Source organism: Mycobacterium persicum, from assembly GCF_002086915.1.
Classification (GTDB): Bacteria; Actinomycetota; Actinomycetes; order Mycobacteriales; family Mycobacteriaceae; genus Mycobacterium; species Mycobacterium persicum.
This window is the reverse complement of sequence record NZ_MWQA01000001.1, coordinates 1959355-2017025: the sequence shown is the minus strand read 5'-3', so window position 1 is coordinate 2017025 and position 57671 is coordinate 1959355. Positions and strand designations below refer to the sequence as shown.

Here is a 57671-nt window from a genome sequence, read left to right as displayed (position 1 = left end):
TGAACGCTAGAGGATTTGGTGTTCTTTGGTAAGTGCTGCAGCGGCGTGTTTGTTTAGCAATGACGGCGCGTAGTTCGTCCATGGAGACATCGGAGAGGTAGCGGCGGGTGACTTGCCATTCATCGTGGCCTTCGATGACCACCGCGGTGGACAGGCGCAAGAACGCTGCGGGGTTCGGGAAGATCTCCACGACATCGGCACGGCGCTTGATCTCCTTGTTGAGTCGTTCGATATGCGGTTGTTCGACCAGATCTGCCGATGCGCTTTCGGGAACGCGGTGCACGCCAACACATCGGTCTTGGCCTGGCTCATCATGTCGGCCGCCTTCGGGAAGCTGCCCGCCAGGGTGTCGGTGACCCGGTCCATTGGGCGGCGACTTCCTCAGGATCGGTGTGGGCGAAGATCGTCTTGACCGGGGCGGTCACCGCCGGGGCGTGTTTGGCCGATACTGCGGTGCGCAGCTTACGCAGGAAATGCACCGGCCGGCGTTGCCACGACGACCCGGTGAAAGGTTGTGCACAGCGGCTTTCAACCCCGCATGGGCATCGGAGATGACCAGATGCACCCCCGAGAGTCCACGGGCGCGCAGTGAAGCCAAAAACTCGCGCCAGAACTCGTAGGTCTCGCTGTCTCCGACGGCGGTGCCCAGCACCTCGCGGGTGCCATCGATGGACACCCCGGTGGCCACTACTAGGGGCATGGGAGACCACATGCGCCCCGACACGTACTTTGCAGAAGGTAGCGTCGCAGAACACGTACGAAACTGCGTGTGGGCCAGGCTGCGGGTGCGTAAGGCGTCGATCTCCTTATCCAGGCCGGCTCAAATGCGCGAGATCTCTGATTTGGAGACCCCACTGTCGACGCCCATCGCGGCCACCAGATCATCAACACTGCGGGTCGTCACCCCGTGCACGTCGGCCTCCATGATCACCCCGTGCAACGCGCGGTCGATGCGGCGGCGGCGCTCCAGCAGCGAGGGGAAGGACGATCCGGCCCGCAGCTTGGGGATCTGCACCTCGATGCCGCCGGCGGTGATGGACACCGTTTTGGGTCGGTGCCCATCACGGTGCGTGCCGCGATCGGCTGATCGCTGGTAGCGGCCAGCAACGATTGTTTCGGTGGCCTCCGCCTCGATCAATGCCTGCAGCCCGGCCCGGATCAGCTCGGCGAACACCGCACCGGCATCAGCAGACTTCAGCGCATCAAGCTGAGCAAGCAAGTCACAATGGTCCTGGGTCATCGTGTCGCGCGGTCCTCTCGTGAGTCTCTTTGGTCGGTAACTCACTGACCACTACGCGATGGCCCACCCCAACACCGTCAACGACACACCAGGACCTCTACAGCCCAGGCGCCGCCTCAGCCCCCCGAAAGCCCACCACCCCAGGGGGCTTACCCCGTCCCTGACCCGGCGCCAAACCCTTGGTGCCCCCGGCAGGATTCGAACCTGCGACACCGGCTTTAGGAGAGCCGTGCTCTATCCCCTGAGCTACGAGGGCGAAGCGCCGAGGGCCGCGAGGGCGCTGCTGGCCGTCGGTGTTGGGGCGGTGTCAGTGTATCGGGGGCGCGGCAGCACCCACGCATGCCAGCGACGTTCGGTCCTTGACCGGCGCGAGTCTCGCCGTGGTCGACCGGTCAGGCGGGGGCGTTGGTGTCAGACCGCGACGACGCGGATCAGTGTCTGGAGCCCAGAAAAGTCCTCGGTGTTTCGACTGTAGAGATCGAGGCGATTGGCGTGCGCGGTCGCGGCGATCAACAGATTCGCGAACCTACTTCGCGGGTTTCGCCCTTCCCGCACCACGGCGGCCACGATGAGCCCGTAACTGCGCACGGCGGCCCCGTCGAACGGGATCGGCTCCAGCCTCGATTCCACCTCCTGCAATCGGGCCTGGCGCTTGGCCGCCTCGATCGGCGTCGTGGCCAGCAGCGGACCGGCGGCCAGCTCGGCAGCCGTGATTGCTGAAATCGCCATTTCGTCGGGCAGTGCGGCGACGACCGCCGGGTCATGCCAGTCGATGACGACCGACGTATCCAAGAGGCCGGACGTCACCTCAGAGGCCTTGGTCGATCAACCGGTCGAGGTCGGCGCGGAACTGACGATGATCGATACGCACCGCTGCGCCGGCCAGTGCCGCGACTTCACCGCGAGTGATGAAGGTGCGGCGAATAGTCCGAATCGGGCGAAGCTCGGCCACCGGTTCGCCATTGCGAGTCACGACGAACGTCTCACCTGCCGCTACCGCATCGATGACCTTCGCATTGTCATTACGGAGATCGCGCTGCGCGATTGTCCTGGCCATGGGCCGATCGTAGCTGCACGTAGCAAAGAATGCTACGGCTCGCTACGCGTGGAGCGGGCGCCGGCGCAGCCGTCACCGGAAAGCGACTCAGCGCAGTTCCGCGATCACCTTCGCGAAGTTGTCCATGTGGTTGTCCTGGACGGTGAACGACGTCACCCCGTAGCTGTCGCGGTAACCGGACAATGTGTCGGCGATTTCCCGGGGCGACCCGCTGAGCACCGAGTGCAGCGCCAGTATCTCCTCGTCGGACAACTCCGGCGCGTACCGGCGGGTCATCGCCAAGTTCGGGATGCGCTCACCTTCGGCCGGCACCGCCGTGATCGCCAGGTTCAGCTCGAGCGCGTCGAACCGCTCGCCGGCGGCCCTGCGGACGAACTCGACCCGTTCGGCAAGCGGGTCCTCGGCGTCGTGGACCCGCGCGCCGGTCAGTCCGATGATGTCGGCGTGCCGGGCGGCCAGCGTCATCACCCGGTCGCCGTTTCCGGCGATCAGGATCGGCACTCCAGGGTGATGTTCTTCCAGATAGGTCGCCGTGTGTGCGAGGTGGTCCACCCGGGCCCTGGCGCTGGGGTACGGCAATTCGGCGGCGTCGAACTCCTCGCGGACGTAACCGGTGCCCAGGCCTACCTCGAGGCGGTGGTCACTGAGCAGGTCCAGCGCCTCGACCTCGCGACTGAGCAGGGCCGGCTTGTAGAACGCGGCGTTGAGCACGTACATGCTCAGCCGGATTCTCGTGGTGACCATGGCCGCCGCGGTCAGCGTCGGAAACGGTGCCGCGGCACCGAGATGATCGGGCACACAAAGGATGTCGAACCCCAGATCTTCGGCCCGCCGCACCTTCTCCTGCAGCGCCATCCGCGATTTGATGAAGCGAACGCTGAGTCCGAAGCGAAAGTCCTTGGCCACCAACAACCTCCGTTCACTTGCTGCGACGCCACTTACCAGGATCGCGCCCGGGGCCAGCGCGCGGGGTCCCAGCGGTGCAGAAAGTCGATCCAGCGTGGTGGTAGTCCATGGTGGATCGCGCCGTCGATGATGCGGGGTAGATAGCCGGGCCGCGGCGGGCCCGGGGTTACCCGGTGGTCGATGTACACCCAGGCCGTCGTTGGTCCGGTGCCGGTGTGCACGCTGCACCGATAGCGCCGGTAGCGGACCGGCACTCCCTCGGCGCTGTCCAGGGCGGCCAGGTCGTGGTCGGAGACCTGCCAGAGCACCCCGTGCACCTGACTTCCGGTGAACGGCTCGACGGTGGCTACCCCCCGCTGGTTGATCAACCAGTCGTGGTCCGACAGCACCGCGGGCCGCGGATCACTCGCGTCGGGGCAGCGCGTCGCCATCTGCCGGACGCACAGGTTGGAGCCGTAGGCGAAGTAGCGCTGCCGACCGGTGGCCATTCAGCAGGCCACCGTCGGATCGGTCAGCATGAGATCGCGACGCGGATGCCGTGTAGCAAAATTGACCTCCGGCGAGCCCCAGGGGATGACGACACCACCCATCCTGCCGTACCGGGCAACCGACGCGTCTGATTACCCCGCCACCGTCAGGCAGATCAACACCGCATTCAGCAGGCTGATCATGACCGCCACCACCCAGCCGACGAAGGTGGTGGCGCGGTGGTTGGTATCGCTGCCCATCACCCGCGGGTCGCTGGTCAGCCGGACCAGCGGGAGCACTGCGAACGGTATGCCGAACGACAGCACCACCTGCGAGAGCACCAACGTGCGAGTGGGGTCGAAGCCGATCGCCAGGATCGCCACCGCTGGGCACAACGTGACCAACCGGCGCACCACCATCGGAACAGACCAGTGCAGCAATCCCTGCATGATCGTCGCCCCGGCATAGGCGCCCACCGACGCCGACGCCAGACCCGACGCCAGCAATCCGATCGCAAAGAGCGCCGCGATCGTCGCACCCAATGTGTCGTGCACGGCCGCGTAGGCGCCTTCGATCGACGCGGTATCTCCGCGACCGCGCATGTTGAGCGCGGCGACCAGCAGCATGGCGGCGTTCACCCCGCCGGCCATCACCATGGCCAGGCCGACGTCCCACCGGGTGACCCGCAGCAGCCGCCGCCGGAACGGCCCCGGTTCGGGATGCCCGTGCCGGTCGCGGGCCAGCCCCGAATGCAGATACACCGCGTGCGGCATGACGGTGGCACCCAGGATGGCAGCGGCCAGAAGCACGCTCTCGGTGCCACGGAACCGCGGGATCAGGCCGGCCAGGACGGCATCCGATGGTGGCGTCGCAACGAAGAAGCTGGCGGTGAAGCCGACGGCGATAATCAGCAGCAAACCGGTGATGACCCGTTCGAACAACCGCTGGCCGCGGCGGTCCTGCACCGTCAACAGCAACATCGAGATGACCCCGGTGATGATCCCGCCGGCGGGCAGCGGCACGTCGAACAGGATGCGCAACGCGACAGCCCCGCCGATGACCTCGGCCACATCGGTTGCCATTGCCACGATCTCGGCCTGCGCCCAATAGGCCAGCCGGGCCGGACGCCCCATCCGCTTGCCGATCGCTTCGGGCAGGGAGTCGCCCGTCACCAGCCCCAGCTTCGCCGACAGGTACTGGACCAGGCCGGCCATCACGTTGGCGGCGACGATCACCCACAGGAGTAGGTAGCCGAACTGGGTGCCGGAGCTGACGTTGGCGGCGACGTTTCCGGGGTCGACGTAGGCGATCGCGGCAACGAAGGCGGGTCCGAGCAGATACCAGCTGGTCTTGAGCGATGTCTGGGTGTCCTGCGCCAACTCACCGACCTTTGATCCAGGCATCGAATAAAAAAGTGAGGTTAGCCGAAACCTGTCCGGCGGGGCCACCGCGCGGTCCGACTAATCGCCAGCGGCGTAGAGACCCTTACCGGTGATCAAGGGCAGGTCGAGCGTCGTGCGGATACCCGGTTCGGCGGCCACCACCGCCGGGATCGCGTTGACCAGGCGCATCGCCGTGGCGACCAGTCCCGCATGGTTGTGATCGCCGTGGCGGCTGCTCAGACAGATGTCCATGGCATACGAGGGCTCGCCGGTGATCTCGATGCGATACGAGCCGCCCGGTTGTGCGGGCTGCGGCCAATCCGGGCACAGGTCTGCGCGCAACCGGGTGACATGTTCGAGCACCACGGCCGGCGCGCCGTCGACCAGGCCCAGCACCTCGAACCGCAGCGCCGCGGCACTGCCTTCGGGAATGTGGCCCGAGGCGATGTCGAAGGCCTCCGGAGCCGGTTCGCGGACGTACATCTCCTCGACGACGTCGACGGTAAGGCCAAGCCCGGCGGCAAGTTGGCGCACCACCGAACCCCACGCCAAACTCAGCACACCGGGCTGCAGCAGCATCGGAATCTCGTCGATCGGCTTGCCGAATCCCATCACGTCGAACATGACGACGGCACTGTCATAGGTGGCGTAGTCGACGATCTCCATGCAACGGATTTGCTCGATGCTCTGACAGGTGCCGGCCAGTGCCAGCGGCAGCAGGTCGTTAGCGAAGCCCGGGTCGATACCGCTGACGTAGAGGCTCGAATTACCTTCGCGCGCAGCATCTTCGAGTGGCTTGACGAGCTCGTCGGGGATTACCTGCCACGGATACTGCAGGAAAACCGGTCCGCTGCCGACGACGTTCACCCCGGCCGCCAGGACCCGTCGATAGTCGTCCAGCGCCTCGGAGAGCCGGTTGTCGGCCATCGCGTTGTAGACGGCGCACTGCGGTCCGGTGGCCAGTACCGCGTCCAGATCGGTGCTGGCCTTGACTCCGGTGGCGTGCGGGATTCCGGCAAGCTCGGCCGCGTCCTTTCCCGCCTTGGCGTCCGACGACACCCACACCCCGGTGAGTTGATAGGCCGGGTTGGTGATGAGCGCCCGCAGCGAATGGGTGCCGACGTTGCCGGTGCCGAGCTGGACGACGGGTATGGGCATGCTGGCTCCTCACAGATCCGGGACGGGAAGATCGAGGTTCGGGTGGGTGAGGCCGCCGTCGACCTCCAACGTCTTGCCGGTCAGGAAGCTGCTCGCGGGCGAGGCCAAATACAGTGCGGCAGCGGCGATGTCGACGGGATCGCCGAGCCGGCGCAGCGGTGTGGCCCGTTCCATCGGGGCGCGCAGCTCGTCGTTGGCGGCCACCACGTCCAGCGCGGAGGTGAGGATCGACCCCGGCGCGATCGCATTGACCCGGATGCGCGGACACAGGTCCAACGCTGCCAGCCGGGTGTAGTGGGCCAGGGCCGCCTTTGCGGTGCCGTAGGCGGCGAAACCACGTCCGGCCAGCCGGCCCATGGTCGACGTGATGTTGATGATGCTGCCGCCCCCGGAGTGCTCCAGCATCAACGGCGCGGCGGCGATGGTCAACGCATGGGCGGTGGCGACATTGAAGGTGAAAGCGTCCTTGAGGTCCTTGGTCGAGGTGGTCAGCAACGTGTTCGGCATGGTGCCGCCGACGTTGTTGACGACGATGTCCAGCTTGCCGAACGCCTCGACCGTCTGACCGGCCAGCTCCGCGGTGGCCTCGGGATGGGCCAGGTCGGCGGCGACGACGTGGGCGCGCCGCCCGACGGCGCGCACCGCGTTGGCGACCTCGTCCAGTTGGGATCGCGTTCGGGAGGCGATGACCACGTCGGCGCCGGCCTCGGCGAAAGCCAACGCGATAGCCGCGCCCAGGCCGCGACCACCTCCGGTGATAACGGCGACTTTGCCGTCGAGACGGAACCTGTCGAGGATCACTGCGGCCTCGTTTCAGTTGTCGGCCGAGACGGCGGCGACCCTCGCCCGTCTCGGCTGGAGGTGTTTCTGGAACGGGTTCTACTTTCTCACAGCGACGCAAAGATGTAACGGGTCCACGCGTCGGGTTCGACGAACGCCATGTGTCTGCGTGGCGGCCGACTGATGAACTGGTTCAAGACGGCCGATTGTTACGGTAGCCTCGTGGCTGCGAAGAAAGCGGCTGGTTTGCGGGCCGTGGCCAAGTGCGGTCCGGCGAAGGTCTACCGTTAGGAATTGAATTGAAACTCAACGGGTTTGGCGCCACACTGAGCATCCTGGCTTCGGGCGCTCTGCTCTTGTCGGGCTGCGGCAGCGACAACAACGCGAGTGGGGGCGGCTCCACGTCAGGCCAATCGTCGGGCAACGTGAACTGCGGCGGGAAGAAGACACTCAAGGCGAGCGGGTCCACGGCCCAGGCCAACGCGATGACGCGCTTCGTCAAGGCATTCGAGCAGGCCTGCCCCGGTCAGACGCTCAACTACACCGGCAACGGCTCGGGCGCCGGGATCAGCGAATTCAATGGTAACCAAACCGATTTCGGTGGTTCGGATTCACCGCTGAGCAAGGACGAGGCCGCGGCGGCGCAACAGCGCTGCGGCGGCTCGCCGGCATGGAATCTGCCGGTGGTGTTCGGTCCGATCGCGGTCACCTACAACATCGGCGGCGTCAGTTCGTTGAACCTGGACGGTCCCACCCTGGCAAAGATCTTCAACGGCACCATCACCAGCTGGAACGATCCGGCGATCCAGGCCCTCAACTCGGGCACCAACCTGCCCGCGACCCCCATTCACGTGGTGTTCCGTAGCGACGAGTCCGGCACCACGGACAACTTCCAGCGCTACCTTGACGCCGCCTCCAACGGCGCCTGGGGCAAGGGCGCCGGAAAGGCATTCGCGGGCGGTGTCGGCGAGGGCGCCAAGGGCAACGACGGCACGTCGGCCGCGGTGAAGGGCACCGAAGGGTCCATCACCTACAACGAGTGGTCGTTCGCTCAGGCGCAGCACCTGAACATGGCCAAGATCGTCACCACGGCCGGTCCGGAAGCGGTGGCCATCAGCGCCGAGTCGGTCGGAAAGACGATCGCGGGAGCCACGATCAAGGGACAGGGCAACGACCTGGTGCTGGACACGGTGTCGTTCTACCGGCCGACGCAGCCCGGTTCCTACCCGATCGTGCTGGCGACCTACGAAATTGTCTGTTCCAAGTACCCCGACTCCCAAGTCGGTACCGCGGTGAAAGCGTTCCTGCAGTCGACCATCGGCGCCGGTCAGAATGGGCTGGCCGACAACGGCTATATCCCCATTCCGGACGGGTTCAAGTCGAGGTTGTCGACCGCGGTGAACGCCATCGCCTGATCTGAGGTCGACGTGGTCCGAGGCCCGCTGGCCATGCCTGCGCTGGTAGAGGTGGACGCGCGCGCGTCGCGGCGGGCGGACCGGCTGTTCAAGTCGGCGGCCTCGGCCGCCGGTTTGACGATCGTGGTCGCAATCGCGCTGATTGCGGTGTTCCTGTTGCTTCGTGCCGTCCCGTCGTTGCGCGCCAACCACGTGAATTTCTTCACCAGCGCCGAATTCAACACGGCCGACGACGAGAAGTTGGCGTTCGGCATCCGCGACCTGTTCATGGTCACCGTTCTTAGTTCGATGACCGCGCTGGTGCTGGCAGTACCGGTTGCGGTCGGGATCGCGGTGTTCCTCACCCAATATGCGCCCAGAAGGTTGTCGCGTCCGTTCGGCGCGATCGTGGATCTGCTGGCCGCGGTGCCGTCGATCGTTTTCGGGTTGTGGGGAATCTTCGTGCTGGCGCCCAAGCTGGAGCCGGTCGCAGATTTTCTCAACCGCAACCTTGGCTGGCTGTTCTTGTTCACGAAGGGAAACGTGTCGCTGGCCGGTGGGGGCACCATCTTCACCGCCGGGATCGTGTTGGCGGTGATGATCCTGCCGATCGTCACCTCGGTATCCCGAGAAGTGTTCCGGCAGACGCCGCTTATCCAGATCGAAGCGGCCCAGGCTTTGGGCGCGACGAAATGGGAGGTGGTGCGGATGACCGTGCTGCCGTTCGGGCGCAGCGGTGTCATCGCCGCGTCGATGCTGGGGTTGGGGCGTGCGCTGGGCGAAACCGTGGCGGTGCTGATCATCTTGCGGTCGGCGGCCCGCCCCGGAAACTGGTCGCTGTTCGACGGCGGTTACACGTTTGCGTCCAAGATCGCCTCCGCGGCGTCGGAGTTCAGTGAGCCGCTGCCGACCGGCGCCTACATCTCGGCCGGGTTTGCGCTGTTCGTCCTGACCTTCGTGGTCAACGCCGCCGCGCGTGCCGTGGCCGGCGGGAAGGTCAACGGATGAGCGTCGACGCCCTCGACCGACCGGTCAAAGCGGTGGTGTTCCGTCCGCTGAGCCTGGCGCGGCGGATCAAGAACAGCCTGGCGACCGTGGTGTTCTTCAGCTCGTTCGCCATCGCGTTGGTGCCACTGGTCTGGTTGTTGTGGGTGGTGATCGAGCGCGGCTGGTATGCCATCATCCGGGTGGACTGGTGGACTCATTCGCTGCGCGGCGTGCTGCCGGAGGAGTTCGCCGGGGGTGTGTACCACGCGCTCTACGGGACATTGGTGCAGGCCGGGGTGGCGGCCTTGCTGGCCGTGCCGCTGGGCCTGATGACCGCGATCTACCTGGTCGAATACGGCACCGGCCGGATGGCGCGGGTGACCACGTTCATGGTCGACGTCCTTGCCGGGGTGCCCTCGATCGTGGCGGCGCTGTTCATCTTCAGTCTGTGGATCGCCACCCTGGGATTTCAGCAGAGCGCCTTCGCGGTGTCGTTGGCACTGGTCCTGTTGATGCTGCCGGTGGTGGTGCGCTCTACCGAGGAGATGCTGCGGTTGGTGCCCGACGAGCTGCGCGAAGCCAGTTATGCGTTGGGCGTTCCGAAATGGAAGACGATCGTGCGCATCGTCGTTCCGATCGCGATGCCGGGCATTGTGTCCGGTGTGCTGCTGGCGCTGGCGCGCATCATCGGCGAGACCGCCCCGGTACTGGTGCTGGTGGGCTACAGCCGTTCGATCAACCTTGACATCTTCAACGGCAACATGGCCTCGCTGCCGTTGCTGATCTACACCGAACTCACCAACCCCGAACACGCCGGCTTCCTGCGGGTGTGGGGTGCCGCGCTGACGCTGATCATCCTGGTGGCCGTGATCAACGTGGTCGCGGCGGGGATTCGCTTCGTGTCCACCCGAGCGTCGACGATCGGCGTGATCCGGGCCGGGCTTCGCCTCATGGTCGCTCGGTAGCGGCCGCCGGCGCGCCGGGCCTGCCTAGGAACCCTGGGCGAGTTTCAGCACCCTGCCATTGCCGCGGTCGGCGACGTAGACGTTGCCCTTCTCGTCGACCGCAACCGACAGGGGGGTGTTGAGTCCGGTGAATGGCAGCTCGGTGGACGCGGTTGCCCCGGCCGGCAACTTCGCCACCGCGTTGTTGTCGTGTTCAGTGACGTAGACGTTGCCGGCACCGTCCACGGTGATACCCCACGGCGCGGTCAGGCCGGTGAACGGCAGGACGGATTGATTGCTGGTGCCGGCTTCGAGCTTTACCACCCGATTGTTGTCGGTGTCGGTGACGTAGACGTTCCCCTCGCTGTCGACGGCCACCCCGTCGGGGTTCTTCAGGCCGTTGAACGGCAGCACCGTCTGGCTGGTCGAGCCGGCCGCCAACTTGACCACCCTGTTGTTGCCCCGGTCGGCGACGTACACGCCGCCCTGGGCATCCACCGCGATCCCCTCGGGATAGTTGAGTCCGCTGAAGGGCAGCTCGACCTGGCGATTCGACCCGGCCGCCAACGACACCACCCGGTTGTTGAAATCACTGACGTAGATGGTGCCGGAGCCGTCAACGGCCAGGCCCTGCGGCTCGTACAGCCCGTTGAACGGTTTCACGGTCGGCGTGCTGGAGCCCGCCGGCAACGTCACCACCCGGCCGTACATGGTCTGGTTGGTGACGTAAACGGTGCCCTGGTCGTCGACCGCGACCCCGCCCGGAGAGAAGCGGAAGTTGAGCCCGTTGAAGGGCAGCACCACCTGACCTTGCGGAGGTGTCGAGCCTTTGGGTCTGGTGGCCACGAACGCGCTGATGCCGGCCACCACCAGGATGACGGTCGCGACGACGGCCGCGACGGTCCACGTCTTGCGCTTGTTGCGTGGGCTCGTGGGTTGAGATGGCGACGGCTGGTTGAACGACGGCAAGCCCGCGGAACCGGCACCCCGCCCGGCGGCCCCCTGGCCGACGGGGGACAGCCCGGGCTGGCTGGGCCAACCGGTGCCGGTGACGACGGGGGCAGCCTGGGTCCGTTGGTCGGAACTGTGTGGTTTTGACCGCCATCCCTGGAGGCTGGGTACCGGCCTGACCGCGGTCTCGTCTTCGGCCGGGTGCGGCGGTCGAGGAGCGATCGGCGGCGGAGGCTGGGGCTGGGGACCGGCGCCCGTGTAGTTGGTCCAGGCGCCGCCGAAACCCGCGTTGGCGATCAGTGTCGCGTTGTCGCCCCGCTCCAAGATGGTGGCTTCCTGACGCTGCTCGGGCATGGTGAGCGCATCGTGTGCGGCGATCGCCAGGTCCCCCGCGCTCATGTAGCGCTCCTGGGGATTCTTCGCCATGCCCTTGGCGATCACCTCGTCGAGGGCTGGCGGAACTCGGCCGGGTCGTAGCAGGCTTGGCCGTGGCGGCGGCTCCATGAGATGTGCGGCGATCAATCGTTCGACGCTGTCGGTCCGGTAGGGGGGCGCCCCGGTCAGGCATTCCCCCAAAACGCAAGCCAGCGCGTAGATGTCGGCGCGGTAGGTGATGTCGTCGGCGGTGAATCTTTCCGGGGCCATGTAGTTGTAGGTTCCCACGGCCATCCCGCTCTGGGTCAGCCCCGGGTCGTGGGCGGCGCGTGCGATGCCGAAATCAACCAGATAGGCGAAGTCGTTGGCGGCGACGAGGATGTTCTCGGGCTTGACGTCGCGGTGAGTGACCCCGCTGGTGTGCGCCGCGTCGAGTGCGGCGGCGACCTGCCGCACGATCGCCACCGCCCGTGCCGGGGCCAGCGGACCGTACTGGGTGAGCAAGGTCCGCAGGGATACTCCGTCGATGAGCCGCATCTCCACATAGAACTGGCCGTCGATCTCGCCGTAGTCGTGGATCGGCACGATGTGCGGTTCCGTCAGCCGTCCCGCGGTGTCGGCCTCACGCTGCATCCGCGCGCGAAACACCGGGTTCTCGGAGTACTGCGTCGAAATCAGCTTCAACGCCACGATCCGGTGCTTGCGGGTGTCCTCGGCCTCGTACACCTCGCCCATGCCGCCGCGACCGATCAACCGCACCAACTGGTAAGGCCCGAAGCGCGACCCAACCCGCGAACCCGGCTCGGTCTCGCTCACCGTCGACGCTCCCTTCGTCCGGTCCGCCGATCCACCGGACACCGTTGGTTAACACACGGTAAATCCTCAAAGACCGGGGACACAACAAAATCGGGCTTACTCTCAGTGATTTCTGACCAGCGGCTCAGGATAAAATTTGGTTTGCATTATCAGGTCGGCAACCGGTTGCCGGCCGAGGTCGTTGCGACACTTGGCGATTCGTGCGGTGATCGGCATAATTCCGCCTGGCTGGACCGGCGCCGCAATCGTCCCGCCACGAGTGGCGGCCGATCATGCGATGGCGTTGACCACCGGAATCAATTTCGATTGGAACGAACTCGGCAGCGGAATATAGCCGTACTCGTCCAAACCGATTTGGCCGTCGCCAATTGTGGCCTGCATAAACGCTTTTACGGCGGCACCGGTGGGCGCGTCGGGATATTTGGAGCAGACGATCTCGTAGGTCACCAGCACGATCGGGTAGGCGCCGGTCTTGGTGGGTCGATAGAACGAGGACGTGTCCACCACCAAGTCGTTGCCCTGACCCTTGAACGTGGCCCCGGCGATGGTCTTGCCGACGGTCTCGGCGGTGATCGTCACCGGATCCGGGCCGGCCGAGGTGATGATCTGGGCCATGTTCAGTTGATGACCCACCGCGTAGGACCACTCGTTGTAGGTGATCGAGCCGTCGGTTCGCTTCAGCGCCTGAGACGTGCCGTCATTGCCGGCGGCGCCTTCGCCGACACCTCCGTTGAATGTTTGGCCGGTGCCTTTGCCCCACGCGCCGTTGGAAGCGGCGTCGAGGTATTTCTGGAAATTGTCCGTGGTGCCGGACTGGTCGCTGCGGAAGACGACGTGGATGGGTGTCGATGGCAGGCTGGTACCCGAGTTGAGGGCGGTGATCGCCGGGTCGTCCCATCTGCTGATGGCACCGTTGAAGATCCTCGCCAATGTGGGGCCGTCCAATTTGAGCGTGCTGACACCGTTGATGTTGTAGGTGACCGCGATCGGGCCGAAGACCACCGGCAGGTCCCAGGCTTCCGACCCGCAGCGTGCCGCGGCCTTGTCGGGCTCGCCTTTCGCCGGGTCCATCGGGGAATCGGAGCCCGCCAGATCGGTCTGGTTGCCCAGGAAGAGCTTCATGCCGGCGCCCGAGCCATTCGCGTTGTAGTCCAGCGTGTGGCCGGGGCAGGCATGGATGTAGGCATACACGAACTGTTCGATCGCGTTCTTTTGTGCTGTCGAACCCGCCGCCAGGAGCTTCTTCTTGCCGCCGCAGTTCACCGGGACGCTGGGGGCGCTGGACCCGGTCGACGACGACGTGTTACCGGAATGACCGCCGCAGGCCGCCAAGACCACGATGCTGACCAGTAGCAGGCTCAGCGCGGCTCGAGTTCGTCCAGATCGGGGCAACTTCACGGAATACTCCTCTCGGCAGCACGACGAGCATAGGCCAACAGCGCCCACCCTGGTCAGGACTTGGACGCTTGTTTCGCGGGGGCCTTGTTCCGTGCCGGTGTCTTCTTCGCCGGTGTCTTCTTGGCGGCCTTCGTCGCCGGTGGTTTCTTGTCGCCCGAGCGCGCCTTGACGCTGGCTTCCAGTTTGGCGAGCAGATCGGAGACGTCTTCGGTCTCGTCCAGTACGGTCGGTTGCTCTTCGGTGGTAAATGCGTCCCCACCTTCGAGTTTGGCGTCGATTAGTTCCCGCAGCTGCTCCTGGTAGGTATCGCGATAGCGGTCCGGGTTGAAGTCTTCGGCCATCGACTCGACCACTTGTCCGGCCATCTTGAGCTCCGCCGGTTTGATCTCGACCTTCTTGTCCAGTACCGGGAAGTCGGGGTCGCGAATCTCGTCCGGCCACAACAACGTATGCACGACCATGACGTCGCGCTTGCCGAAATCCTTGACCCGCAACGCCGCCAGCCGGGTCTTGTTGCGCAGGGTGAAATGCACGATCGCCATCCGGTCTGTCTCTCCAAGCGTCTTAGCCAGCAGCACATAGGATTTGGATGATTTTGTGTCGGGCTCTAGGAAGTAGCTACGGTCATACAGCATCGGATCCACTTCACTGGCCGGGACGAATTCGAGGACCTCGATCTCGCGGCTGCGTTCCTCGGGCAAGGTGGCGATGTCGTCGTCGGTGATGATCACCATCTGGCCGTCGTCGGATTCGTAGGCCCGAGCCAGGTCGCCGTATTCGACCACTTCGCCGCACACCTCGCACACCCGCTTGTAGCGGATGCGTCCGTTGTCCTTGGCGTGGACCTGGTGAAACTTGATGTCGTGGTCTTCGGTGGCGCTGTACACCTTGACCGGCACGTTCACCAGGCCGAAGGCGATCGAACCCTTCCAGATGGAGCGCATGGAGTCAGTATGCCCACAACGCGGGGCGGTTAACAGCGACGCCACGGCGGCTTAGCGCACTGCGCGATCGAACCCCACGCACACTTTCGCCCCGCCGTACTGAAAAGCTAAGCCGGCGAATCTAGTTCGTCGACGTTGGCCCGGCGCAAGCCGGGTGCGCCGGCCGTCGCCGGACCAGCGTTGCCCATTGGACCGGGACGTTCGTCGACGTGCTCGGCGGCATCGGGCCATCGACGATGTCGACCAGGGCTCTGCCGATTGCCAGCGCGCGCTCCATGTCAACGGGTTACGTTGAAGGTATGGGTTCGGCGACGGAGCCGCGGGTGACGTTGACCAACGCGGACAAGCTGCTCTATCCGGCGACCGGGACTACCAAGCGCGATGTCTTCGACTACTACACCCGCATCGCCGAGGTGATGGTGCCGCATATCGCCGGGCGTCCGGCGACCCGCAAACGCTGGCCCAACGGAGTCGACCAGCCGTCGTTCTTCGAAAAGCAGCTGGCATCTTCGGCGCCGGACTGGCTGCCGCGGGCAAGCGTCGAACACCGGTCCGGAACTACCACCTATCCGATCATCGACAGCGTGACGGGGCTGGCCTGGATAGCTCAGCAGGCGGCGCTCGAGGTGCACGTGCCGCAGTGGCGGTTCGTCGCCGAATGGACGCGACGCGGCGCGCAAGAGCTGAAACCCGGTCCCGCGACCCGATTGGTGTTCGACCTGGACCCGGGCGAGGGCGTGACGATGGCCCAGCTGGCCGAGGTCGCACATGCGGTCCGGGACCTGATCACCGATATCGGGCTGACCACCTTCCCGCTGACCAGCGGCAGCAAGGGCCTGCATCTGTATGCGCCGCTGGATCAGCCGGTGAGCAGCAGAGGCGCCACGGTGCTGGCCAAACGGGTTGCGCAACAGCTGGAGAAGGCGATGCCCACGCTGGTCACCGCGACCATGACCAAGAGCCTGCGGGCAGGCAAGGTGTTTTTGGACTGGAGCCAGAACAACGGGTCCAAGACCACCATCGCGCCGTACTCACTGCGCGGCCGCGACCAGCCGACGGTCGCGGCGCCCCGCAGCTGGGAGGAGCTCGACGACCCCGGGCTGCGGCAGCTGCGCTATGACGAGGTGCTGGCCCGGGTCTCCCGCGACGGTGATCTGCTCGCGCCGTTGGATGCCGACCTGCCCGGCGTGGACCGGCTGACCAAGTACCGCAGCATGCGCGACGCGTCGAAGACCCCGGAGCCGGTACCTCGGTCTAAACCTATTGTCGGCCAAGGTAATATCTTTGTCATCCAGGAGCACCACGCCCGCCGGCTGCACTACGACTTCCGGCTGGAACGCGACGGCGTGCTGGTGTCGTGGGCGGTGCCGAAGAACCTGCCGGAAACCACCTCGGTGAACCATCTTGCGGTGCGCACCGAAGATCATCCGCTGGAATATGCGGCATTTGAGGGCACCATCCCGAAGGGGGAGTACGGCGCCGGCAAGGTGTTCATCTGGGATTCCGGCACTTACGACACCGAGAAGTTTCGCGAAGACGAAGTGATCGTCAACCTGCACGGCAACCGGATCTCCGGGCGGTATGCGCTGATTCACACCGACGGCAACCAGTGGCTGGCGCACCGCATGAAAGACCAGCAGGTCTTCGACTTCGACAGTCTCGCTCCGATGCTCACCACCCACGGTTCGGTCGCGCGTCTGAAGGCGGGTCAGTGGGCCTTCGAGGGCAAGTGGGACGGTTACCGGTTACTGGTGGAAGCCGACCACGGTTCCGTTCGGCTGCGCTCCCGCAGCGGCCGCGACGTCACCGGGGAATACCCGCAATTACGTTCGCTGGCAGCCGGTCTCGCTGATCATCAGGTGGTGCTCGACGGGGAGGTGGTCGCACTCGACCCCGCCGGCGTGCCCAGCTTCAACGAAATGCAGAACCGGGTCCGGGCCACCCGGATCGAGTTCTGGGCGTTCGACCTGCTTTACCTCGACGGCCGCGCACTGCTGCGGGCCAAGTACCAGGACCGGCGCAAGCTGCTGGAAACGCTCGCCGCCGCAAGTGAACTCATTGTTCCGGAGCTGCTGCCCGGCGATGGAGCCGAAGCCATGGAATACTCCCGCAAGCGCGGCTGGGAGGGGGTGATCGCCAAGCGGCGTGATTCCGGTTATCAGCCGGGCCGGCGCTCGGCGGCATGGATCAAAGACAAGCACTGGAACACCCAAGAGGTCGTCATCGGGGGCTGGCGGACCGGGGAGGGCGGCCGCAGCAGCGGTATCGGCTCGCTGCTGATGGGCATTCCCGGTGCAGCCGGGCTGCATTTCGCCGGGCGAGTCGGAACGGGTTTCACCCAACGCGACCTGGACAACTTGAAAAGGACGCTGGCGCCGTTGCACACCGACGAAAACCCTTTCGGCGCTTCGCTTCCAGCGCGTGAGGCCAAGGGTGTCACATTCGTCAAGCCGACCCTGGTCGGCGAAGTGCGCTACAGCGAATGGACCCCCGACGATCGGCTGCGCCAAACGAGTTGGCGCGGGCTGCGCCCGGACAAGGATCCGAGTGAGGTGGTGCGGGAATGAAGTGGGTGACCTACCGCAGCGAGGACGGCGAACGGGCCGGCGTGCTGTCCGGTGACAAGATCTATGCCCTGCCACCGGGAGTGGCGCTGCTCGACCTGCTCGGCGGTGGCGCCGACCGGCTGCGCGCCGCCGGCGAGGCCGCAATGCGGGCACCGGCTGCGGTCGTCGGTCTCGCCGACGTGTCGCTGGCGGCGCCCATCCCACGCCCGCCGTCGATCCGGGACTCGCTGTGCTTCCTGGACCATGTGCGCAACTGTCAGGAGGCCATGGGCGGCGGCCGAGTGCTCGTCGACACCTGGTATCGTATCCCGGCGTTTTACTTCGCCTGTCCGGCAACGGTTTTGGGTCCCTACGACGATGCGCCGACGGCGCCCGGAAGTGCCTGGCAGGACTTCGAATTGGAAATCGCGGCGGTGATCGGAACCGGCGGCAAGGACCTGACCGTCGAGCAGGCCGGACAGTCGATCGTCGGCTACACGATTTTCAACGACTGGTCGGCACGCGACCTGCAGATGCTGGAAGGCCAGCTGCGCATCGGACAGGCCAAGGGCAAAGACAGCGGAGTCACCCTGGGTCCATATTTGGTCACCCCGGACGAGCTGGAGCCCTACCGCCGCGACGGCAGGCTGAGCCTGCAAGTCACCGCGTTGGTCAACGACACCGTGATCGGCGCCGGCTCGACCGCGGCGATGGACTGGACATTCGCTGAGGTGATCTCTTATGCCTCGCGCGGGGTGACGCTGCGACCCGGTGACGTGTTCGGCTCCGGCACGGTGCCCACCTGCACGCTGGTGGAGCACCTGGGCAAGCTCGACTCGTTCCCGGGCTGGCTGCACGACGGCGACGTGGTGACCCTGCGGGTCGACGGACTCGGTGAGACGCGCCAGACGGTACGGGTCAGCTCGGCGCCGCATCCATTGACGCCCCGGCGCAACCCCGAAGCGCCGCCGCCGCGCACCCGTGTCAACCCGGCGCCGGCGCGAGTGCCCTACACACGCGGGCTGCACGAGGTCGCCGACCAGGTGTGGGCGTGGACGCTGCCGGACGGCGGGTACGGTTGGAGCAACGCCGGGCTGGTCGCCGGCGCGGGCGCATCGTTGTTGGTGGACACGCTGTTCGACTTGGCCCTGACCCGCGAGATGCTGGACGCGATGAAGCCGATCACCGATCGTGCACCCATCACCGACGCGCTGATCACCCACTCCAACGGCGACCACACCCACGGCAACCAACTGTTGGATCGCTCGGTCCGGATCATCGCCGCCACCGGCACGGCCGAGGAGATCGCGCATGGCATGCACCCGGACATGTTGGCCCGGCTGCAAACCGCCGACCTGGGCCCGATCGCCACCGGCTATGCGCGAGACCGCTTCGGGCACTTCGACTTCAGCGGCATCACGGTACGCAACGCCGACCAGACCTTCGACCGTCGGTGGACCATCGATGTCGGCGGCAGACGGGTGGAACTGCTGAACCTCGGACCCGCCCACACCGCCGCCGATTCGGTGGTGCACGTGCCCGACGCCGGTGTGCTCTTCGCCGGGGACTTGCTGTTCATCGGCTGCACGCCGATCGTCTGGGCCGGCCCGATCGCTAACTGGATAACGGCTTGCGATGCCATGATCGCGCTGGACCCCTCCGTCGTGGTGCCGGGCCATGGCCCGGTTACCGACTGCGACGGGATCCGTGCCGTCCGTGACTATCTGGTGTATATCGCCGAGCAAGCCGAAGCCGCCTACCGCAACGGGTTGTCGTTCGTCGAGGCGGTCGACACCATTGACCTCGGCGAGTACGCGACCTGGCTGGACTCCGAACGGGTCGTCGTCAATATCTATCAGCGTTACCGCGAGCTCGACCCGGCCGCCCCGCGGCAGGAGTTGCCGGGGCTGCTGGTGATGCAAGCCGAGTGGTTAGCCCGAAGTTGCGACCGTCTGGATAGGTGATTTGGGCTTTGACGTGGGGTTTTGATGGTTTTGGGTGTTTTGGGTCTGACTACGCTGCGATGGCGAGGGGGATGGTGGCCTTGATGAGGTCGAAGGCGCGGCGTTGGTCGTGGGTGGGTTCGGTGAGAGTCTCGATTTCGATGTTGGTGTCCTGGTAGCGGATTCGGTTGCGGGTCAAGGTGGCCAGGTGATCGAGCAGAGCGCGGAAGCTGCGCAGTGGGGTGGCGTCGGTGGTTTGGTGGCGAGATGCTTTGGTGTGCGCGTGTGGTGAGCGTTGTGCGGGTGCGACGGGGTTGTCGCGGGTTGGTGGGTGTTCGTCGGTGTAGGTCAGCGGCGCCCAGGCTTTGCGTAAGTGCCAGGTCACATAGCAGGCCAGCAGGCAGATCAGTACGTGGGCTTTGACGCGCTCAGACAGCCGGTGGTGGATGGGGCGTAGGTCGAGGTCGTCGGTTTTGATGCTGCGGAAGTCGCGTTCGACATGGGCCAGGTTTTTATACCCGGTGACCACGGCAGGGGCGTTGAGGTCGGTGGCGGGCACCGAGGTGCGCAGGACGTAGATGCCGTCGAGGGCGGCTTCGGCGGTGATGGCTGCGTGGTCGCGTTCATAGGCGAAGCTGGTGTCGGTGATGGTGCGGTGAAAGTGCTTGCTTACCTTGTATTTGTTGACGATCTGCCCGACAGCTTCGCCGATCTTGCCGGCCCCGGCCAGGCTGCCGCGCTCGACCCGTTCGGCGATGCGCGCGAGGGCGGTCTCGGTGGCGGCCAGCAGTTCATTGCGTTTGCGGGCCCGTTCGGCGGCCAGGGCGGGGTTGCGGCAGGCGATCAGCCGTTCGTGTGGGTAGTCGGGGTGGGTGATCTCGGCCAGGTCGTGGGTATCGAACAGGCTCATCTGCAGCGGCCCGTCGTCGGCGGCCAGTTTGGCAATCGCTGGCGCGCGCAGCGCGGTGATCCACCCGAAATCGGTTCCGGTGTCGTTGAGTTCTTTGATCGCGGCGATGCGAGCGGCGGTGATCATGCCGCGGTCGCCGACTAGCACCAGCCGGTCCAGCCCGAAGCCGGTGCGGATGACCTCGACGATGTCGGTGAAGGCGACCGGATCGGCGGTATCACCGGCAAAGACCCGCACCGCCACCGGCCGGCCGGCGGGGTCGGTGAGTACCCCGTATTCGATTTGCGGTAAGCCCTTTTTGCGGTCGCGGGAATAGCCGCGCTTGGCCAGCTCGCAATGGCGGCCCGTCACCCACGATGAGGTCAGGTCAAACAACGCCATCCGTGACGGATTGGCTTGTGGACCAAGGTGTTTAGCGGCGAGCCTGTTTTCGATGCCGTCTTGGCGGTCGCTGAGCCAGTCCATCGCCGCATAGATCTCGTCGGTGGATGCGTCGGCGATCTGCAGGTCTGCGCCCAGGGTGCAATCGGCCCAGCGCGACAGCGTCGAGAGCTTGGATGCCGGATTGATCACCCGCGAGACGATCAGCCCGTAGATCAGATCGCGGGACCGACACGGCGACCCCAGCAGGGCGGGCAGTCCCAGATGGCGGGCCATCGCCGCGACCGCGGCTACATGCCCATGCGGCAACGCGCGTAGCACCGTCAACTCCTGACCAGCGGGCACCAGGCTGTGTCCCTTCAGCGTCGCCTCCAGCGCGGCGATCGCCGCCTCGGGCAACATCGACAAGTTGGCCACGGTCTCGTTGCGCACCTTGGGCCCGTCGCGGAAGGTGCGGCGCAACAGCACCGACTGATAGACGCGCTGTTTGCCCTGCTTATCCACATGCGTCTTTTTAACTCTGACTACGTGAGCTTTGCCCTGGTTGCGCGGCATACAAAGCATCATAGACTGATTGCGCCGATCAGACACGAATGACACACACATATTCGTGACTACACATCAGGACGAGACAGCAGCCCATATCGCCAGCTCAGAACACTAATCCCCAGTCAGAACCCGTCGTAACTTCGGGTTAGCACGACGAGGTTAGCGCCACCCCAACTCCCCAGCTCACAGGCCCGCTGGTCAATGACGCGGGAGCCCTGCTATGCGAAGAGCCTGATAGGCGTTAATTGTTGATTGATCACTTTTTGCGATTGTCATGTTCGGTTGCCTGCCCGTCTAATTCAATAGACCAGATTTCGACTCCCAGCGAACTGACAACAGTGTGATCTGTGGAATTGAACTAGCCGTTAGAGGTATAACGACCAATGCCAATTTAGTGGTCGAAGCCGGCTAGTGAGTCTTTTATCAGTTACCAGAGGCGGTATCTCGATATTGACATATTGATTGCATCGTATACCGACACAATATACCACCATGCGTGGATGGATGTTGACACGCCGACTCGAATTACTTAAGAGCTCCTTGAGTCGAAGGGAAATACCAGTTACCCAATGACCGCAGACTCCAGCACCATGTGGCACTCGCTGAAGCGCAGTCGCTTCTTTGCCGGTCTTGACGATAACGCGCTTATGGCGGTGGCCCGGAAAATCAGCGTCGCCCATTTTGCGGATGGCGAGTTCCTATGCCGCCAAGGGGACGTGGGCAATCGGATGTTCATCGTAAGCACCGGGACCGTGGCGGTGGTAAGGAGGGGCGATGATGGGGCCCCGGTTACGCTTAACACCTGCGGGCCGGGCGACGTCGCTGGCGTGATAAGCACCTTCGAGCAGGAGGTGAATTCAGCCAGCGTCGTGGCGCGCGGCGCCGCAGAGGTATGGATACTCGATACCGACGATTTCAAGTCGCTGTTAGAGTTTCATCCCCAACTGAGCACAGTCATGCTGGCCGCGATGAGCCGGGACCTGCACCGTGCAAGATCGTTTGCCGCGTCCTTAGGCTCCCATAGTGTAGACACCCGCCTAAAAATAGCTATTTTCGACAGCAAGCCCTATATCGAGGCCTGCTTCCGCGCTCACAACCGCCACAACTATGTTCTGCATTTCTTCGAGACCCGGTTGACTGTAGATACCGTTGAGCTAGCCGCCGGCAGTGATGTCGTCTGCTGCTTTGTGAACGATCGGCTGGACGCCGCGGTTATCGAGATACTGCATTACTCGGGTGTACGCCTCATTGCCATGCGTTGCGCGGGCTACAACAACGTGGATATCAAAGCCGCGGGCCGCCTAGGAGTCGCCGTGGTGCACGTGCCGGCATACTCGCCCTACGCCGTCGCCGAACACGCGACCGCGCTGCTGCTGACACTCAATCGCAAGACTCACCGCGCCTACCTCCGCGTCCGGGAAGGCAACTTTTCGCTCAACGGTCTTGTGGGCACCGACCTCCACGGCAAGTGTGCCGGCGTCGTCGGAACGGGCAGGGTCGGCAGGTGCATGGTCAAGATTCTCCGCGGCTTCGGGATGCGGGTGCTTGCCCACGACCCCTTCCCGGACACGCAGTTCGCCGCGGCGAACGGGATCGAGTATGTCCACCTGCCGGACCTACTGTCACAGTCCGACGTGATCAGCCTCCACGCGCCACTCACGCCCGATACGCACCACCTCATCGACGCCGACGCCATCGCGCATATGAAGCGTGGAGTCATCCTTATCAATACCAGTCGCGGCGCGCTCGTCGACTCCATCGCGCTCATCGCAGGCCTGAAGTCCGGAGCCGTCGGCGCGGCCGGACTCGATGTATACGAGGAAGAGGAAGACTACTTTTTCGAGGATTTCTCCGCCGAGATCATGACCGACGACGTACTTGCGCGGCTCATGACTTTCAGCAACGTTCTTATCACCGGCCACCAGGCATTTCTCACCCGTGAAGCCCTCGGCAACATCGCTGACGTCACGTTCGATAATATCGCCGAGTTCGCGACCGGTCGCCGAGGATCCGAACTGACTAATGCGGTTGTAACAGGCGGTGGCTAATCGCGGGAGGAAGTGCGTGAACGCGCGGTGCGGCCGTATCGGGAGGCGACACCGAAGCCGGTGATCGCGCGGTGGCGCGTCAGCTGGCCGTGTACCCAGCGGCCTTGCGAATCGGATCCGCGCGGACCAGGCCGACTTCGAACGTCCCGGCGCCTCCAACGAGCCGACCGAAGCCGATCAGCTCTGGGCTTTTCATGCCCTGACCAACCACATCACCAGATCGCGCCAGAAACCGGCGAATTCAGACCTTGACGACACCCTCGGGTGCTCACGAGCCCACAAACTCCGGACAGATCGCGCTGCGTCGCTCTACGCTGACGCGGTGGTGCCTTGACATCGGTTTGACCACTCCGATTCGAGGTCGCAGGAGCGCAAGTCGTGGAGGAATGAGCCGATGGCTTATGTGCTCACGCAGCCGGAGTCGATGGCAGCGGTGGCAGCGGATGTGGCGGAACTGGGTTCGACGATCAGCGGGGCCAACGCGGCCGCCGCCAGCCGGACAACCGGCCTGCTGGGGCGGCAGCAGATGAGGTGTCGGCGGCCACCGCGACATTGTTCAACGGATATGCGCAGGCTTATCGGGCGGTGATGCAGCAGGCAGAGGCATTCCACGGCGAGTTCGCCCGGGCGCTGGCGGCCGCCGGCAACGGCTAAGCGCAGACCGAAGCCGCCGTTGCCGGTGTGCTCGCCGGTCCGGCGCAGCGACAAGCCGCAGCCTCGCCTCCGTTTGCCCTCCCAGCCAACTACGTCTCGGCGTTCATTTCCGGCAGCGGCATCCTGGTGCCGAGTGCGGACTACATGCAGATCGTTCTCAAAAACTATGTGCTACCGCACTTCCCCGGTGGCAGTCTGGCCAATGCGCTGGCGCTGTGGACTCCCGCGGGTTTGTATCCGCTGACCGGCACCACCGTGTTGACGCTGAACGAGTCTGTCGCCCAGGGCGTTTCAATTCTGCACGACACGATGTCTGCGACGCTGGCCAAGGCTCGCGAGATCGCCGAGAATAACGCTTTCGGGGTGTGGCAGACCAAGATCGGGCTCAATACCGCGCTGGACGCGCCCAGTTTGCGTCATGCCATCAGATCGAGTACCGGACCCAGATGCTCACCGGCTTCACCAATAACCCGGCCGAAGCCGCGAGGGCGCATCGGGAAAATCGGACACCAAAGTGGGATCCGCTGTGACACCTAGACTTTGGCGATCACCTTCGCCGCGTACCGTTCCAGGTGACGGATCTTTTTCTCCAGTGGCTCGGTGTCGGGCCCCTTGATGTAGGGCCAGCGGAAGCCCACGATGACGTCGGTGACGCCCTTGTCCTCGAGCCGCTTGATACCGTCCGCGGTGTAGGCGTCCATCGAGATCACATGGATCTCAAACGGGCCGGTGTTCCCCTGCTCGTCACGAAAACTCTTGACCTGGGCGATAAGTCGGTCGAGTTCTTCGGCGCTGGTGCCGCCGCCGTGCATCCAGCCGTCCAGGCGTGCCGCGCGGCGCAGGGCGGCATCGGCGTGGCCGCCGACCAGGATCGGGATCGGCTGGGTGGGAGCCGGGCTCATCTTCGTCTTCGGGATGTCGTAGAACTCGCCGTGGAACTCGAAATAGTCTCCGGCGGTGAGGCCTTTGACGATTTCGATGCATTCGTCGATTCGCTTGCCGCGCTTGGCAAATGGGATGCCCATCAACTCGTAGTCTTCCGGCCACGGGCTGGTGCCCACGCCGAGTCCCACCCGGTTGCCGGTCAGCGCGGCCAGGGAACCCACTTGTTTGGCCACCAGCGCCGGCGGCCGGACGGGTAGCTTGAGCACGAAGAAGTTGAACCGCAGCGTGGTGGTCACCGCGCCCAACGCGGCTGCCAGGACGAAGGTCTCGATGACCTCCTTGTCTTCCAGGAACTCCCGATTGCCGTCTGGGACGTAGGGGTATTTGGAGTCGGACTCGTACGGGTAGGCCAGGCTGTCGGCGATCGTCATGCTGTGGTAGCCGGCCGTTTCGGCCGCCTGAGCCAGCGGAATGTAGAACGTCGGGTCTGTCAGCGCCTCTGCGTAGCTGAACCGCACGTCATCCGTACCTTTTGTGAGCGGGCGTCATGCCCGAATACTAGAACGTGTTCTCATTTCGCCGGGCGGGTGGCCAAGTGTGCGTCGCCGGCGCCGGCTGTGCTGTCCGCGCGGAACGCGAGCGGCAACCACTCCCGAAACGGCCGACGCACCGGCGCCGCGGTCCTCGGCAGCGGGATCGTCACGCTACAGCTGGTTTTCCGGGCCGATGATCGCCCAGACCGTCTTGCCGGACGACGTGGGAGTGCTGCCCCACGTGCGGCACAACGCATCGACGATGGCCAGGCCGGAAACGTCGATCCCCTTCGGGGGAGATTTCAGCCGCACGGCGGGAGCAGTGCTGTTGTCGGAGACCGCGATCGTCGCCGTCGGGCCGTCGCTGAAAACGCGCACTACCGGGTCGCTGCCGGTGTGTTTCAACACGTTCTCCACCAACACATTGACGACCACCAGTGCGACGGGGATCAGCCCGGGCTTCGACCAGGAGGTGAGCCATTCGCGGACCAGTTGCCGCGATTGCCGAAGGCTGTTCAATTGCGCGGGCAGTTGCGCCTGGGCATGCTTGACGTCGCGGCGCGCGAGCCGGCCGACCGCCTTCATCGCCCCTTTTTCGGTGGGATAGACGGGCATGAATTGAGTGACTCCGGAGCGGGTGATCGTGTCCCGGCCGGCGCGATTGGCGCACACCAGCACGATGGGCACGTTCGGTCGGGTGTCGGCCTGCCAGCGTGCGCCGATAAAGGCCGACCACGCAGCGTCATCGGGAACGTGCAGCCCGGTCACGTTGACAATCACCGCGGTCGGCTCGTCGAGCGTCGCCTTCATGATGCTGTCGCGCAGTGCCGCCGAGTTGGCCGCGCCGAGCACTCCCTCGACTGCCAGCATGACTGCCGATTGCTCGAGTCGTGTCTCAACGGCCAGCGAGGACGACTTGGCAACCGCGCTCACCGCCGCTGACCTTCCCGGGCCGTCTCATCCCACCGCGGTCTGCGCTTCGCGGCGGCACGCCTGGCGACGCAACGGTGGGACGTCACGAACCGGCCTCCCAGGTCGATCCTGCGTCCGGTTCCATGTCCTGCTCCTCGAAGTGGCCCCTGCAATGGCGTGAGGATGCCGCCCACGTTCGTGGCGGAGACTTCCATCTTCGGCCAAGTATCCCGATTTGTGCACCGCCGGTGTGGCCACTGGACCGCGGGGTGATTGGTCGTGGCGGTCGCTCGTCGGCGCACCGGCGCACGCGGGTCGGGTCAATCCCCGGAGCCCGCCGCTTCCAAGAGCCGAACGCTACCTCGCCGACCATGCCGCTCTCGTCCGTGTCGTCGTCTGCCGCAGCACCAGCCACCCAGGGCGGTTACCCGCATAAGCCGCGCGGTCAACCTCTAGTCTGGCAGGCACTCAGCCTATCGGGATTTGCCCGGTCGAGCGGGAGGAATCGGCGCAACGGTGGCGGCGAAGCCCCTGCTACCGGCCGCTTGACGGGTAGGGGGGTGCCCCGACGCCGGCCACGGAGTGCGTGCCCCAGGGGGTTTGTTCGACGATGCGGGCCGGTGCGCTGCGGTCACCGACGGTCAATGTCGCGGTTCTTGATTGGGTGAGCGACTCTCGCGGCAGGGGATCGAGGATGGTCCCCTGCCAGTGGTAGATGCCGTCGATCGGATCGAGGTGACCGGCGAGGCGCACGCGCACCGGCAGGCGGGTTCCGGCCAGATCCAATGTCGCTGCCCCGTCGTAGCTGTCGTCGTCGGGCGCATCGGCGGATAGGTCGAACGCCCTGGACACCCGCTGCGCCTGGACGGGTTTCAGTTGGGCGCGCTCGTTGAACACCTGCAAAGTACTGCGCAGCACCTCGATGCGGGTGCTGGCGGTGCGGCTCATCAGGTCCAGGGCTTCGGCGACGTAGCAGAGCTGTGCGGCGACGTCGGCGTTATCGGGGCTGCAGATGAAGAAGTAGTTGGGAAAGCCGTGCACGGCAATACCGAGAAACGGCTCCATACCGTCGTGCCAGGCCTGCCGGATGGTCACCCCGTGCGCCCCCACCAGGGTCTGCTCGGGCAGCTGATCGGGGATGGCGAACCCGGTGCCGTAGATGATGGCGTCGGCGCCGTACTCGATACCGTCGTTGGTGCGAACGCCCGACGGCGTCAGCGCAGCGATCGCCGACCTGGCCACCCTGGGGGATCGCCGCGGCTGCCCGCCGCGCAGCTGGCGACGCAGCCAGCGCCGGGCCCGGGTGGTCTGCAAGGGCAGGTCGGAGACCACCCGGCGCGGCGCGTGGGCGACGACGGTGACCGAGTCCGCCGATTCCACGAGCCGGTCGAGGCGCTGGGCGAGGGCGGTGTCGATGCCGACCGCGGCGATGCGCTTGCCAGTGGCATCGAAGGCCGGGTCCCAGGCCGCCGCATGAAACGATTCGCCGTCAAAGTCGTTGCGCCCGGGCAGATCCGGTATCCACGGGACATACGGGGGCCGGTGGGCGGCGATGACGATGCGGCCTCGGACAACCTCGCCGCCGCCGGTGCGCACCGCCCAGGCGTCGGTGTCGTCGTCGAACACCGAACCGAGCACTTCCTCCGCCGGGCTGGCGGCACTGTCGAGGACCACGACGTCACCGACACCGGCGGCCGCTAACGCGGCCTCGGCGGCCCGGCCGCGGTCACCCCCGCCGATGATGACTACGTGGTGCAGGGCGGGTGCCTGAATCACAGAAACTTGCTGCGCTTCCAGGCGCGGCGCGCTATCGGGCCCATCAGCCCCACCTCGGTCAAAAATGCTGCCAGCGGCGCGAATCCGGCTATCTGCATCTGGTAGCGGTGCGGGCTGTTGCGCGCGGTCATGCGGGCCCGCTTCGGGTCGAGGCCGGTGCGCGCGTACGGGATGGGATTGCTGAACAGGTACCGGAAGAAGTACCCGCCGACGCCGTTGATGTTGGCCATGAACCATCGGTTGAGCCGCGGCATTTCGGCCACCCGCTTGCGTGCGCCGTCACGCGCGAACTGGATATGGCGGGCCTCTTCGGTGACGTGAATCCGCATGAGCCGCTGGATAATTGGCTGCAGTTCCGGGTCGTCCATCATCTGTCGTTGCAGCGAGTCGAAGATCTCCTCGCCGATCAGCGCGGCCACCCACAGCATCGAACCTCGCTGGAAGGCCAGCGGAAGCGTGTTGATGACCATCCGGTGCAACCGCCGCGGACGCACCGGCTTGGCGCCGATTCGCTCGATGGCCTTGCCGAACATGACCATGTGGCGGGTCTCGTCGCCGAGCTCGGTCAGCTTGTAATGCGTCGACCGGCTGGTCGGGTCCTCGTGCAAGATGGTGCGCAGCAGCGACTGGTTGAGCATGTTCTCGAACCAGATCCCGGCCGAGAGCGTGTTGACCAGCTCCTGGCGGGACAGCTCGATTTGTTGCTCGCGCGTCATTTCGTCCCACATCGGGGTGCCGTAGAGCGAGACGAGTTTGGGCGGCAGATAGAACTTGTCCGGATCCAGCGGGGCATCCCAGTCGATGTCGACGACCGGCTCATAGGACTTCTTGACCGAGCCCTTGAGCAACCGCTCCGAAAACTCCTCACGACTGGGTCCACTTACCTTGGGCCCATTTGGTTTCACCGCGATGGTCATCGTTGGTGTCCCTTCATCAGGTGATTCAGACGTTAGGGAGATCACACTCGATAGTCAATACCCAGGGTACTAGGTACCGGGGGTCCCGGATAGGCATTTCGAGATCTGAATTACGTTGTCTTGCATGGGTCGGCACATCCATGTCATCGGCATCGGCGCCGGAGACCCCGACTACCTGACTGTGCAGGCGATCAACGCGCTCAACGATTCGCAGGTGTTCTTCGCGATGGACAAGGGCGAGACCAAAAGCGACCTGGTGGCGCTGCGGCGCGCGATCTGCGAGCGGTTCATCCGCGAGCCCGGATACCGATTCATCGAGTTGCCCGACCCCGAGCGCGGGACCGACACCGACTACCGGAAAGCGGTCTTTGACTGGCATGCGGCGCGCGCACGCATCTGGGCGGCGGCCATCGCCGCCGAACTGGGTCCCGACGGTGTGGGCGCCTTTCTGGCGTGGGGCGATCCGTCGCTGTACGACAGCACGCTGCGCATTCTGGAAGCGGTGTCTGCCGAAATCGACATCAGCTATGACGTCATCCCGGGTATCACCGCGGTCCAGGCGTTGACCGCCCGGCACCGCATCCCGCTCAACGACGTCGGCGCTCCCGTGCTCATCACCACCGGCAGGCAATTGCGTGCGCGGGGACTCACCGGCTCGGCGGTAGTGATGCTGGACGCCGACTGTTCGTTTCAGAGCTGCCCGCCGCAAACCCGCATCTGGTGGGGTGCTTATCTGGGTACTGCCGACGAGTTGCTGGTGGCGGGCACGGTCGGCGAGGTCGGTGCCCGCATTGCGGCGCTGCGTGCCGAGGCCCGGGCGCGGCATGGCTGGATCATGGATACCTACCTATTACGGGACTCTTACGGGGCGCCAGATTAAGCACAGCATGAGCTTCTTGACGGTTTGTCAAGAAGCGTGCGATTGGGCCCCTGGTTCGCGATAGCATCGGTTACCGCCGCATTGTGTCGCACGTCACTTCGCGATTGCGGGGCCTTTGCAGTGACGGGGAGGTTCGTACATGTCGTGGGTGATCGCCGCGCCCGAGTATGTGGCTGCAGCGGCCAACGATCTGGCCGGCATCGGCTCGACGCTTAGCCAGGCGAACATGGCGGCGTTGGCGCCGATATCCGGGGTGCTGCCCGCGGGCGCCGACGAGGTGTCGTTTGCGGTCTCGGCGTTGTTCGACGCCCATGCTCAGGCTTATCAGGCGCTCAGTGCCCAGGCGGCGCTGTTTCACCAGCAGTTCGTGCAGCTCATGACCGGCGGGGCCGGAGAGTACGCCGCTGCGGAGGCGGCCAACGTGCTGCCGATGCAGGTTGCGGCTGACGCGATCAACGGTCCCGTACAGGCGCTCACCGGGCGTCCGTTGATCGGCAACGGCGCCAACGGCGCCCCGGGCACCGGCCAAAACGGCGGGCCCGGCGGGTGGCTTCTGGGCAACGGCGGCAACGGCGGCTCCGGCGCGGTGGGCCAAAACGGCGGCAACGGTGGATCGGCCGGGTTGTGGGGTAACGGCGGTAACGGCGCACCCGGCGGGGCCGGCGCTGCCGTCCCGAGTGGCGCCGGCATGCCGGGTGGCAACGGTGGCAACGGTGGCAACGGCGGGTGGCTGTACGGGCTCGGCGGACAGGGCGGCACGGGTGGCAACGGCAGCAGTGCCGTCGCCAACCCCAGCGGCGCGGGTCTTAACGGTGGCGCGGGCGGCAACGGAGGTCTCGGCGGCGACGGCGGGCTGCTCTTCGGGCAGGGCGGTGTTGGCGGGCTCGGAGGCAACGGGGGCGACGCCACCGGCGCCAGCAACGCCTCCTCAACGGGCGGCCTCGGCGGGCAGGCCGGAAATGGTGGCGACGGCGGGCACAGCGGCTGGATCTACGGCGACGGCGGTGCCGGCGGCAACAGCGGCAACGGCGGATCCTTCGTGGCCGGCAGCGGCATCACCGCCGGCGCAAGCGGCGGCAGCTTCGGCGCAATCGGGGGCATCGGCGGCAACTCCGGGTTGTTCGGCAACGGCGGTCCCGGTGGCAACGGCGGCTTGGGCGGCGCCGGGCAGGCGGGAACCGGCGACTTTACGTTCGGGGGCCAGGGTGGTGGCGGCGGCTTCGGCGGCAACGGGGGCAACGGCGGCTTCCTCTACGGCAACGGCGGCACCGGTGGCGTCGGCGGGAACGGCGCCGATGGCGGCGGTAACAGCGGTACCACCCTGTCCGTCAACGGCGGCGGCGGCTTCGGTGGGTTCGGGGGTTCGGGCGGCCAGAGCGGGCTGATCGGCAGCGGGGGTAACGGCGGCGCCGGTGGCAACGGCGGCAACGGTGGCAGCGGCGGCAACCACGGCGGTAACGCCGGTCCGGGCGCGCTGGGCGGCTTCGGCGGCGACGCCCAGCTGTGGGGCAACGGCGGCGCCGGCGCCAACGGTGGCAACACCGGCAATCCCGGCAGCCTGAACGGTGGCGGCACCGGCTCGGTGTACCAGACCAGCGTCGGCGGTAACGGCGGCCGGGGCGGCTTCTTTGCCGGCAACGGCGGCAATGGCGGCAACGCCGGCAGCATCCCCGCCGGCTTCACGGCCCCAGCGGGGAACGGCATCGGCGGCAACGGCGGCGGTGCCCAGTTGGTCGGCAACGGTGGCAACGGCGGTGCCGGGGCCGGAGCCAGCCAGGGCGGCACCGGCGGCACCGGTGGCCGCGGCGGCGATCTGTTCGGCCAGCCCGGCGCCGACGGGCCCCCATAACAAGTCCGGCTCAGCGGGCCGATGGACACCTGCCTGACGCGGTCGGCAGACTGAACAGGTGCCCGAACTTCCCGAGATCGAAGCACTGGTCGACCATCTGCGCCGGCACGCCGTCGGTTTGCCGATCGGCCGCGTCGACGTCGCCGCGCTGTCGGTGCTCAAAACCTTCGATCCGCCGGTCAGCGCACTACCCGGCCGCACCGTCACCGCGGCCGACCGGTGGGGCAAATACCTGGGCCTGCGGGCGGACCCGCTGTGGTTGATCGCTCACCTGTCGCGGGCCGGCTGGCTGCGATGGTCGGACAAGCTGGCCGCAGCGCCGCTGCGGCCCGGCAAAGGGCCGATCGCGCTGCGCGTGCATCTCGGTACCCCCGGCGATGCACCGGGTTTCGACCTCACGGAGGCCGGCACCCAGAAGCGTCTGGCGGTTTGGCTGGTCGACGATCCGAAGCACGTCCCGGGTATCGCGGCGCTCGGGCCGGATGCGCTCCAACTGAGTACCGAAGACCTGGCCGGGCTGCTGGACGGCAATACCGGACGCATCAAGACCGTCATCACCGACCAGAAGGTGATCGCGGGCATCGGCAACGCCTACAGCGACGAAATCTTGCACGTCGCCAAGATCTCGCCGTTCGCCACCGCCGGCAAGCTGTCGGCCGAACAACTGGCCACCCTGCACGACGCGATGGTGTCGGTGCTGTCCGACGCGGTGCACCGCTCCGTCGGCCAGGGCGCCGCAATGCTCAAGGGGGAGAAGCGTTCCGGGTTACGGGTGCACGCCCGCACCGGCTTGCCCTGCCCGGTGTGCGGAGACACCGTGCGGGAAGTGTCATTCGCGGACAAGTCTTTCCAGTACTGTCCGACGTGCCAGACCGGCGGCAAGGTGCTGGCCGACCGGCGCATGTCGCGGCTTCTGAAGTAGTCGGTATGCTGCCCGGATGACCCGTCGGAAAATTCTCATCACCGGCGCCAGCTCCGGCCTGGGCGCCGGGATGGCCCGGGCATTCGCCGCCAAGGGCCGCGACCTGGCATTGTGCGCCCGTCGCACCGACCGGCTCGACGAGCTGAAAGCTGAGCTGTCACAACGGTATCCAAACATCAAGATCGCCGTGGCGGCCCTGGACGTCAACGACCACGAGCAGGTGCCGAAGGTGTTCGCCGAGCTGAGCGACGAGCTTGACGGTATCGACCGCGTCATCGTCAACGCCGGTATCGGCAAGGGCGCCAGGCTGGGGTCGGGCAAGTTGTGGGCCAACAAGGCGACCATCGAAACCAATCTCGTGGCCGCCCTGGTGCAGATCGAAACGGCGCTGGAGATGTTCGCCGACAGCGGTTCGGGGCATCTGGTGCTCATTTCCTCGGTGCTGGGCAACGCGGGCGTGCCGGGCGTCAAAGCCGCCTATGCCGCCAGCAAGGCCGGATTGAGCTCGCTGGGCGAATCGCTGCGCGCCGAGTACGCCAAGGGCCCCGTCAAGATCTCGGTGATCGAGCCGGGCTACATCGAGTCGGAGATGACGGCTAAGTCGAACAGCACAATGTTCATGGTGGACAACGAAACCGGCGTCAAGGCACTCGTCGACGCCATCGAACGCGAGCCCGGACGGGCCGCGGTGCCGTGGTGGCCGTGGGCGCCGCTGGTGCAATTGATGCGGGTGCTGCCGCCGCCGCTGGCGAAGCTCTTCGCCTAATGGGCGTGCATGCGCGCGTTGCGCGCGTTGCGCGCGTTGCGCGAGCAGACGCAGAATCCCCTCGACACGCCGTGTGAGAGGGGATTCTGCGTCTGCTCGCCGAGTTAGCCCGCACGCCCCCGTTCGGTGCGGTAGCGACGCACCAGCGCGTCGGTCGAGCTGTCCGACTGCGGCGCGGGTGCGGCGTCGCCGGTGATCACCGGAAGCAGCGCCTTGGCCTGAGTCTTACCCAGCTCCACCCCCCACTGGTCGAACGAGTCGATCCCCCATACCACACCCTCGGTGAACACTTGGTGCTCATACAAGGCGATCAGCTGTCCCAGCACCGACGGCGTCAGCCGGTTGGCCAGAATCGAGGTGGACGGTCGGTTGCCGGGCATCACCTTGTGCGGCACCACCTCGGCCGGGGTGCCCTCGGCCGCGATCTCCTCGGCAGTCTTACCGAACGCCAGCACCTGGGTCTGGGCGAAGAAATTGCTCATCAACAGGTCGTGCATGCTGCCGGTGCCCTCGACGGTCGGCAGGTCGTCGAGCGGTTGGCTGAACCCGATGAAATCCGCCGGCACCAACCGCGTTCCCTGATGCAGCAATTGATAGAAGGCATGCTGGCCGTTGGTTCCCGGTTCGCCCCAAAAGATTTCGCCGGTGTCGGTGGCCACCGGAGTGCCGTCGGCGCGGGTCGACTTGCCGTTGGACTCCATGGTCAGCTGCTGCAGATAGGCCGCGAAGCGGGCCAGGTCATTGGAATACGGCAACACCGCACGCGATTGCGCGCCCATGAAGTTGGAGTACCACAGGCCGATAAGACCAAGCAGCGCAGGCGCATTGGACTCCAGCGGCGCGGTGCGGAAGTGTTCGTCGACGATGTGGAACCCGGATAGGAAGTCGCCGAAGGCTTCTCGGCCGATGGCGGCCATCACCGCAAGCCCGATGGCCGAATCGACCGAATACCGCCCGCCCACCCAATCCCAGAAGCCGAACATGTTGTCGGTGTTGATGCCGAAGTCGTCGACCAGGCGCTTGTTGGTGGAGACCGCGACGAAATGCCTGGACACCGCGGCATCGCCGAGCGCGTCGGTCAGCCAGCGCCGCGCGGCGGTCGCGTTGGTCAGCGTCTCCAGCGTGGAGAACGTCTTCGAGGCGACCACGAAAAGCGTTGTGGCAGGGTCTAAATCGGCCAGTTTGGCAATGAGGTCGGCCGGGTCGACGTTGGAGACGAAACGCGCCGAAATCCCGGCGTCGGCGTAGTGGCGCAGCGCCTGGTAGACCATCACCGGGCCGAGGTCCGAACCGCCGATGCCGATGTTCACCACGGTGCTGATCCGCTTTCCGGTGGCTCCGGTCCACTCGCCACTGCGCAGCCGGTCGGTGAAGTCGCCCATCGCATCCAGCACGGCGTGCACGTCCTGGACCACGTTGCGGCCGTCGACGACAAGCTCGGCGTCGCGGGGCAGCCGCAACGCCGTGTGCAGAACGGCGCGATCCTCGGAGGTGTTGATGTGCACGCCCGAGAACATCTGGTCGCGGCGCTCTTCCAGTCTCGCCGCGCGGGCCAGCTCGATCAGCAGCCGTAGCGTCTCGCGGGTGATGCGGTGCTTGCTGTAGTCGATATAGAGGTCACCGACAGTGATCGTGAGATCGCGGCCGCGATCGGGATCGTCGGCGAACAACTGCCGAAGGTGAGTTTCTCCGATCTGATCGTGGTGCTTGCGCAGGGCGTCCCATGCCGGGGCGGCGGCGATGTCGGGGATTGATGGCTGGGCGGTCATGAATTGACCCTAATGCTCCGGGACCCGGGGCAGTCGGAGCGATATCTAAGTCGCGCCCAGCGCTTGCTGAAGATCGGGCAGCATGGCTTGTAATTGTGCGCCCCAATATGACCAGGTGTGGGTGCCGTTAGCCGGGAAGTTGAACACGCCGTTGTGCCCGCCCTTGGCTTTGTACCTGGCCTGGAAAATCTTGTTGCTGATCCGCGTGGCGGATTCCAGCAGGCTGGCATCCAGCTTGCCGGCGGCCTCCACGTCCGATTGGCCGCCGTTGCCGGTGTACACCCAGATTCGGGTGTTGTTGGCGACGAGTGTCGCCGCATTGGCCGTCGGGTCGTTGGCCGCCCAGGCGGGGTCGGTGGGCGGGCCCCACATCGCCTCGGAGCGAAAACCGCCGGCGCCTAGTTGCGCGGCGCTGACCAATGACGGCCATTGCCCGGCGGACAGGTTGAGAAAGCCCGACATCGAGGCCGCGTAGCCGAAGTTCTGCGGATGTTTGGCGGCCAGGATCAATGCCGCCGATCCGGACATCGACGCACCGACCACCGCGTTTCCCGAAGTGCTGACGGACTTGCTCGTGGCCAGCCACTGCGGAAGCTCGTCGGTCAGGAAGGTTTCCCACTTGTACGTCCAGACCCCGCCGTTGCCGGCCGCGGGCTGATACCAATTGGAGTAGAAGCTGGCCATGCCGCCGACGGGCATGACGAGCGACAGCCCGGATTGGTCGAACCATTCGAACACCGGCAGGTGCATGTCCCAGCCGTTGTAGTCGTCCCGGGCGAGCATGCCGTCGAGCAAATACACCGCATGGGGGCCGCCGCCCTGAAATTCCACCTTGATCTGGCGGTGCATCGACGGTGAGGGCACCATCAGATACTCGATCGGCAGGCCACGGCGCGACCACGCGGACGAGGTGGCCGAGCCGCCGGCCAGCGCTGCCAGCAGGGCAAGAACAGCCGTTGTCGAAACGGCCATTGCACGGCGCAGTCGCAGTAGCTCAGCTGACTTTGCTGTAACCATTTCGGCGGAATGTACCGCAGAAACCAGGATATCTGCGATAAGCAGCGAGAATGTGACCTATTAGTGACCGAGACGGCCCCGGCCCAGCCGCAAGAGCAGCATTGCCAGGTTCTTACCGTCGGGTCCGAGCTCGCTGTAGCGCTCGATGACTTGCATCTCCCGGTTGTGGACCAGCCGGGTGCCTCCGGAGGCCATTCGGACTCTGCCGATCGCCTGCGACACTTCGGCGCGCCGTTTGACCGCGGCCAGAATCTCGCGGTCTAACCGGTCGATCTCTTCGCGCAGTTCCTCGATGGTGGGCAGCTGTTGGGTGTCGGTGTTCATCTCCGCTGACTCCGCGTTCTCGTGATGTGGGGATTCTGGTCTCATCCGGTATCGGGCCTCACACAAGAGACGAGCCCCGAATCGCCGAAGCGGACCACGGGGCTCTGCGAAAGCAGCTACACCACGGGCACCGCTGGCCGGTACCCATAGAAAAATCGGCGCTGCCTGTTGAGCACCAAACGAGTGTGCCACCAAGGGCCGCGGCTGCGCAAAAAGCCGGCGACCTGTTGGCCGGAAATGGTGGCGGGCCGGTTGTGCGGCGGTGGACCCGGTCCGGTCCCGCGGGTTGGCCGCGTGCGGCAAAGCGTCGATTCGGTTGGCGAAAAGTAGCGCGAAAACGCCCATCACGCCGCAATGGGGGCCGTAAGCTCTACGCGCTGTGCCGGGAGTGTGGCACTGGTACCAGGGGAGCCGGCTGGGTCGGGCCCAGGGGCGGAAGGACTGTGGTGATGAATTATTCGGTGTTGCCTCCGGAGATCAACTCTTCGCTGATGTTTGCGGGTGCGGGTGTGGCTCCCATGCTCGACGCCGCGGCGGCATGGGAAGGGTTGGCCGAGGAGCTGAGTTCGGCGGCGTCGTCGTTCGGCTCGCTGACTTCGGGGCTGGCCGCCCAGGCGTGGCAGGGGCCCGCGTCGACGGCGATGGTGGCAGCGGCCGCACCCTACGCAGGTTGGTTGAGCGCGGCGGCAACCCAGGCCGTGACGGCGGCCGGGCAGGCCCGAACGGTCGCCGGGGTGTTCGAGGCGGCGCGGGCCGCAACGGTCGTGCCGGCGGCGGTGGCGGCCAACCGGAATGCATTGGTGCAGATGGTGCTGTCGAACTGGTTCGGGCTGAACGCGCCGGCGATCGCGCACATCGAAGGCCTGTACGAACAGATGTGGGCCCAGGATGTGGCCGCGATGGCGGGTTATCACGGTGGGGCTTCGGCAGCGGCCGCGGGCCTGGCCCCGTGGCAGCAACTACTGCAGAACATCCCGGGCCTGAGCGCGCTGTCGGCCGTCGGCAACATCGGTGCCGGGAACCTGGGCCTGGGAAACATCGGCAGCGCAAACCTGGGCACCGGCAATACCGGTAATGCAAACTTCGGCAGCGGGAACAATGGCAACCTCAACTTCGGCGACGGAAACCTCAGCGGAATCCTCAATTTCGGCAGTGGGAACACCGGCAGTTTCAACATGGGCAGCGGAAACAGGGGCAGCAGAAACTTCGGCGCCGGTAATCGTGGCAACGGAAACTTTGGATTCGGAAACTCTCAGGCCACCGGTGGCGGAAACTTCGGGAGCGGAAACAGCGGCAGCGGGAATATTGGCAACGGTAATACCGGTAATCTCAATATCGGCAGCGGAAATTTCGGCAACGCCAACTTCGGCTTCGGCAACAGTGGTCCTGGAGTGATGCCCACGGCAGGCAACTCGAATGTCGGACTTGGTAATACCGGCAACTCCAATATCGGTATAGGCAATTTTGGCAACTTCAATATCGGGCTGGGCAATACTGGTGAGTTCAACATCGGCTTCGGCAACACGGGGAACAACAACTTCGGCATCGGTCTGACCGGCGACAATCAGTTTGGCATCAACTTCAATGGCCTGAACTCCGGCAGCGGCAACATCGGCTTATTCAATTCCGGCGACAACAATGTCGGCTTCTTCAATTCTGGCGACGGAAACTGGGGCATCGGTAACTCCGGTGACATCAACTCCGGAATCGCGAACTCCGGAAATACGAACACCGGCATCATGAACTCTGGTAACCACAATACGGGCTGGGTGAACACGACCAACACCAATGTCGGCTTCGGGAACTCTGGCCACGGAAATGTCGGTTTCTGGAACGCTGGAAGCGATAACGTGGGCGTCGGAAATGGCGGCGGCTTTGCGGTAGGTGCCTTCAACTCGGGCTCGAGCGGCACGGTGGGCTTCTTCAATTCCGGTGCGAGCAGTGTGGGCTTCTACAACTCCGGCTCCGGCAACACCGGCTTTGGTAATTCCGGCAACACCAACACTGGATTTTGGAACTCGGGGAGCATCAACACAGGTGCTGGCAATGCCGGCGACGTGAATACCGGCTACGGGAGCGCAACCGACACCGGGGCCACAAACTCCGGCTTCGGGAACACCGGCATCGGAACCTCGGGCTTCAACAACCATGGGAACAGTACTTCCGGGTGGGAGAACACCGGTAATTCGAGTGAGGGCTACGGAAACGTCGGTAATTTCCAGACGGGCTTCCAAAACACAAACAGCCGCAATACCGGCTTCTTCAACTCGGGCGTCAACTCCGTCGGGTTCTCGAATACCAGCAGCTTTGGAATCGGCTTTGCCAATGGCGGCGTTACCGGCAACGTGGGCTTCATGAACGTCGGCACCGACAACTCGGGCTTCGGCCAGTCCGGGACGTTGAACTCGGGCTGGGGCAATTCGGGTTCAAGCAGCTCGGGCAGCAATCACACCGGGACCGGCGAGTCCGGGTTCGAGTAGCAGCACCGTCCCAGACGCTCAGCCTGGCCCGACGAGTCGTCGGTGCGCGGCGGTAAGTTTGGACCGACATGAGTGTGCACGCGACCGACGCGAAGTCGGAAACAGATCAGCTGCTCGACGGCCTCAACCCGCAACAGCGCCAGGCGGTGCTGCATGAGGGCTCACCGCTGCTGATCGTCGCGGGGGCGGGTTCGGGTAAGACGGCGGTGCTGACCCGGCGGATCGCTTACCTGATCGCCGCGCGTGGTGTCGCGGTCGGGCAGATCCTGGCCATCACCTTCACCAACAAGGCCGCCGCCGAGATGCGGGAACGGGTGGTGCGGCTGGTCGGCGCCCGAGCCCGCTACATGTGGGTGTCCACGTTTCACTCGACCTGCGTGCGCATCCTGCGCAACCAGGCGTCGCTGATCGACGGCCTGAACTCCAACTTCTCCATCTACGACGCCGACGATTCGCGTCGGCTGCTGCAGATGATCGGCCGTGACATGGGCCTGGACATCAAGCGGTATTCGCCGCGGTTGTTGGCGAACGCGATCTCGAACCTGAAGAACGAGCTGATCGACCCCCATCAGGCACTGGCCGACCTGACCGACGACTCAGATGACTTGGCACGTAACGTCGCGTCCGTCTACGCCGAATACCAGCGGCGGCTACGGGCGGCCAATGCCCTGGATTTCGACGACCTCATCGGCGAGACCGTCGCGGTGTTGCAGACCTTCCCGGACATCGCCCAGTACTACCGGCGACGGTTCCGCCACGTCCTGGTCGACGAGTACCAGGACACCAACCACGCCCAGTACGTCCTGGTGCGCGAACTGGTCGGCCACGGCAGGCAAGACGGCGATAACCCGGTGCCACCCGCGGAGCTGTGCGTCGTCGGCGATGCCGACCAGTCGATCTATGCCTTCCGCGGCGCGACCATCCGCAACATCGAAGACTTCGAGCGCGACTACCCCGACGCGACAACCATTCTGCTGGAACAGAATTACCGCTCCACCCAGAACATCCTCTCGGCGGCCAACTCGGTGATCGCCCGCAATGCCGGGCGCCGGGAGAAGCGACTGTGGACCGACGCCGGCGAAGGGGAGTTGATCGTCGGCTACGTCGCCGACAACGAACACGACGAGGCCAGGTTCGTTGCCGACGAGATCGACGCGCTGGCCGAGCGTGGCGAGATCACCTACAACGACGTCGCCGTCTTTTACCGCACCAACAACTCGTCGCGGTCCCTGGAAGAGGTGTTCATCCGCGCCGGAATCCCGTACAAGGTCGTCGGGGGCGTGCGCTTTTACGAGCGCAAGGAGATCCGCGACATCATCGCCTACCTGCGCGTGCTGGACAACCCCGGCGACGCGGTCAGCATGCGGCGCATACTCAATACGCCGCGCCGCGGCATCGGCGATCGCGCCGAGGCGTGCGTGGCGGTCTACGCCGAAAACACCGGCGCCAGCTTCGCCGATGCCCTGGTGGCTGCGGCCGAGGGCAAAGTGCCGATGCTCAACACCCGCGCGGAGAAGTCGATCGCGGGCTTTGTGGAGATGCTCGACGAGCTGCGGGGCCGTCTCGACGAGGACCTCGGTGAGCTGGTGGAGGCGGTGCTGGAACGCACCGGGTACCGCCGGGAGCTGGAATCGTCAACCGACCCCCAGGAGCTGGCGCGGCTGGACAACCTCAACGAACTCGTCAGCGTCGCACACGAATTCAGCGCCGACCAGGCGAATACCGCTGCGCTGGAACCGGACAACGAAGACGTGCCGGACACCGGCGTATTGGCGGCGTTTCTGGAGCGGGTGTCGCTGATCGCCGACTCCGACGAGATCCCTGAGCACGGTTCCGGTGTCGTCACGCTGATGACGCTGCACACCGCCAAGGGGCTGGAGTTCCCTGTGGTATTCGTGACCGGCTGGGAGGACGGGATGTTCCCGCACATGCGGGCGCTGGACGACCCGACCGAACTGTCCGAGGAGCGGCGACTGGCCTACGTCGGCATCACGCGGGCCCGGCAACGGCTGTATGTCAGCCGGGCCATGGTGCGGTCGTCCTGGGGGCAGCCGATGCTGAATCCGGAATCGCGCTTCCTGCGTGAGATCCCGCAGGAGCTCATCGATTGGCGCCGCACCGCGCCGAAGCCGTCGTTCAGTGCGCCGGTGGGCGGAGCCGGCCGGTTCGGCGCCCCGCGGTCGGCGCCCACCCGTTCTGCAGGGGCGAGCAAGCGCCCGCTGCTGGTGCTACAGCCCGGCGATCGAGTCACCCACGACAAGTACGGCTTGGGCCGGGTCGAGGAAGTCTCTGGCGTAGGGGAGTCCGCGATGTCGCTGATCGACTTCGGCAGTTCGGGACGGGTCAAGCTGATGCACAACCACGCGCCGGTCACCAAGCTGTAGCGCTCTTTGCGCTGAGCGTGAACTCGCTGCGAAAAAATCGTGAGATCTTCGCAGTGGCAACACGTTCGGCGAAGCCGCTACTCCACGAGCCAGCGTTTGGTCGCCGGATGCAGGGCCAACACCGCGCTGGCGATCGGCAGTAGCGGCAGGGTGTGCACGATCCACCCGACGCGCGCACCGGCGATGAATACGCCGCCGTAGGTCAACACCGCGACCACCGCACCCGCCGCGATCAGATAGCGCCCCAGAGACCGGCGAAGCAGCAACATGATCACGCCGGTGACGGTGGCTGCGGCGAAGACCAGGGCCAGAAAACCCACCGCGATGCAGAACAGCCGATCCGTCCGCCACCATCCGGCAATCAGGTCGGTGGCCACCACCGAGGTGGCCCAGCCACTGACGATGCTGACCGCCGCGGCTGCGACGGCCGTCCAAGGACTCGGCTCATGGCCGATCGCGGCTGGTAGCGGCGGAAAGTGGTCCACCCGGCCGCTCGCGTCCAACCCTGTCGGGTGTCGCGCGATCTGGGTGGCCGCAGAATCGGATATCGCGGGCAGTGGTCCGGTCGGCGCCCGGCGGATGATGCGGGTGCGCGGTTCCTCGAGAGATCCAGTGGGCTCGGACGGGTTCTCAGGCGCGGGGGGACGGCTCGCTGCGGTCACCGGTCAGCCGGCGTAGTTGCCTACAAAGATTCCGCGCTTGGCCAGCCACGGCACCGGGTCGATTCGCTCGGTGCCGCCCATGAGCACTTCGAAATGGAGGTGCGGGCCGGTGGAAAAGCCCCGGTTGCCCATGGTGGCGATCTGGTCGCCCGCCATCACGCGCTGTCCGACGCTGACCAGCGTGGTGTTGACGTGACCATAGAGGGTCACCGTGCCGTCGGCGTGGCGCAGCTTGACCCACATGCCGTAGCCGGCGGTAGGGCCGGCGTCGATGACGACGCCGTCCGACACCGCGTAGATCGGCGTCCCGATGGAGTTGGCCAGATCGATACCAGCGTGCAGCACACCCCAGCGATACCCGAAATTCGACGTGAATATGCCTTTGGCCGGCAAGACATACAGCGGCTGCTGCAGTCGTGCCTCACGCTGGGCCCGCTCCTGCGCAAAAGCCACACCATGGGCGAGTTCGGCGTTGTGCACCGCCGCGCTTGCCGCCGGCTGCGCGGCAATGACCTGCACACCCCGGGGGGCGCCACCCGACCCGCCGGTGAGCGCCGACGCATTGGCGCTCAACACGGTATCGGCCGTGGTGGTGTCGGTTTGATGAGTTGCCGTATGCGCCGCGGCGGCAGCGGCGCCAGCGGCCATCGCCGAGATCAGCAGGCGTCCCTTGGCCGCGCTGGTCGGCTGCTTGCGGTGCTGCCCGCCTCGCCGGGGCACCGGGGTGACAGTCGCGGCGTGCGGACGCGCGGCAGGTGCTTGGCTCCCGGACTCGATGCTCACAGCGGCCAGCACCTCGGTCGGGCCGGCCAGCCAAGTCGGGGTCAGGTCGTCGGTCTCATGCAGGTCGTCGAGCTCGGGGGCCTGCAGTAACTGCACATCAGTGCCGAACTCGGGATCGCCGAAGTCCAGCTCGTCGAGGTCGGCGAGTTCCAGCTCGTCGAACCCGTCGAATCCGTCCAACGGGATGATTTCGGTGATTTCGTTACGGTGGTGATGTTGAGGCCGACGATCGCGGGATGCATAAAGCCCGCCTGCAGCGGCAGGACGGGCGAATCGGTGCTGGGACAATGCTGAAATGTCCTCGTATCGTGACCATAACGTTATCTGGACCCTGAGACGGTATCCGCTCACCGTCCGGGCTGGCAACCTCAGGACAATAACCCACGCACAAATGTGAGCTGTATCACGTTTGGAAGGCGACGCTATTCGGTGGCGTGCGCCACAGCGGTGGGATGCGATCGCGGCGTCCGTTTGGCGCCTCGCTACAGTTCCAACCGTCCCTACCGGCCCAGCAGATAGCCCAGCGAAGACAGTGAGCACATGGACCTTTTCGAGTATCAAGCCAAGGAACTGTTCGCCAAGCACAACGTTCCCAGCACGCCCGGCCGAGTGACCGACAGCGCCGAAGGCGCCAAGGCGATCGCCACCGAGATCGGTCGTCCGGTGATGGTTAAAGCACAGGTCAAAATCGGTGGGCGGGGCAAGGCGGGCGGCGTCAAATACGCCGCGACCCCAGACGACGCATACCAGCACGCCCAGAACATCCTCGGCCTGGACATCAAGGGCCACATCGTCAAGAAACTGCTGGTCGCCGAGGCCAGCGAGATTGCCGAGGAGTACTACATCTCCTTCCTGCTGGACCGCGCCAACCGCACCTACCTGGCGATGTGCTCGGTCGAGGGCGGCATGGACATCGAAGAAGTGGCCGCCACCAAGCCGGAGCGGTTGGCAAAGGTTCCGGTGGATGCGGTCAAGGGCGTCGACGTGGCGTTTGCACGTTCCATCGCCGAGCAGGGTCACCTGCCGGCCGAGGTGCTCGACGCCGCCGCCGTCACCATTTCCACGCTGTGGGAGCTGTTCGTCGCCGAGGACGCCACCCTGGTCGAGGTCAACCCGCTGGTACGCACCCCCGACGACCAGATCCTGGCGCTGGACGCCAAGATCACTCTCGACGCCAACGCCGACTTCCGTCATCCCGATCACGCCGAGTTCGAGGACCGTGCGGCCACCGATCCGCTGGAGCTGAAGGCCAAAGAGCACGACCTCAACTACGTCAAGCTCGACGGGCAGGTCGGCATCATCGGCAACGGCGCCGGCCTGGTGATGTCGACCCTCGATGTCGTCGCCTATGCCGGTGAGAAGCACGGCGGCGTCAAGCCGGCCAACTTCCTCGACATCGGTGGCGGCGCTTCGGCCGAGGTCATGGCCGCCGGACTGGACGTGGTGCTGGGCGACGAGGATGTCAAGAGCGTGTTCGTCAACGTCTTCGGCGGCATTACATCCTGCGACGCTGTGGCCACCGGGATCGTCAAGGCGCTGGAAATTCTGGGCGGTGAGGCCAACAAGCCGCTGGTGGTGCGGCTGGACGGCAACAACGTCGACGAAGGCCGGCGCATCCTGGCCGAAGCCAACCACCCCCTGGTGACGCTGGTGTCGACGATGGACGAGGCCGCCGACAAAGCCGCCGAGCTGGCGAGCGCCTGAAAGCCAGAAAGGACCACACGACAATGGCGATCTTCCTGACCAAAGAGAACAAGGTCATCGTCCAGGGCATCACCGGCTCTGAGGCCACCGTTCACACCGCCCGGATGCTCAAGGCGGGCACCCACATCGTCGGCGGCGTGAACGCCCGCAAGGCCGGCACCACCGTCACCCACGAGGACAAGGGCGGCAGGGTGATCAAGTTGCCGGTATTCGGCAGTGTCGCCGAGGCGATGGAAAAGACCGGCGCCGACGTCTCGATCATCTTTGTGCCGCCGCGATTCGCCAAGGACGCGATCATCGAGGCGATCGATGCCGAAATTCCGTTGCTGGTGGTGATCACCGAGGGCGTACCGGTGCAGGACACCGCATACGCCTGGGCCTACAACGTGGCCAAAGGCGGCAAGACCCGCATCATCGGCCCCAACTGTCCCGGCATCATCACGCCCGGCCAGGCGCTGGTGGGCATCACCCCGGCCAATATCACCGGACCCGGCCCGATCGGCCTGGTGTCCAAGTCCGGCACGCTGACCTACCAGATGATGTTCGAATTGCGGGACCTCGGTTTTTCCACTGCCATCGGGATCGGCGGTGACCCGGTGATCGGCACTACCCATATCGATGCGATCGAGGCCTTCGAAAAGGATCCCGACACCAAGCTGATCGTGATGATCGGCGAGATCGGTGGTGACGCCGAAGAGCGCGCGGCCGACTTCATCAAGGCCAATGTGTCCAAGCCGGTCGTGGGTTACGTCGCCGGCTTCACCGCGCCGGAAGGCAAGACCATGGGCCACGCGGGCGCGATCGTGTCCGGCTCGTCGGGCACCGCGGCCGCCAAGAAAGAGGCACTCGAGGCGGCCGGGGTCAAGGTCGGCAAGACGCCGTCGGAAACCGCGGCCCTCGCCCGGGAAATATTGAAGACTCTTTAGCGCGCCTGGTCGCCGTCTAGGTCGGCTACGGCGTGCCGGGTTTGCCCGGCACGCCGAACAGTTGTCCGCCGTCACCGCCTTGGCCGCCGGTGCCCGGGGGCGCCCCCGGCCCGCCGTTGCCACCGTTCCCGCCGAAGCCTAGGAGCAATGCGGCGCGTCCCCCGTTGGCGCCGGCTCCGCCGGGATTACCGCTGGCGGCTCCTCCCGGCCCGCCGGCACCGCCGTCGCCGAAGAGTAAGCCGGCGTCGCCGCCGGCACCGCCGGCACCTGCGCCGGTACCTCCGCCGTTGCCGCCGCCACCGCCGGCCCCGCCAGAGCCCGACAGTACGCCGCCACTCCCGCCGGCCCCACCGGCCCCACCGAGGGGACCGAACCCGCCGACGCCACCGATGCCGCCGGTGCCGTTGACGAATCCGCCGTGGCCGCCGGTCCCCCCGGTACCGCCGGAAGTACCAGCCACTAACCCGTCCCCGCCGTCACCGCCGCCCCCGCCCGAGCCGAGCAGGATTCCGCCGGCGCCACCGGCGCCACCCACGCCGCCGGAGGTGCCGGCGACGATCGTCGCACCACCGCGGCCGCCTTCGCCGCCGGTGCCGAACAATCCGCCGGCGCCGCCGGCGCCGCCCGCGCCGCCGTTGCCGCCGAGTGTCGCCGCCGCGCCGGCGCCACCGACGCCGCCGGTGCCGAAAAGTAGCCCGGCAGCCCCGCCCGCGCCGCCGGCACCACCGAAGACGCCGCCGTTCCCGCCAGCTCCGCCGTTGCCGAACAGCCCGCCGGCTCCGCCGTTGCCACCCGGGGCCGCGGGCCTCCCGGTTCCACCGGCTCCGCCGTTGCCGAACAGGCCGGCCGACCCGCCGTTGCCGCCGGCGGGGTGGGCGGTGGTGCCTGAGCCGCCCGCGCCGCCGTTGCCGATCAGTAACCCGCCGGGCTGGCCGTCCGCGCCGGGTGCTCCATTGGCCCCATTACCGATCAGCGGACGTCCCAGCAGCAGCGTGGTGGGCGCGTTGAGGACATCGAGAAGCTGTTGCTCCAGAAGCTGCAACGGTGAGGCATTTGCGGCCTCGGCCATCGCATACTGCCCTGCACCTGCGCGCACGAGCGCCACAAACTGGTCGTGAAATGCCGCCGCCTGAGCGCTCAGCACCTGATATCCCTGGGCATGCGCCGCGAACACCGCGGCGACGGCGGCCGAGACCTCGTCGGCGCCCGCCGCCAGCACCCCGCCCGTTGGGGCCGCGGCGGCGGTGCTGGCCGCCCTGATCGTCGATCCGATACCTGTCAGATCGGCAGCAGCGTCCACCAGGAATTCCGGCGTGGTGAGGACAAACGACATGTGCCACCTCCCGCGCGAGGGCGTGAGCGTCGATCCAAAACGTTGTCGGAACCAGGTCCGATCGCTGCTTCCGGGCAAGTTTTCTTATGGTAGAGCTCTCCGGCGGCAGATATCCCTTGCTTTCCCAAGATTTCTGGACGCGCATGCGCGCTCGGCGGCGCCTGGCCGGCGTCTAGGCTACGCTGCGGCGGCCAGCTTGCCGGCCAGCCGCTCCACATACGCGGCGACTTCGGTTGCCGAGCGGTCCGGCAGGCCGAACAGCACCTCGGTCACTCCCAATTCGGCCCAGCGCGCCAGCTTCTCAGGCACCGGCTTGAAGTCCAGGGCCACGATCTGGGGAGCCCCGTCGCGGCCGGCGGCTGCCCAGGTGTCCTGTAGCAACCTCACCGGCTCGTCAATGTCAACATCGCGCGGCGTGGTGATCCAGCCGTCGGCGCTACGCGCAATCCACCTGAAGTTCTTCTCGGTGCCGGCGGCGCCCACCAGGATCGGAATGTGTGGCTGCACGGGCTTGGGCCACGCCCAGCTGGGTCCAAATTTGACGAATTCGCCGTAGTAGGCGGCTTCTTCTTGGGTCCACAATGCCCGCATCGCCTCCAGGTATTCGCGCAACATGGTGCGTCGGCGCTCTGGCCGCACGCCATGGTCGGCGAGTTCGTCTGTGTTCCAGCCGAATCCGACGCCGACGCTGACCCGCCCCCCGGATAGGTGGTCCAGCGTAGCAATGCTTTTGGCCAGCGTGATCGGGTCGTGCTCCACCGGCAGCGCAACCGCGGTTGACAGCCGGACCCGGGAGGTGACCGCTGAAGCCGCGCCCAAGCTCACCCACGGGTCCAGCGTGCGCATATAGCGGTCATCCGGCAGCGACGCGTCACCCGTGGTGGGATGGGCGGCCTCCCGTTTGACCGGGATATGCGTATGTTCGGGCACGTAGAAAGTGCGAAAGCCATGGTCGTCGGCCAGTTTCGCGGCTGCGGCCGGGGAGATGCCACGGTCGCTGGTGAAAAGGACAAGCCCGTAATCCATGAACAGAATTAGAACGTGTTCTACCTCAGCCGGGCAAGCGGCTCATCTGCCGGTCGTCGGCAGCGGTGACCGGGCCGGTATCGCGGGGGCAAGGTCGCCACGGCGCGAGTACCCGGCCGTGCGCTAGCGTGGGTCATCGAATTGTGTCGCAGGGAGCAATCGTCGCATTGCAGCAGGCGTAGCGACAGCACCGGAGGTAACAGGAGGAGCCATGACCTACTCACCAGGTAGTCCCGGATATCCGCCCGCGCAATCGGCCGGCTCCTACGGAGGCGCCACACCATCTTTCGCCAAGACTGACGACGGTGTCAGCAAGCTTCCGATGTACCTGAGCATGGCGGTTGTCGCGCTCGGGCTGCTGGCGTATCTGGCCAGCTACGGTCCGATGTTCACGGTGAGCTCAGAACTCGGCGGGGCCGGCAGCGAGGTTTCCGGCGATACCGGGTTGGCTGTCGGCCTGGCTCTGCTGGCCGCACTGCTTGCGGGGGTGAGTCTGCTGCCCAAGGCCAAGAGCTACGTGGCCATCGTCGCCGTGGTCTCGGTGTTGGGCGTGTTGCTGATGATCGCGGCGACGTTCAACAAGCCCAGCGCCTATTCGACCGGCTGGGCGCTGTGGGTCGTCTTGGTGTTCATCGTGTTTCAGGCGGTTGCCGCGGTCGGCGCGCTGCTGTTGGATGCGGGTGTCATCTCGGCGCCGGCACCGCGGCCCAAATTCGATGCTTACGGCCAGTATGGCCAGTACGGCCAATACGGACAGTACGGCGGTCAGCCCGGCGGGTACTACGGTCAACCGGGTGCGCAGCAGCAGGCCGCGCCCAGCCCTGCGCAGCCGTCCGGATACGGGTCGCAATACGGTGGTTATTCGTCCAGCGCCGGCTCCAACCCGTCGACCGGCGGCTTCGGCGCCCAGCAGCCCGGCCAGTCGGCGCCCCAGCCGATGCACCAGGGTCCGTCCACCCCGCCCACCGGCTTTCCGAGCTTCGGCCCGCCGCCGCCGGTCAGTGCCGGAACGGGATCCCAGGCCGGGTCGGCTCCGGTCAACTACTCAAACCCCGCCGGGGGACCGCAGTCCTATGGACAGGGGCACGGCCAGCAGTCGTCGTCATCCGGTTCGGCGCCGGTCTAGTCGGGCGCTCTCGCGCTGGGTAGGCACGTGCGCGAAGAGTGAATAGGGTGTCGGCAAACGAGGACAACCGAGCAGCGGGTGCGCGCCAGGCACGCGACCTCGTCAAGGTTGCGTTCGCTCCTGCCGTGGTGGCGCTGGTCATCATTGCCGCGGTGACGCTGCTGCAGTTACTGATCGCCAACAGCGACATGACCGGGGCGTTGGGCGCGATCGCCAGCATGTGGCTGGGCGTTCATCAGGTGCCGATCTCCATCGGCGGTCGCGAACTCGGCGTCATGCCGCTACTGCCGGTTCTGCTGATGGTATGGGGCACCGCGCGTACGACGGCCTTGGCCACCTCGCCCTACTCGTCTTGGCTCGTTGTGCGATGGGTTGTCGCGTCGGCGCTGGGCGGGCCGCTGCTGATCGCGGCGATCGCCCTTGCGGTCATCCACGACGCCTCGTCGGTGATCACCGAACTACAGACGCCCAGCGCGCTGCGGGCGTTCACCGGCGTGCTGGTAGTGCATGCCATCGGCGCGGCGGTCGGGGTGTGGTCGCGGGTGGGCAGACGGGCGTTGGCGGCTTCGCGGCTGCCGAATTGGCTGGGCGATTCGGTGCGCGCCGCTGCCGGCGGGGTCTTGGCATTGCTGGGACTGTCCGGCCTGGTGACGGCGGGGTCGCTGGTTGTTCACTGGGCGACGATGCAAGAGCTTTACGGGATCACCGACTCGATCTGGGGCCAATTCAATCTCACGCTGCTCTCGGTGCTGTATGCGCCCAACGTCTTCGTCGGCGCCGCGGCGGTCGCCGTTGGGTCCAGTGCCCATATCGGTTTTGCGACGTTCAGTTCGTTCACCGTCTTCGGCGGCGATATTCCGGCCGTGCCGATCCTTGCCGCAGCGCCCACACCGCCGCTCGGGCCGGCGTGGGTCGCTTTGCTGATCATCGGAGCAGCATCTGGGGTCGCGCTGGGGCAACAGTGCGCCCGCCGGCCGCTGCCGTTGCTTCCGGCAATGGCCAAGGTGTTGGTGGCAGCGCTTATCGGGGCCTTGGTGATGGTGCTGCTCGGTTACGCCGGCGGCGGCAAGCTGGGCAACTTCGGCGCTGTCGGCGTGGACGAGGGGGCCATGCTGATTGGTGTTTTCTTCTGGTTCACCGTGGTTGGCGGCCTGACGGTGGCGATGGCCGGCGGGATCACCAGGCGTCCGCGCTCGCCCGAACCGCGGCCCGCCCCGCCGATTGAGGAAGAAACGTCTGCGGTCGCGGTCGACGAGGGCGATCAACCCCACGATGTCATCGAGGAGTCGCCGCAGCCTGAGGACGTCGACGTTTGTGGAGACGACGGCGTGTCCTTAGCAGGGCAGCCCGAGTCGGACTCCAGCTCTCAGCGCGAGGATTAGGCCTGTTGTGCGCCGCCTGCCGCGCCTGGCGCGGTGTCCGAGCGCGAGCCTGTACTGACGTCATCGAGTCTGCGTACAGCGCGCCGACACGCGCGTGGAAGTAGCTGTGGATGCAGGTTCGATGCGCTGGCGCGCCCGGCCTCGTCGCCAGACGGGGCCAGACTAGGCTCGCCATGTGCAGGAACCGCTCCGGGTGCCCCCGAGTGCACCGACGCGAGTGGTAGTGCTGGCATCGGGCACCGGATCGCTGCTGAACGCGCTGCTCCAAGCCGCGGTGGGCGACTATCCGGCGCGGATTGTCGCCGTCGGGGTGGATCGCGAGTGCCGGGCCACCGAGATCGCCGCGCGGGCATCGGTGCCGAGCTTCACGGTCCGGGTCGCCGACTACCCCGGCCGCGACGCCTGGGACGCGGCTATCACCGATGCCACCGCCGCCCATTCACCCGATCTAGTGGTATCGGCTGGATTCATGAGAATCCTTGGGCCGCAATTTCTTTCACGATTCAGCGGACGTATCCTCAACACCCATCCCGCCCTGCTACCGGCGTTCCCGGGTGCCCACGGCGTGGCCGACGCGTTGGCCTACGGTGTGAAGGTCACCGGCTGTACGGTGCATCTGGTGGATGCCGGCGTGGACACCGGGCCGATACTGGCGCAGCAGGCCGTTCCGGTGCTCGACGGTGACGACGAAGAGACATTGCACGAGCGCATCAAGGTCATCGAACGGCGACTACTCGTCGACGTGGTGGCCGCGATTGCCACCGGCGGCCTGACCTGCATCGGACGAAAGGCGACCCTGGGATGAGCACAGTATGACCGGCGAGAGCGTACGGAAGCCGATCCGCCGCGCGCTGATCAGCGTGTACGACAAGACCGGGCTGGTAGAGCTGGCTGCGGGCCTGACGGCGGTCGGCGTCGAAATCGTCTCCACCGGATCAACGGCGAAGACCATTGCCAGCAAAGGCATTCCGGTAACCCGAATCGAGGAGCTCACCGGATTTCCGGAGGTGCTCGACGGCCGGGTCAAGACCCTGCACCCACGCGTGCACGCCGGGCTGCTGGCCGACCTGCGCAAGCCCGAACACCGGGCCGCGCTGGACAAACTCGGGGTCGCGGCGTTCGAACTGCTGGTGGTCAACCTGTATCCGTTCAGCCAGACCGTCGAATCCGGCGCCGGTATCGACGAGTGCGTCGAACAGATCGACATCGGCGGGCCGTCGATGGTTCGGGCGGCGGCCAAGAATTTTCCCAGCGTGGCCGTGGTCACCGACCCACTCGGCTACGACGGGGTGCTCGCCGCGGTGCGCAGCGGCGGATTTAGCCTCGGCGAGCGTAAAAAGCTGGCGTCGCTGGCATTTCAGCACACCGCCGAATACGACATCGCCGTGGCGAGCTGGATGCAGTCGACGCTGGCGCCCGAGCAACCCGAAGCGACTTTCCCGCATTGGTTCGCCAGAAACTGGCGTCGTCAGGCGATCTTGCGCTACGGCGAGAACCCACACCAGCATGCCGCCCTCTACACCGACCCGGGCGCCTGGCCAGGACTGGCACAAGCCGAGCAGCTGCACGGAAAAGAGATGTCCTACAACAACTTCACCGACGCGGATGCGGCCTGGCGGGCGGCTTTCGATCACGAACAGATCTGTGTGGCCATCATCAAGCACGCCAACCCTTGCGGCATCGCGATCTCGTCGGTTTCCGTCGCCGACGCACATCGCAAGGCCCATGCCTGCGACCCGCTGAGCGCCTACGGCGGCGTGATCGCGGCCAACGCCGAGGTCAGCGTCGAAATGGCGGAGTACGTCAGCACCATCTTCACCGAAGTCATCGTCGCGCCAGCGTATGAGCCGGGTGCCCTAGACCTATTGGCGCGCAAGAAGAACGTCCGGGTGCTGCTGGCATCCGAGCCCCAGAACGGCGACACCGAACTGCGTCCGGTCAGCGGAGGACTGCTGATGCAGCAGCGCGACCAGCTCGACGCACCCGGTGACAACCCGGCCAACTGGACGCTGGCAACCGGATCACCGGCCGACCCGGCGACGTTGACCGACCTGGTGTTCGCCTGGCGCGCCTGCCGCGCGGTCAAGTCGAACGCGATCGTCATCGTCGCCGACGGCGCCACCGTCGGGGTCGGCATGGGTCAGGTCAATCGGGTCGATGCCGCGCGGCTGGCCGTCGAACGAGGTAATGCACGCGGCGGCGAGCGAGTACGCGGCGCCGTTGCGGCATCGGATGCCTTCTTCCCGTTCCCCGACGGACTGCAGACGCTAACCGCTGCGGGGGTCAAGGCGATCGTGCATCCCGGCGGGTCGGTGCGCGACGACGAGGTAACCGCCGCGGCAGCCGAAGCCGGGGTCACCTTATATCTCACCGGAGCACGCCACTTTGCTCATTAAGGCCCACTGAGGGCAGGAAAGTACCGGGAAAGTCAGCGTTGACATACACTCTCGTCGCCAGAAGAAAGATGGCGTCGTAGCGTGGAGTGGTGACTTCACCGAGCAACCTGCCGCGCACCGTCGGCGAGCTACGTGCCTCCGGTCATCGCGAGCGGGGGGTCAAGCAAGAAATCCGGGAAAATCTACTGACCGCATTGGCCGAGGGTGACGAGGTCTGGCCGGGCATTCTGGGTTTCGAGGACACGGTGTTGCCGCAAGTGGAGCGGGCTCTGATCGCGGGTCATGACTTCGTCCTGCTCGGCGAACGCGGTCAGGGCAAGACCCGGCTGCTGCGCGCGTTGACCGGACTGCTCGACGAGTGGACGCCGGTAATCGCCGGAGCCGAACTGGGGGAGCACCCGTATCGGCCGATCACGCCGGAATCGATCCGGCGGGTCGCGCAGTTGCGTGACGACCTGCCGGTGGCGTGGAAGCATCGCAGCGAGCGCTATACGGAGAAGCTGGCCACCCCGGACACCAGCGTGGCCGACCTGGTCGGTGACATCGACCCGATCAAAGTCGCCGAGGGCCGCAGTCTTGGCGATCCCGAGACCATCGCCTACGGGCTGATCCCGCGGGCACATCGTGGCATCGTCGCGGTCAACGAATTACCCGATCTGGCCGAGCGCATTCAGGTGTCGATGCTCAACGTCATGGAGGAGCGCGACATCCAGGTCCGCGGCTACACGCTGCGGCTGCCGTTGGACGTCCTGGTCGTCGCCAGCGCCAATCCCGAGGACTACACCAACCGCGGTCGGATCATCACGCCCCTCAAGGACCGGTTCGGCGCCGAAATCCGTACCCACTACCCGCTGGAGCTGGAAGCGGAAGTGGGTGTGATCGTGCAGGAGGCGCACCTGAGCGCACAGGTGCCCGACTATCTGATGCAGGTGATCGCGCGGTTCGCCCGGTACCTGCGGGAGTCGCACTCGATCGACCAGCGGTCCGGTGTGTCGGCCAGGTTCGCAATCGCGGCGGCGGAAACGGTCGCGGCCGCGGCGCGGCACCGGGGCGCGGTGCTGGGCGAAACCGATCCGGTGGCCCGGGTGGTCGATCTGGGCACGATCATCGACGTGCTGCGCGGCAAGCTGGAGTTCGAGTCCGGTGAGGAGGGCCGCGAACAGGCCGTACTCGAGCATTTGTTGCGCCGCTCGACCGCCGACACCGCGTCCCGAGTGCTCGGCGGCATAGACGTCGGCCAATTGGTGACCGCCGTCGAGCGGGGTTCGGCCGTGACGACAGGCGAGCGGGTGTCGGCCAAGGACGTGCTGGCCGCGGTTCCGGGGCTGCCCGTCGTCGACCGGATCGCCAGAAAGCTGGGCGCGGAATCCGAGGGCGAGCGCGCCGCGGCGCTGGAACTCGCGTTGGAGGCGCTGTACCTTGCCAAGCGCATCGACAAGGTGTCCGGGGAAGGCCAAACCGTCTATGGCTAAGCCTTTTGGGGCGCACTCTTCACGGTACTCGGCATACACCGGCGGACCCGACCCGCTGGCGCCGCCGGTCGACTTGCGCGAGGCGCTCGAACAGATCGGCCAAGACGTGATGGCCGGCACCTCGCCGCGCCGGGCACTGTCCGAGCTGCTGCGCCGCGGCACCAAGACCATGCCGGGCGCCGACCGGCTGGCCGCCGAGGCAAACCGGCGCCGACGGGAGCTGTTGCGCCGCAACAACTTAGACGGCACCTTGCAAGAGATCAAGAGACTGCTCGACGAAGCGGTGCTGGCCGAACGCAAGGCATTGGCCCGCGCGCTGGACGACGACGCGCGATTCTCGGAGCTGCAGCTGGATGCGTTACCGCCGTCACCGGCCAAAGCCGTTCAGGAGCTATCCCAGTACCGCTGGCGTAGCGGTGAGGCCCGCGAAAAATACGACCAGATCAAGGATTTGCTCGGACGCGAGCTGCTCGACCAACGCTTCGCCGGGATGAAGCAAGCGCTGGAAGGCGCGACCGACGAGGACCGTCGCCGGGTCAACGAGATGCTCGACGATCTCAACGGTTTGTTGGACAAGCACGCCCGCGGCGAGGACACTCCGCAGGACTTCCAAGACTTCATGGACAAGCACGGCGAGTTCTTTCCGGAGAACCCGCGCAACGTCGAGGAGTTGCTGGACTCGCTGGCCAAGCGGGCGGCCGCGGCGCAGCGGTTCCGCAACAGCCTGAGCCAGGAGCAACGGGACGAGCTCGATGCATTGGCGCAGCAGGCATTTGGGTCGCCGTCGCTGATGCAGGCGCTGAGCCGGCTCGATAGTCATCTGCAAGCCGCGCGGCCCGGCGAGGACTGGACCGGATCCGAGCAGTTCTCCGGTGACAACCCGTTCGGTATGGGCGAGGGCACCCAGGCGCTGGCCGATATCGCTGAGCTGGAGCAGCTGGCCGAGCAATTGTCGCAGAGTTACCCGGGCGCAACGATGGACGACGTCGACCTGGACGCGCTGGCCCGCCAGCTCGGCGACCAGGCCGCCGTCGACGCCAGGACGCTCGCCGAATTGGAACGCGCTCTGGTCAATCAGGGTTTCCTGGATCGTGGTTCCGACGGCCAGTGGCGGCTGTCGCCCAAGGCGATGCGCAGGCTGGGCGAGACGGCGTTACGTGATGTGGTGCAACAGCTTTCCGGACGTCGTGGCGAACGGGACCACCGGCGCGCGGGGGCCGCCGGAGAATTGACCGGTGCGACCCGGCCCTGGCAGTTCGGCGACACCGAGCCGTGGAACATCTCCCGGACGCTGACCAATGCCGTACTGCGCCAGGCCGGGACGACGTCGATGCCCCGTTCGGGCATTCGGATCACCGTCGACGACGTGGAGGTGTCCGAGACCGAAACCCGTACCCAGGCAGCGGTTGCGCTGCTGGTCGACACCTCGTTTTCGATGGTGATGGAAAATCGCTGGCTGCCGATGAAGCGAACGGCATTGGCGCTCAACCACCTGGTGTGCACGCGGTTCCGCTCAGATGCCCTGCAGATCATCGCGTTTGGCCGCTACGCCCGAACCGTAACGGCGGCCGAGCTGACGGGTTTGGAAGGTGTCTATGAGCAGGGCACCAACCTTCATCACGCACTGGCGCTGGCCGGGCGTCACCTGAGCAAGCACCCCAACGCACAGCCGGTCGTATTGGTGGTGACCGACGGTGAGCCCACCGCCCATTTGGAGGATTTCAGCGGGGAGGGGACGGGTTCTGCTGTCTTCTTTGATTATCCGCCGCATCCGCGGACCATTGCCCACACGGTGCGGGGTTTCGACGACATGGCCCGGTTGGGTGCGCAGATCACGATCTTCCGGCTGGGCAGTGACCCGGGTCTGGCCCGGTTCATCGATCAGGTCGCACGACGGGTGGAGGGCCGGGTGGTGGAACCCGATCTCGACGGGCTGGGGGCGGCGGTGGTGGGCGACTACCTCCGGTCGCGGCGACGCAGGTAGGTGGTGGCAACCCGCGGGCAACGATGTGCCGACGGATTTCTTTGGTATAATTGGCTTTTGGGCGTTGCCCGGGTTGTGCTCCTGGTTGGCCGGGTCAAGCGGCCACTGCCACATCAGCCACATTGGTCTCTGTGGGTGAGGATGTTGGTCGTGCCCACCTAATAGCGACAAACCCTGCGCGACTTGGCTTGTCGCTACGAGCGGTCGTGGGGCTGCGCCCCGGTATGGGGAGATGGAAATCGCATGCTGGTGCGGTTGGGTCGGTGGCCGGCGCCGCCGAGTGCGCGCTGGCGGCGCCGAGTGTGTGCTGGTGGCGCCGAGCGTGCCGTCAGGGCGGCCGATCGCGGCGGTTACCGCCCCCCATACACAGTCAAAGCCGTCACTGCACACTCGATGCGACGGCATGACAGCCGATTCGGTGAGTACGTGAGACATCCCCCGAAAGCCCACCATCACAAGCGCGGAAAACGCAGTTATGGTGTGCCGAAAACAGCGTGAGGCATCCAAGGGTGCGCAAGTAGACATCGTGGACCAGCAACATTCGTGGTCACCATGAATTCCGAGTGAGACGGGCAAATCGGGTACCGACCGAACCCTGGAACTCCTGGGGCCGATGTGATTGCGGGCCAATACGACTGGGACCGAGTCGCTAACTCAAGGCAACGCATCCCGGATAAGCTGCTTTGGTCAACCGCGAGCTTCGGCTTGGGCAATGGCCCAGGCCGCATTGACCAGCCCGATGTGACTGAACGCCTGCGGGAAGTTGCCCAACAGCTCGCCGCTGACGGGGTCGACCTCTTCGGAGAGAAGTCCCACGTCGTTGCGGTAATCGATAGCGCGCTCGAACACTTCGCGCGCCCGGTCGAGCTGGCCGGAGGCTGCCAGGGCTTGCGCCAACCAGAATGTGCACAGCAGAAACGTGCCCTCTTGTCCGGTCAGGCCGTCGGCATTGGCGTCGACGCTGGTGCGATACCGATAGACCAAGCCGCGCGAGTCGACGAGCTGACCGGCGATGGCGTCGATGGTGGCCAGCACTCGAGGGTCGTCGGCGGGCAAGAAGCCGACCAGCGGAATCATCAGCGCTGAGGCGTCCAGGTCGTCGCTTTCGAACGCCTGGGTAAACGCGTTGGCCGCGTCGCTCCACCCGCGGGTAAGGATCTGATGCCGGATGTCATCGGCAGCTTTACGCCAGCTCTCGACCCTGTCCCCGGCGCCGAGTGCATCGACCATGGCGATGGCGCGGTCGAGCGCGACCCAGCACATCAGCTTGGAGTAGAGGAAGTGTTGCGGCTCGCCACGGACTTCCCAGATACCCGAATCACGTTGCTGCCAAAGACGTGCGGCGGCATCGGCGGAGCCGATGAGGAACTCACGTCCCGCGGCGGCGCAGGGACGGTCCGGGTGCAGCTGTTTGGCCAGGCGGTGTGCCGCACCCAGCAGTTCGCCGTACACGTCGATCTGGCTTTGCCCCCACGCGCCGTTGCCGACCCGAACCGGGCGGCTGTCGCGCCAACCGTGGAGATGACCAAGCTCACGTTCGGACAGATCATGTTCGCCACCTATGCCGAACATGATCTGAAGAGGTTCGTTGGCGCGTAGTTGTCCGGCGGAGCTGACGGCGAGATAGTCGAA

General features: G+C 65.9%; 43 protein-coding genes, 1 tRNA gene and 6 pseudogenes (2 of these 50 only partly in view). 24 read left to right on the top strand and 26 right to left on the bottom strand.

The genetic code is table 11. The features are described from left to right. The 10 genes and pseudogenes from B4U45_RS29815 to B4U45_RS08930 form a co-directional block, all read right to left on the bottom strand. Positions 1 to 283, bottom strand: the 5' portion of a protein-coding gene (locus tag B4U45_RS29815) for a transposase (RefSeq protein ID WP_371687259.1). 14 nt of this gene lie to the left of the window's left edge; 283 of the gene's 297 nt are visible here — the first part of the coding sequence; its start codon is at positions 281 to 283; its stop codon lies off the left edge, out of view. Between the two features lie 68 nt (positions 284 to 351). After that, a pseudogene (locus B4U45_RS08970) lies at positions 352 to 1174 on the bottom strand (IS256 family transposase); the annotation flags it as partial. A 246-nt stretch (positions 1175 to 1420) separates the two neighbouring features. Next, positions 1421 to 1496, bottom strand: a tRNA-Arg gene (locus B4U45_RS08965). Positions 1497 to 1651: 155 nt separating this feature from the next. Further along, positions 1652 to 2047, bottom strand: coding sequence for a type II toxin-antitoxin system VapC family toxin (locus tag B4U45_RS08960; RefSeq protein WP_075549618.1), 396 nt, complete (start codon positions 2045 to 2047; stop codon positions 1652 to 1654). Between the two features lies 1 nt (position 2048). Then, entirely contained in the window at positions 2049 to 2297 is a 249-nt protein-coding gene (locus B4U45_RS08955) for a type II toxin-antitoxin system Phd/YefM family antitoxin (RefSeq protein ID WP_075549617.1), read from the bottom strand. A gap of 87 nt (positions 2298 to 2384) precedes the next feature. Further along, the gene (locus B4U45_RS08950) at positions 2385 to 3209 is read right to left on the bottom strand and encodes an LLM class F420-dependent oxidoreductase (protein ID WP_083155616.1); all 825 of its coding nucleotides are present in this window, start codon (positions 3207 to 3209) and stop codon (positions 2385 to 2387) included. 44 nt (positions 3210 to 3253) lie between these two features. Continuing rightward, positions 3254 to 3691, bottom strand: a pseudogene (locus tag B4U45_RS08945) (gamma-glutamylcyclotransferase family protein); the annotation flags it as partial. Between the two features lie 132 nt (positions 3692 to 3823). Beyond that, positions 3824 to 5074, bottom strand: coding sequence for an Nramp family divalent metal transporter (locus tag B4U45_RS08940; RefSeq protein ID WP_089025263.1), 1251 nt, complete (start codon positions 5072 to 5074; stop codon positions 3824 to 3826). 57 nt (positions 5075 to 5131) lie between these two features. Then, positions 5132 to 6211: an NAD(P)H-dependent amine dehydrogenase family protein gene (locus B4U45_RS08935; protein WP_075549614.1), complete on the bottom strand. Its 1080-nt coding sequence runs from the start codon at positions 6209 to 6211 to the stop codon at positions 5132 to 5134. Between the two features lie 9 nt (positions 6212 to 6220). After that, positions 6221 to 7012, bottom strand: a complete 792-nt coding sequence (locus B4U45_RS08930) for an SDR family oxidoreductase (RefSeq protein ID WP_075549613.1) — start codon at positions 7010 to 7012, stop codon at positions 6221 to 6223. 278 nt (positions 7013 to 7290) lie between these two features. Between B4U45_RS08930 and pstS (B4U45_RS08925) the strand changes: the two genes are divergently transcribed. The 3 genes from pstS (B4U45_RS08925) to pstA are packed head-to-tail and all read left to right on the top strand — an operon-like array spanning position 7291 to position 10337. Beyond that, entirely contained in the window at positions 7291 to 8406 is a 1116-nt protein-coding gene (pstS, locus tag B4U45_RS08925; protein WP_075549612.1) for a phosphate ABC transporter substrate-binding protein PstS, read from the top strand. Between the two features lie 12 nt (positions 8407 to 8418). Next, complete coding sequence (gene pstC, locus B4U45_RS08920) at positions 8419 to 9393, top strand: phosphate ABC transporter permease subunit PstC (protein WP_089025264.1); 975 nt, start codon at positions 8419 to 8421, stop codon at positions 9391 to 9393. Further along, complete coding sequence (gene pstA, locus B4U45_RS08915) at positions 9390 to 10337, top strand: phosphate ABC transporter permease PstA (RefSeq protein ID WP_075549610.1); 948 nt, start codon at positions 9390 to 9392, stop codon at positions 10335 to 10337. Before pstC ends, pstA begins: the two co-directional genes overlap by 4 nt. Before the next feature lie 24 nt (positions 10338 to 10361). Here pstA and B4U45_RS08910 read toward each other — a convergent pair whose 3' ends face one another. From B4U45_RS08910 to ku, 3 genes are all read right to left on the bottom strand, one after another. After that, positions 10362 to 12458, bottom strand: coding sequence for a serine/threonine-protein kinase PknD (locus tag B4U45_RS08910; RefSeq protein ID WP_075549609.1), 2097 nt, complete (start codon positions 12456 to 12458; stop codon positions 10362 to 10364). Between the two features lie 270 nt (positions 12459 to 12728). Further along, the gene (gene pstS / locus B4U45_RS08905; RefSeq protein WP_075549608.1) at positions 12729 to 13856 is read right to left on the bottom strand and encodes a phosphate ABC transporter substrate-binding protein PstS; all 1128 of its coding nucleotides are present in this window, start codon (positions 13854 to 13856) and stop codon (positions 12729 to 12731) included. A 53-nt stretch (positions 13857 to 13909) separates the two neighbouring features. Beyond that, a complete protein-coding gene (gene ku, locus B4U45_RS08900; protein WP_075549607.1) occupies positions 13910 to 14800 on the bottom strand; it encodes a non-homologous end joining protein Ku in 891 nt (296 codons plus the stop codon). A gap of 299 nt (positions 14801 to 15099) precedes the next feature. Here ku and B4U45_RS08895 point away from each other — a divergent pair, with 299 nt between their 5' ends. Then, complete coding sequence (locus B4U45_RS08895) at positions 15100 to 17367, top strand: ATP-dependent DNA ligase (protein WP_075549606.1); 2268 nt, start codon at positions 15100 to 15102, stop codon at positions 17365 to 17367. Further along, a complete protein-coding gene (locus B4U45_RS08890; RefSeq protein ID WP_075549605.1) occupies positions 17364 to 19310 on the top strand; it encodes a fumarylacetoacetate hydrolase family protein in 1947 nt (648 codons plus the stop codon). The genes B4U45_RS08895 and B4U45_RS08890 overlap by 4 nt, the downstream gene beginning before the upstream one ends. A gap of 49 nt (positions 19311 to 19359) precedes the next feature. Here the strand turns inward: B4U45_RS08890 and B4U45_RS08885 are convergent, their stop codons facing one another. Beyond that, positions 19360 to 21135 carry an IS1634 family transposase gene (locus B4U45_RS08885; RefSeq protein ID WP_240316428.1) on the bottom strand — a complete coding sequence of 592 codons (1776 nt, stop codon included), beginning with the start codon at positions 21133 to 21135 and terminating at the stop codon, positions 19360 to 19362. Between the two features lie 563 nt (positions 21136 to 21698). Between B4U45_RS08885 and B4U45_RS08880 the strand changes: the two genes are divergently transcribed. The 4 genes and pseudogenes from B4U45_RS08880 to B4U45_RS29050 form a co-directional block, all read left to right on the top strand. Continuing rightward, a complete protein-coding gene (locus tag B4U45_RS08880) occupies positions 21699 to 23177 on the top strand; it encodes a D-lactate dehydrogenase family protein (protein ID WP_082275617.1) in 1479 nt (492 codons plus the stop codon). A gap of 394 nt (positions 23178 to 23571) precedes the next feature. Next, positions 23572 to 23831, top strand: a pseudogene (locus B4U45_RS30335) (PE family protein). Positions 23832 to 23975: 144 nt separating this feature from the next. Further along, positions 23976 to 24113: pseudogene (locus B4U45_RS29055) on the top strand (hypothetical protein); the annotation flags it as partial. A 27-nt stretch (positions 24114 to 24140) separates the two neighbouring features. Next, positions 24141 to 24361 (top strand): annotated as a pseudogene (locus B4U45_RS29050) (enoyl-CoA hydratase/isomerase family protein); the annotation flags it as partial. Between the two features lie 3 nt (positions 24362 to 24364). Here B4U45_RS29050 and B4U45_RS08865 read toward each other — a convergent pair. From B4U45_RS08865 to B4U45_RS08850, 4 genes are all read right to left on the bottom strand, one after another. Beyond that, positions 24365 to 25234 (bottom strand): LLM class flavin-dependent oxidoreductase, encoded by an 870-nt coding sequence (locus tag B4U45_RS08865; protein ID WP_075549171.1) that lies wholly within the window; start codon positions 25232 to 25234, stop codon positions 24365 to 24367. Positions 25235 to 25420: 186 nt separating this feature from the next. Further along, entirely contained in the window at positions 25421 to 26182 is a 762-nt protein-coding gene (locus B4U45_RS08860) for an STAS domain-containing protein (RefSeq protein ID WP_075549172.1), read from the bottom strand. 513 nt (positions 26183 to 26695) lie between these two features. Beyond that, positions 26696 to 27682: a DUF4873 domain-containing protein gene (locus B4U45_RS08855; RefSeq protein ID WP_240316688.1), complete on the bottom strand. Its 987-nt coding sequence runs from the start codon at positions 27680 to 27682 to the stop codon at positions 26696 to 26698. A gap of 251 nt (positions 27683 to 27933) precedes the next feature. Continuing rightward, positions 27934 to 28854: an AurF N-oxygenase family protein gene (locus B4U45_RS08850; protein WP_075549173.1), complete on the bottom strand. Its 921-nt coding sequence runs from the start codon at positions 28852 to 28854 to the stop codon at positions 27934 to 27936. Between the two features lie 124 nt (positions 28855 to 28978). Here B4U45_RS08850 and cobF point away from each other — a divergent pair, with 124 nt between their 5' ends. From cobF to B4U45_RS08830, 5 genes and pseudogenes are all read left to right on the top strand, one after another. Continuing rightward, positions 28979 to 29734, top strand: a complete 756-nt coding sequence (gene cobF, locus B4U45_RS08845; protein ID WP_075549174.1) for a precorrin-6A synthase (deacetylating) — start codon at positions 28979 to 28981, stop codon at positions 29732 to 29734. Between the two features lie 139 nt (positions 29735 to 29873). Further along, a complete protein-coding gene (locus B4U45_RS08840) occupies positions 29874 to 31583 on the top strand; it encodes a PE family protein (protein ID WP_122526505.1) in 1710 nt (569 codons plus the stop codon). Between the two features lie 58 nt (positions 31584 to 31641). Next, positions 31642 to 31884: pseudogene (locus tag B4U45_RS29045) on the top strand (DNA-formamidopyrimidine glycosylase family protein); the annotation flags it as partial. Between the two features lie 132 nt (positions 31885 to 32016). Then, complete coding sequence (locus tag B4U45_RS29040) at positions 32017 to 32505, top strand: zinc finger domain-containing protein (protein ID WP_371687258.1); 489 nt, start codon at positions 32017 to 32019, stop codon at positions 32503 to 32505. 16 nt (positions 32506 to 32521) lie between these two features. After that, positions 32522 to 33271 carry an SDR family oxidoreductase gene (locus tag B4U45_RS08830; RefSeq protein WP_075549177.1) on the top strand — a complete coding sequence of 250 codons (750 nt, stop codon included), beginning with the start codon at positions 32522 to 32524 and terminating at the stop codon, positions 33269 to 33271. A 104-nt stretch (positions 33272 to 33375) separates the two neighbouring features. Here B4U45_RS08830 and pgi read toward each other — a convergent pair whose 3' ends face one another. From pgi to B4U45_RS08815, 3 genes are read right to left on the bottom strand one after another with little or no spacing between them, the layout of a single operon-like run. Continuing rightward, entirely contained in the window at positions 33376 to 35040 is a 1665-nt protein-coding gene (gene pgi, locus B4U45_RS08825) for a glucose-6-phosphate isomerase (protein ID WP_075549178.1), read from the bottom strand. A 45-nt stretch (positions 35041 to 35085) separates the two neighbouring features. After that, the gene (locus B4U45_RS08820) at positions 35086 to 36057 is read right to left on the bottom strand and encodes an esterase family protein (RefSeq protein WP_075549179.1); all 972 of its coding nucleotides are present in this window, start codon (positions 36055 to 36057) and stop codon (positions 35086 to 35088) included. Between the two features lie 60 nt (positions 36058 to 36117). Further along, a complete protein-coding gene (locus B4U45_RS08815) occupies positions 36118 to 36426 on the bottom strand; it encodes a chorismate mutase (protein ID WP_075549180.1) in 309 nt (102 codons plus the stop codon). A 404-nt stretch (positions 36427 to 36830) separates the two neighbouring features. Here B4U45_RS08815 and B4U45_RS08810 point away from each other — a divergent pair, with 404 nt between their 5' ends. Together B4U45_RS08810 and pcrA are read left to right on the top strand one after the other, a co-directional pair. Beyond that, positions 36831 to 38861, top strand: coding sequence for a PPE family protein (locus B4U45_RS08810; protein WP_075549181.1), 2031 nt, complete (start codon positions 36831 to 36833; stop codon positions 38859 to 38861). Between the two features lie 68 nt (positions 38862 to 38929). Then, complete coding sequence (pcrA, locus tag B4U45_RS08805) at positions 38930 to 41245, top strand: DNA helicase PcrA (RefSeq protein ID WP_075549182.1); 2316 nt, start codon at positions 38930 to 38932, stop codon at positions 41243 to 41245. Between the two features lie 77 nt (positions 41246 to 41322). Here the strand turns inward: pcrA and B4U45_RS08800 are convergent, their stop codons facing one another. Beyond that, positions 41323 to 41907: a hypothetical protein gene (locus B4U45_RS08800; protein ID WP_167381711.1), complete on the bottom strand. Its 585-nt coding sequence runs from the start codon at positions 41905 to 41907 to the stop codon at positions 41323 to 41325. Positions 41908 to 41910: 3 nt separating this feature from the next. After that, the gene (locus B4U45_RS08795) at positions 41911 to 42978 is read right to left on the bottom strand and encodes a M23 family metallopeptidase (protein WP_075549184.1); all 1068 of its coding nucleotides are present in this window, start codon (positions 42976 to 42978) and stop codon (positions 41911 to 41913) included. Positions 42979 to 43230: 252 nt separating this feature from the next. Here B4U45_RS08795 and sucC point away from each other — a divergent pair, with 252 nt between their 5' ends. Both sucC and sucD read left to right on the top strand, forming a co-directional pair. Next, positions 43231 to 44394: an ADP-forming succinate--CoA ligase subunit beta gene (gene sucC, locus B4U45_RS08790; protein WP_075549185.1), complete on the top strand. Its 1164-nt coding sequence runs from the start codon at positions 43231 to 43233 to the stop codon at positions 44392 to 44394. Positions 44395 to 44417: 23 nt separating this feature from the next. After that, positions 44418 to 45320, top strand: coding sequence for a succinate--CoA ligase subunit alpha (sucD, locus tag B4U45_RS08785; RefSeq protein ID WP_075549186.1), 903 nt, complete (start codon positions 44418 to 44420; stop codon positions 45318 to 45320). 25 nt (positions 45321 to 45345) lie between these two features. Here the strand turns inward: sucD and B4U45_RS08780 are convergent, their stop codons facing one another. After that, on the bottom strand, positions 45346 to 46653 hold the full coding sequence (locus tag B4U45_RS08780) for a PE family protein (protein ID WP_176357460.1): 1308 nt from the start codon (positions 46651 to 46653) through the stop codon (positions 45346 to 45348). 177 nt (positions 46654 to 46830) lie between these two features. After that, positions 46831 to 47679 carry an LLM class F420-dependent oxidoreductase gene (locus B4U45_RS08775; RefSeq protein ID WP_075549188.1) on the bottom strand — a complete coding sequence of 283 codons (849 nt, stop codon included), beginning with the start codon at positions 47677 to 47679 and terminating at the stop codon, positions 46831 to 46833. 211 nt (positions 47680 to 47890) lie between these two features. Between B4U45_RS08775 and B4U45_RS08770 the strand changes: the two genes are divergently transcribed. The 6 genes from B4U45_RS08770 to B4U45_RS08745 all read left to right on the top strand — a co-directional run bounded on the left by B4U45_RS08770 (position 47891) and on the right by B4U45_RS08745 (position 56039). Then, the gene (locus tag B4U45_RS08770) at positions 47891 to 48805 is read left to right on the top strand and encodes a DUF5336 domain-containing protein (RefSeq protein ID WP_075549189.1); all 915 of its coding nucleotides are present in this window, start codon (positions 47891 to 47893) and stop codon (positions 48803 to 48805) included. A 38-nt stretch (positions 48806 to 48843) separates the two neighbouring features. After that, positions 48844 to 50187, top strand: coding sequence for a cell division protein PerM (locus B4U45_RS08765; RefSeq protein WP_219858666.1), 1344 nt, complete (start codon positions 48844 to 48846; stop codon positions 50185 to 50187). Positions 50188 to 50362: 175 nt separating this feature from the next. After that, a complete protein-coding gene (purN, locus tag B4U45_RS08760) occupies positions 50363 to 50992 on the top strand; it encodes a phosphoribosylglycinamide formyltransferase (protein WP_075549190.1) in 630 nt (209 codons plus the stop codon). A 7-nt stretch (positions 50993 to 50999) separates the two neighbouring features. Further along, positions 51000 to 52583, top strand: a complete 1584-nt coding sequence (gene purH, locus B4U45_RS08755; RefSeq protein ID WP_075549191.1) for a bifunctional phosphoribosylaminoimidazolecarboxamide formyltransferase/IMP cyclohydrolase — start codon at positions 51000 to 51002, stop codon at positions 52581 to 52583. An 86-nt stretch (positions 52584 to 52669) separates the two neighbouring features. Then, positions 52670 to 54055, top strand: coding sequence for a sigma 54-interacting transcriptional regulator (locus tag B4U45_RS08750; RefSeq protein ID WP_075549192.1), 1386 nt, complete (start codon positions 52670 to 52672; stop codon positions 54053 to 54055). Further along, positions 54048 to 56039, top strand: a complete 1992-nt coding sequence (locus B4U45_RS08745; protein WP_075549193.1) for a VWA domain-containing protein — start codon at positions 54048 to 54050, stop codon at positions 56037 to 56039. The genes B4U45_RS08750 and B4U45_RS08745 overlap by 8 nt, the downstream gene beginning before the upstream one ends. Before the next feature lie 687 nt (positions 56040 to 56726). Here the strand turns inward: B4U45_RS08745 and B4U45_RS08740 are convergent. Further along, a protein-coding gene (locus tag B4U45_RS08740) for a glycoside hydrolase family 15 protein (RefSeq protein ID WP_075549194.1) crosses the window boundary here: on the bottom strand, positions 56727 to 57671 show its 3' portion. 897 nt of this gene lie beyond the right edge of the window; only the last 945 of its 1842 coding nucleotides appear in the window; its start codon lies off the right edge, out of view — the gene reads right to left on this strand; its stop codon occupies positions 56727 to 56729.

Coding starts and splice junctions, on each gene's coding strand:
- B4U45_RS08955 (WP_075549617.1), bottom strand. CDS start 2,297: ATGGCCAGGACAATCGCGCAGCGCGATCTCCGTAATGACAATGCGAAG.
- sucC (WP_075549185.1), top strand. CDS start 43,231: ATGGACCTTTTCGAGTATCAAGCCAAGGAACTGTTCGCCAAGCACAAC.
- cobF (WP_075549174.1), top strand. CDS start 28,979: ATGGGTCGGCACATCCATGTCATCGGCATCGGCGCCGGAGACCCCGAC.
- purH (WP_075549191.1), top strand. CDS start 51,000: ATGACCGGCGAGAGCGTACGGAAGCCGATCCGCCGCGCGCTGATCAGC.
- pgi (WP_075549178.1), bottom strand. CDS start 35,040: ATGACCGCCCAGCCATCAATCCCCGACATCGCCGCCGCCCCGGCATGG.
- B4U45_RS08935 (WP_075549614.1), bottom strand. CDS start 6,211: ATGCCCATACCCGTCGTCCAGCTCGGCACCGGCAACGTCGGCACCCAT.
- B4U45_RS08890 (WP_075549605.1), top strand. CDS start 17,364: ATGAAGTGGGTGACCTACCGCAGCGAGGACGGCGAACGGGCCGGCGTG.
- B4U45_RS08815 (WP_075549180.1), bottom strand. CDS start 36,426: ATGAGACCAGAATCCCCACATCACGAGAACGCGGAGTCAGCGGAGATG.
- B4U45_RS08840 (WP_122526505.1), top strand. CDS start 29,874: ATGTCGTGGGTGATCGCCGCGCCCGAGTATGTGGCTGCAGCGGCCAAC.
- B4U45_RS08850 (WP_075549173.1), bottom strand. CDS start 28,854: ATGACCATCGCGGTGAAACCAAATGGGCCCAAGGTAAGTGGACCCAGT.
- B4U45_RS08810 (WP_075549181.1), top strand. CDS start 36,831: ATGAATTATTCGGTGTTGCCTCCGGAGATCAACTCTTCGCTGATGTTT.
- sucD (WP_075549186.1), top strand. CDS start 44,418: ATGGCGATCTTCCTGACCAAAGAGAACAAGGTCATCGTCCAGGGCATC.
- B4U45_RS08770 (WP_075549189.1), top strand. CDS start 47,891: ATGACCTACTCACCAGGTAGTCCCGGATATCCGCCCGCGCAATCGGCC.
- B4U45_RS08820 (WP_075549179.1), bottom strand. CDS start 36,057: ATGGTTACAGCAAAGTCAGCTGAGCTACTGCGACTGCGCCGTGCAATG.
- B4U45_RS08830 (WP_075549177.1), top strand. CDS start 32,522: ATGACCCGTCGGAAAATTCTCATCACCGGCGCCAGCTCCGGCCTGGGC.
- B4U45_RS08745 (WP_075549193.1), top strand. CDS start 54,048: ATGGCTAAGCCTTTTGGGGCGCACTCTTCACGGTACTCGGCATACACC.
- B4U45_RS08780 (WP_176357460.1), bottom strand. CDS start 46,653: ATGTCGTTTGTCCTCACCACGCCGGAATTCCTGGTGGACGCTGCTGCC.
- pcrA (WP_075549182.1), top strand. CDS start 38,930: ATGAGTGTGCACGCGACCGACGCGAAGTCGGAAACAGATCAGCTGCTC.
- B4U45_RS08775 (WP_075549188.1), bottom strand. CDS start 47,679: ATGGATTACGGGCTTGTCCTTTTCACCAGCGACCGTGGCATCTCCCCG.
- B4U45_RS08880 (WP_082275617.1), top strand. CDS start 21,699: ATGACCGCAGACTCCAGCACCATGTGGCACTCGCTGAAGCGCAGTCGC.
- B4U45_RS08885 (WP_240316428.1), bottom strand. CDS start 21,135: ATGCCGCGCAACCAGGGCAAAGCTCACGTAGTCAGAGTTAAAAAGACG.
- pstA (WP_075549610.1), top strand. CDS start 9,390: ATGAGCGTCGACGCCCTCGACCGACCGGTCAAAGCGGTGGTGTTCCGT.
- ku (WP_075549607.1), bottom strand. CDS start 14,800: ATGCGCTCCATCTGGAAGGGTTCGATCGCCTTCGGCCTGGTGAACGTG.
- B4U45_RS08940 (WP_089025263.1), bottom strand. CDS start 5,074: ATGCCTGGATCAAAGGTCGGTGAGTTGGCGCAGGACACCCAGACATCG.
- B4U45_RS08895 (WP_075549606.1), top strand. CDS start 15,100: ATGGGTTCGGCGACGGAGCCGCGGGTGACGTTGACCAACGCGGACAAG.